52 protein-coding genes and 1 riboswitch (1 of these 53 only partly in view) are annotated in these 56964 nt (G+C 57.8%); of the genes, 30 read left to right on the forward strand and 22 right to left on the reverse strand.

The genetic code is table 11. The annotated features are described in order from the left end of the window. Positions 1–2979, reverse strand: a 2979-nt coding sequence (locus CI070_RS05270; protein WP_143245628.1) for an autotransporter family protein, incomplete at its 3' end; no start/stop codon positions are given. Between the two features lie 594 nt (positions 2980–3573). On the opposite strand from CI070_RS05270, the gene CI070_RS05280 reads away from it, so the two are divergent. The 4 genes from CI070_RS05280 to CI070_RS05295 are packed head-to-tail and all read left to right on the forward strand — an operon-like array spanning position 3574 to position 7757. Further along, positions 3574–4575, forward strand: coding sequence for a thiamine pyrophosphate-dependent dehydrogenase E1 component subunit alpha (locus CI070_RS05280; RefSeq protein ID WP_233465527.1), 1002 nt, complete (start codon positions 3574–3576; stop codon positions 4573–4575). A 21-nt stretch (positions 4576–4596) separates the two neighbouring features. Further along, a complete protein-coding gene (locus tag CI070_RS05285) occupies positions 4597–5571 on the forward strand; it encodes an alpha-ketoacid dehydrogenase subunit beta (RefSeq protein ID WP_094136514.1) in 975 nt (324 codons plus the stop codon). Positions 5572–5589: 18 nt separating this feature from the next. Further along, positions 5590–6864: a 2-oxo acid dehydrogenase subunit E2 gene (locus tag CI070_RS05290; protein ID WP_022197234.1), complete on the forward strand. Its 1275-nt coding sequence runs from the start codon at positions 5590–5592 to the stop codon at positions 6862–6864. Between the two features lie 29 nt (positions 6865–6893). Further along, complete coding sequence (locus tag CI070_RS05295) at positions 6894–7757, forward strand: LpxI family protein (protein ID WP_094136515.1); 864 nt, start codon at positions 6894–6896, stop codon at positions 7755–7757. Positions 7758–7850: 93 nt separating this feature from the next. Here CI070_RS05295 and CI070_RS13505 read toward each other — a convergent pair whose 3' ends face one another. The 6 genes from CI070_RS13505 to CI070_RS05325 all read right to left on the reverse strand — a co-directional run bounded on the left by CI070_RS13505 (position 7851) and on the right by CI070_RS05325 (position 11360). Continuing rightward, positions 7851–8018: a hypothetical protein gene (locus CI070_RS13505; protein WP_164907846.1), complete on the reverse strand. Its 168-nt coding sequence runs from the start codon at positions 8016–8018 to the stop codon at positions 7851–7853. A 55-nt stretch (positions 8019–8073) separates the two neighbouring features. Further along, complete coding sequence (locus tag CI070_RS05305; protein WP_094136517.1) at positions 8074–8403, reverse strand: hypothetical protein; 330 nt, start codon at positions 8401–8403, stop codon at positions 8074–8076. A 78-nt stretch (positions 8404–8481) separates the two neighbouring features. Beyond that, positions 8482–8808: a hypothetical protein gene (locus CI070_RS05310; protein ID WP_094136518.1), complete on the reverse strand. Its 327-nt coding sequence runs from the start codon at positions 8806–8808 to the stop codon at positions 8482–8484. Between the two features lie 104 nt (positions 8809–8912). After that, positions 8913–9617 (reverse strand): MmcQ/YjbR family DNA-binding protein, encoded by a 705-nt coding sequence (locus CI070_RS05315; RefSeq protein ID WP_094136519.1) that lies wholly within the window; start codon positions 9615–9617, stop codon positions 8913–8915. A gap of 148 nt (positions 9618–9765) precedes the next feature. Beyond that, positions 9766–10560, reverse strand: a complete 795-nt coding sequence (locus tag CI070_RS05320) for a WecB/TagA/CpsF family glycosyltransferase (protein ID WP_179218408.1) — start codon at positions 10558–10560, stop codon at positions 9766–9768. 26 nt (positions 10561–10586) lie between these two features. Next, on the reverse strand, positions 10587–11360 hold the full coding sequence (locus tag CI070_RS05325; protein WP_179218409.1) for an MBL fold metallo-hydrolase: 774 nt from the start codon (positions 11358–11360) through the stop codon (positions 10587–10589). A gap of 64 nt (positions 11361–11424) precedes the next feature. Here CI070_RS05325 and recN point away from each other — a divergent pair, with 64 nt between their 5' ends. Then, positions 11425–13083 carry a DNA repair protein RecN gene (recN, locus tag CI070_RS05330; RefSeq protein WP_094136522.1) on the forward strand — a complete coding sequence of 553 codons (1659 nt, stop codon included), beginning with the start codon at positions 11425–11427 and terminating at the stop codon, positions 13081–13083. Between the two features lie 34 nt (positions 13084–13117). Here recN and CI070_RS05335 read toward each other — a convergent pair whose 3' ends face one another. Continuing rightward, entirely contained in the window at positions 13118–15367 is a 2250-nt protein-coding gene (locus CI070_RS05335; protein ID WP_218823911.1) for a heavy metal translocating P-type ATPase, read from the reverse strand. 173 nt (positions 15368–15540) lie between these two features. Here CI070_RS05335 and CI070_RS05340 point away from each other — a divergent pair, with 173 nt between their 5' ends. Continuing rightward, entirely contained in the window at positions 15541–16482 is a 942-nt protein-coding gene (locus tag CI070_RS05340; RefSeq protein ID WP_094136524.1) for a glycoside hydrolase family 16 protein, read from the forward strand. A 129-nt stretch (positions 16483–16611) separates the two neighbouring features. Here CI070_RS05340 and CI070_RS05345 read toward each other — a convergent pair whose 3' ends face one another. The 4 genes from CI070_RS05345 to CI070_RS05360 form a co-directional block, all read right to left on the reverse strand. Beyond that, positions 16612–17265, reverse strand: a complete 654-nt coding sequence (locus CI070_RS05345; protein WP_094136525.1) for a GDSL-type esterase/lipase family protein — start codon at positions 17263–17265, stop codon at positions 16612–16614. 163 nt (positions 17266–17428) lie between these two features. After that, entirely contained in the window at positions 17429–17995 is a 567-nt protein-coding gene (gene efp / locus CI070_RS05350) for an elongation factor P (RefSeq protein ID WP_012419922.1), read from the reverse strand. Between the two features lie 123 nt (positions 17996–18118). Then, positions 18119–18577 carry a hypothetical protein gene (locus CI070_RS05355; RefSeq protein ID WP_094136526.1) on the reverse strand — a complete coding sequence of 153 codons (459 nt, stop codon included), beginning with the start codon at positions 18575–18577 and terminating at the stop codon, positions 18119–18121. A 27-nt stretch (positions 18578–18604) separates the two neighbouring features. Then, positions 18605–19861, reverse strand: a complete 1257-nt coding sequence (locus CI070_RS05360) for an aspartate aminotransferase family protein (protein ID WP_094136527.1) — start codon at positions 19859–19861, stop codon at positions 18605–18607. A gap of 188 nt (positions 19862–20049) precedes the next feature. Here CI070_RS05360 and mscL point away from each other — a divergent pair, with 188 nt between their 5' ends. Both mscL and CI070_RS05370 read left to right on the forward strand, forming a co-directional pair. Then, positions 20050–20463: a large conductance mechanosensitive channel protein MscL gene (gene mscL / locus CI070_RS05365; RefSeq protein WP_094136528.1), complete on the forward strand. Its 414-nt coding sequence runs from the start codon at positions 20050–20052 to the stop codon at positions 20461–20463. Positions 20464–20552: 89 nt separating this feature from the next. Then, on the forward strand, positions 20553–21698 hold the full coding sequence (locus tag CI070_RS05370) for an alkaline phosphatase (protein WP_094136560.1): 1146 nt from the start codon (positions 20553–20555) through the stop codon (positions 21696–21698). 8 nt (positions 21699–21706) lie between these two features. Here the strand turns inward: CI070_RS05370 and CI070_RS05375 are convergent, their stop codons facing one another. Continuing rightward, positions 21707–22897, reverse strand: coding sequence for an MFS transporter (locus CI070_RS05375; RefSeq protein ID WP_022197718.1), 1191 nt, complete (start codon positions 22895–22897; stop codon positions 21707–21709). Between the two features lie 222 nt (positions 22898–23119). On the opposite strand from CI070_RS05375, the gene CI070_RS05380 reads away from it, so the two are divergent. Next, positions 23120–24676 carry a beta-N-acetylhexosaminidase gene (locus CI070_RS05380; protein WP_256943560.1) on the forward strand — a complete coding sequence of 519 codons (1557 nt, stop codon included), beginning with the start codon at positions 23120–23122 and terminating at the stop codon, positions 24674–24676. 90 nt (positions 24677–24766) lie between these two features. Further along, positions 24767–25894 carry a M42 family metallopeptidase gene (locus CI070_RS05385; RefSeq protein WP_094136530.1) on the forward strand — a complete coding sequence of 376 codons (1128 nt, stop codon included), beginning with the start codon at positions 24767–24769 and terminating at the stop codon, positions 25892–25894. Positions 25895–26120: 226 nt separating this feature from the next. On the opposite strand, the gene CI070_RS05390 is transcribed toward CI070_RS05385, so the two are convergent. Further along, on the reverse strand, positions 26121–26675 hold the full coding sequence (locus CI070_RS05390) for a hypothetical protein (protein WP_218824882.1): 555 nt from the start codon (positions 26673–26675) through the stop codon (positions 26121–26123). A gap of 150 nt (positions 26676–26825) precedes the next feature. Between CI070_RS05390 and CI070_RS05395 the strand changes: the two genes are divergently transcribed. From CI070_RS05395 to CI070_RS13900, 10 genes are all read left to right on the forward strand, one after another. Then, positions 26826–27374, forward strand: a complete 549-nt coding sequence (locus tag CI070_RS05395; protein WP_094136532.1) for a rubrerythrin family protein — start codon at positions 26826–26828, stop codon at positions 27372–27374. Positions 27375–27599: 225 nt separating this feature from the next. Next, positions 27600–29324, forward strand: coding sequence for a phosphoethanolamine transferase (locus CI070_RS05400; RefSeq protein WP_094136533.1), 1725 nt, complete (start codon positions 27600–27602; stop codon positions 29322–29324). A gap of 326 nt (positions 29325–29650) precedes the next feature. After that, positions 29651–29835, forward strand: a riboswitch (cobalamin riboswitch). 155 nt (positions 29836–29990) lie between these two features. Continuing rightward, positions 29991–32087, forward strand: a complete 2097-nt coding sequence (locus tag CI070_RS05405; protein ID WP_094136534.1) for a ribonucleoside triphosphate reductase — start codon at positions 29991–29993, stop codon at positions 32085–32087. A gap of 55 nt (positions 32088–32142) precedes the next feature. Continuing rightward, a complete protein-coding gene (gene nrdD, locus CI070_RS05410) occupies positions 32143–32337 on the forward strand; it encodes an anaerobic ribonucleoside-triphosphate reductase (RefSeq protein WP_012419909.1) in 195 nt (64 codons plus the stop codon). 26 nt (positions 32338–32363) lie between these two features. Beyond that, entirely contained in the window at positions 32364–33098 is a 735-nt protein-coding gene (locus CI070_RS05415; RefSeq protein ID WP_094136535.1) for an anaerobic ribonucleoside-triphosphate reductase activating protein, read from the forward strand. Between the two features lie 95 nt (positions 33099–33193). After that, complete coding sequence (locus tag CI070_RS05420) at positions 33194–34933, forward strand: SLC13 family permease (RefSeq protein ID WP_094136536.1); 1740 nt, start codon at positions 33194–33196, stop codon at positions 34931–34933. 67 nt (positions 34934–35000) lie between these two features. Continuing rightward, a complete protein-coding gene (locus CI070_RS05425) occupies positions 35001–36443 on the forward strand; it encodes an ATP-binding protein (protein ID WP_179218410.1) in 1443 nt (480 codons plus the stop codon). After that, entirely contained in the window at positions 36430–36909 is a 480-nt protein-coding gene (locus tag CI070_RS05430) for a response regulator (protein WP_094136538.1), read from the forward strand. The genes CI070_RS05425 and CI070_RS05430 overlap by 14 nt, the downstream gene beginning before the upstream one ends. 113 nt (positions 36910–37022) lie before the next feature. Continuing rightward, a complete protein-coding gene (locus tag CI070_RS05435) occupies positions 37023–38636 on the forward strand; it encodes an aspartate:alanine exchanger family transporter (RefSeq protein WP_094136539.1) in 1614 nt (537 codons plus the stop codon). A gap of 78 nt (positions 38637–38714) precedes the next feature. After that, on the forward strand, positions 38715–39041 hold the full coding sequence (locus CI070_RS13900; protein WP_218824883.1) for a hypothetical protein: 327 nt from the start codon (positions 38715–38717) through the stop codon (positions 39039–39041). A 25-nt stretch (positions 39042–39066) separates the two neighbouring features. On the opposite strand, the gene CI070_RS13510 is transcribed toward CI070_RS13900, so the two are convergent. Beyond that, on the reverse strand, positions 39067–39489 hold the full coding sequence (locus CI070_RS13510) for a hypothetical protein (protein ID WP_218824884.1): 423 nt from the start codon (positions 39487–39489) through the stop codon (positions 39067–39069). 30 nt (positions 39490–39519) lie between these two features. On the opposite strand from CI070_RS13510, the gene CI070_RS05440 reads away from it, so the two are divergent. From CI070_RS05440 to CI070_RS05450, 3 genes are read left to right on the forward strand one after another with little or no spacing between them, the layout of a single operon-like run. Next, the gene (locus tag CI070_RS05440; protein ID WP_179218411.1) at positions 39520–40665 is read left to right on the forward strand and encodes a hypothetical protein; all 1146 of its coding nucleotides are present in this window, start codon (positions 39520–39522) and stop codon (positions 40663–40665) included. A gap of 1 nt (position 40666) precedes the next feature. Continuing rightward, positions 40667–41155, forward strand: a complete 489-nt coding sequence (locus CI070_RS05445; RefSeq protein WP_143245631.1) for a hypothetical protein — start codon at positions 40667–40669, stop codon at positions 41153–41155. A gap of 13 nt (positions 41156–41168) precedes the next feature. After that, positions 41169–41600, forward strand: coding sequence for a hypothetical protein (locus CI070_RS05450; protein WP_094136542.1), 432 nt, complete (start codon positions 41169–41171; stop codon positions 41598–41600). 156 nt (positions 41601–41756) lie between these two features. On the opposite strand, the gene CI070_RS05455 is transcribed toward CI070_RS05450, so the two are convergent. Both CI070_RS05455 and CI070_RS05460 read right to left on the reverse strand, forming a co-directional pair. Continuing rightward, complete coding sequence (locus CI070_RS05455) at positions 41757–43910, reverse strand: alpha-galactosidase (RefSeq protein ID WP_094136543.1); 2154 nt, start codon at positions 43908–43910, stop codon at positions 41757–41759. 129 nt (positions 43911–44039) lie between these two features. Continuing rightward, complete coding sequence (locus CI070_RS05460) at positions 44040–44312, reverse strand: HU family DNA-binding protein (RefSeq protein ID WP_094136544.1); 273 nt, start codon at positions 44310–44312, stop codon at positions 44040–44042. 154 nt (positions 44313–44466) lie between these two features. Between CI070_RS05460 and CI070_RS05465 the strand changes: the two genes are divergently transcribed. Next, positions 44467–45936 (forward strand): hypothetical protein, encoded by a 1470-nt coding sequence (locus tag CI070_RS05465; RefSeq protein ID WP_094136545.1) that lies wholly within the window; start codon positions 44467–44469, stop codon positions 45934–45936. A gap of 169 nt (positions 45937–46105) precedes the next feature. Here CI070_RS05465 and CI070_RS13045 read toward each other — a convergent pair whose 3' ends face one another. Then, the gene (locus CI070_RS13045; RefSeq protein WP_143247158.1) at positions 46106–46678 is read right to left on the reverse strand and encodes a thioredoxin family protein; all 573 of its coding nucleotides are present in this window, start codon (positions 46676–46678) and stop codon (positions 46106–46108) included. 144 nt (positions 46679–46822) lie between these two features. Here CI070_RS13045 and CI070_RS05475 point away from each other — a divergent pair, with 144 nt between their 5' ends. From CI070_RS05475 to miaB, 3 genes are read left to right on the forward strand one after another with little or no spacing between them, the layout of a single operon-like run. Then, positions 46823–47146 (forward strand): hypothetical protein, encoded by a 324-nt coding sequence (locus tag CI070_RS05475; RefSeq protein ID WP_094136547.1) that lies wholly within the window; start codon positions 46823–46825, stop codon positions 47144–47146. A gap of 15 nt (positions 47147–47161) precedes the next feature. Then, positions 47162–48385 carry a class I SAM-dependent RNA methyltransferase gene (locus tag CI070_RS05480; protein WP_094136548.1) on the forward strand — a complete coding sequence of 408 codons (1224 nt, stop codon included), beginning with the start codon at positions 47162–47164 and terminating at the stop codon, positions 48383–48385. Between the two features lie 8 nt (positions 48386–48393). After that, a complete protein-coding gene (miaB, locus tag CI070_RS05485) occupies positions 48394–49770 on the forward strand; it encodes a tRNA (N6-isopentenyl adenosine(37)-C2)-methylthiotransferase MiaB (RefSeq protein ID WP_094136549.1) in 1377 nt (458 codons plus the stop codon). On the opposite strand, the gene CI070_RS05490 is transcribed toward miaB, so the two are convergent. Further along, the gene (locus CI070_RS05490; RefSeq protein ID WP_094136550.1) at positions 49733–51847 is read right to left on the reverse strand and encodes a ComEC/Rec2 family competence protein; all 2115 of its coding nucleotides are present in this window, start codon (positions 51845–51847) and stop codon (positions 49733–49735) included. The two genes, miaB and CI070_RS05490, sit on opposite strands and share 38 nt — an antisense overlap. 12 nt (positions 51848–51859) lie before the next feature. After that, positions 51860–52924 (reverse strand): 3'-5' exoribonuclease YhaM family protein, encoded by a 1065-nt coding sequence (locus tag CI070_RS05495; RefSeq protein ID WP_094136551.1) that lies wholly within the window; start codon positions 52922–52924, stop codon positions 51860–51862. Positions 52925–53198: 274 nt separating this feature from the next. On the opposite strand from CI070_RS05495, the gene CI070_RS05500 reads away from it, so the two are divergent. After that, the gene (locus CI070_RS05500) at positions 53199–54032 is read left to right on the forward strand and encodes a deoxyribonuclease IV (protein ID WP_094136552.1); all 834 of its coding nucleotides are present in this window, start codon (positions 53199–53201) and stop codon (positions 54030–54032) included. Between the two features lie 232 nt (positions 54033–54264). Next, positions 54265–55764, forward strand: coding sequence for a hypothetical protein (locus CI070_RS05505; protein ID WP_143247157.1), 1500 nt, complete (start codon positions 54265–54267; stop codon positions 55762–55764). Here the strand turns inward: CI070_RS05505 and CI070_RS05510 are convergent, their stop codons facing one another. Both CI070_RS05510 and CI070_RS13515 read right to left on the reverse strand, forming a co-directional pair. Continuing rightward, on the reverse strand, positions 55765–56454 hold the full coding sequence (locus tag CI070_RS05510) for an SWIM zinc finger family protein (RefSeq protein WP_094136554.1): 690 nt from the start codon (positions 56452–56454) through the stop codon (positions 55765–55767). 24 nt (positions 56455–56478) lie between these two features. Next, positions 56479–56646, reverse strand: coding sequence for a hypothetical protein (locus CI070_RS13515; protein ID WP_179218406.1), 168 nt, complete (start codon positions 56644–56646; stop codon positions 56479–56481). On the opposite strand from CI070_RS13515, the gene argH reads away from it, so the two are divergent. Further along, positions 56645–56964: the beginning of an argininosuccinate lyase gene (gene argH / locus CI070_RS05515; protein ID WP_256943561.1), read on the forward strand. Its footprint extends 1048 nt past the window's final position; only the first 320 of its 1368 coding nucleotides appear in the window; its start codon is at positions 56645–56647; its stop codon lies off the right edge, out of view. The genes CI070_RS13515 and argH overlap by 2 nt on opposite strands.

The raw sequence follows: 56964 nt of genomic DNA on the forward strand, positions 1-56964 counted from the left end.
GTTGTACTCCGCGCGCAGGCCGTGCCGTTCCAGGCTCACCGCCCTCCCCCTCCAGCTCATGTCGCTGTACGGGCTGTACACCGTTCCTTCCGGCACGTCCTGCAGGACGTCTCCCACGTAGGACACGCGCAGGGCCTGTGCCCACGGCTTTCCCTTCCATTCGTCCGTCCTGCCTATTTCCAGCCCCACGGGAATGGACAGGCGCTTCAGAGACGCCCCTCCGAAATCACGGCCGTACCCTCCCTGTTCCCGGAAGGCGTCCTGCGTGCCGTGCGTGAATTCCACCCTCAGGAAGGGCGTCAGCCTCCACCCTCCGGCATAGTCCGCCGTCCGGGACACTTCCGCCTGCGCCAGCCACGTTTCGTTGTTCCATTTGGCCGCGGATGCCGGAGCTCCGCCCAGGCGGCTGTTCATTTTGTTGTGCGTCTCCGCCCACGTGAGGCTTCCCTTGAAGGTCCAGCGGGCGCGCCTGCTTTCTTCCAGCAGACGGCCCCAGTACAGGGAGCCCATCCGGGTGTCCTGCGTGTTCCGGCCCTGGAAGTCCCGGCTTTTGGCATGCCCGTAGAGCTGGCCGAAGGCGATCCCCCAGATGCCGTTGTCATGGCCGAACCCGCTGTCCGCCCCCACGGAGTAGCCGCCTCCGTTGTAGTCGTAGCCGTCCACGCCTCCCCGGCTGCGCTGCCGGGCGAAGTCTCCCAGGCCCATGGCCCAGAGGTCGCGCGCATGCTTGTCGGCCAGGCGGAAGGCGTTCAGGCGGGAAAGGACATTGCCGCCCAGGGCCGCCGCGTTGGAGGCCGAGCTCCAGAGGGAGTTGAAGGCCAGCTCACCGGCCAGTTCCGGGTCAATGCTGCTGATGGGGGTTCCGTCCGCCTTCCAGACCAGCTGGAGCTGTTCGGCATAGCCGTCCCCGTCGGCGTCCGTCCACCGGTGGCTCCAGGTTCCCGTGTAGGAGTAGGGAGAGTCCACCCGGTCCGTTCCCGTGGCCTGGGAGACGACCCCGTCAAAGTTTCCCTGAAGGGTGTGTTCCGCGTCCGTCAGCACGAGGAAGACGCGGTCCTGTTTCCAGGAGCGGTCCGCGTAGAAGAAGGGGGCGTTGGAGCCCGTGTCCGCCACGCCGATAAGGCCTCCGGCCGTGAAGGATTGGGCTGCGGATAATGTCAGGCCCGGGCCGGAGTCCGGCCCGGCCTGGAGCTGGTGGCGCATGTCGAAGGTGAAGCCGCGGGAGAAGTCGGCGGTGTTGGCGTTGATGAAGGCGCTGTCTCCGGGGCGCAGCACGGCGTCCCTGCCGGAGAGGGAGAAGGCGGTGGCGTTGGCCGTGCTTCCTCCGGTGATTTCCAGCGTGCCCTGCCGTACCGTCAGGGAAGAAGAGTCATTGCCCAGATTCCGCATGTCTTCAAGCTTCCTGCCGAAGACGGCGTTGCCGCTCAGCAGGAGGGAGCCGCCATAGAGGGTGGTGTCGGCCACGAAGTTGTTGTAGCGGCTGGCAGCGAGGTGGGCTTCATCCCCCTGGTAGAGTTCGCCGCTGAAGATGATGGTTCCGTCCGTGTCCTGGACATTCCCTTCCTCATCCGTGTAACGGTTGAGCGTGAGAGTAAGTGGACGGTCGGAGTGTTCATTCCGGCTGGTAATCGGGTCGTTGAAGCGGATTTCACGCCCCTGCGCCGCGGCAAATGTCAGCGTAGGCACAGGAGCAACCTGTTCTGAAATAGTCAAGTAATCGGACATGGAAATAGCATTGGCAATGCCGTTTTTCACGGAGAAGCTGCCGTCGTCATGGCGGGTGAAAACACCCCCGGTCATGTTGCCGCTGAAAAGCACGTCCTTCGTCAGGGCGAAAAGGTCGAGTTTCCCTCCTAATTCAATGGCTCCTCCTGAGGTCTTGGCATAGTTGTTGATGAAAGTTGCCCCGTCGCTGAAAGAGATATCCGCGTCAGAGTAAATGACACCCCCAAAAGCATTGCCGGAATCACTGAATGCATAATTATTGATGAATGTAGCATTGGCTCCCATGGATATCGCCCCAGTATCTTTAACATTGTCGTACAATCCATACTTCCTGACCCACATCACACCACCGGTAGCACAGCCGGAGTTAGAAGAAACATAGTTGCCGATAAAAAGGGCATTCTCCCCTACAGTTATTGTACTTCCGCCTATGTCATCTAAAAATACTCCACCCCAGGAGTTTCGTGAATCCATGTCAACATAATTGCCGGAGAAGAGGGCGTTATCCCCTATGATGATACCTCCATTTCTGCACCAAATCGCACCTCCGCCATCTTTTTCAGTATCGTCCCTATTACCGGAGAATATGGCGTTATCTCCTATTGCGATTCTTGTATCACAAATCTTTATAGCACGATCATTATTGGAGAAAACTGTGTTATCTTCCAATGTCAGGGAGATAGCTCTTCTGAGGCTGGCATTGACGTCGTAAACGACATTTTCGGCATAGATGGCGGCTCTCCCAGAAGAATTCTTAAATTGAATATCGCCTATTATTTTTGTAGCAAGGGCGTACTCATCCATCTGTAGGCCACGACCATTACTCAGAATGATAGAATCCAGCATTAAAGTGCCAACTCCGTTCACGTCAAGAACTCCTGACATATCGGGATCTCCAGAAGAGTCGGGCCTAAAGGGATTGAAGTTGAATCTATATAAACAGTCCCCTCCCCCCAATTTTGCCAAATCGATGGTGCGGAAAGTATCCGGATCATTGGACCGGAAATTAACGGCTACCGTCAGACCGCCAGTCAGCGAGAAATCGTCATTGTGCAGAATGACGGTATCCCCGGAAGACAGCGTTCCGGAAGCAGCCAGTTCCTGAAGCGTGTTATACACATGCTGCCCCGGGTTGGTTGCCTGGGCGGCGTCCACCACGAATTCCGCCCCGGAAGCGGCAGTCGCCAGCGTTACGGAAAACAGAAGACGACCCAGCAGGAAGCGGCGCAACGGCAATGGAAGAATAAGTCTCATATCTTTTAAAAAGAATCATTAATATTGGAAGGCCCGCTAAATAGCGGATTTCGAATCCGCTGTTCACGCTGCGGTTTGACAGGAAAAGTCTTAGAAAATATCCCGCTTATCCCAAAATATGTCCTCAGTGAAACGGCAGGCGCGCGTTACCCCCGGAGAACAGCGGCGGCCAGTATCCGAAGGATCATGAGAGACAAATACAATTTTTTTATTATCAATACATTTCTCATTCACACAGAACACGCGTTTTCCATGACGGCACAAAAAATGCATATCCTACTAAAATAATAGGATTGACAGCGGATTCGAAATACGCATCGTCAATGCCCCTCGTGCACGGCATGCGGGAACTCCTGCTGCAACAAGGCGGCAGGAGCCTTTCACGGCCCCTGCCATGGGGAAAATAAGCGTGCTCCGCCCCCCTGTTCCGGCGGCGTTCACGAAAAGTTTCCCGCGGCGGGAACAGAAGACGCAAAAGCGCTTCCGGCGGCCCGGGACCGCCCTGCGGCGCGGCCCCGCTCCCGCGGACATAAAGTCTCAGGCAGTTTCATGAAATGGCATTGCATTTCCTTATGCAGCATATAGAATAATGGGGTGGCACATTGCGACACTACACAACCGGACTTAAAGGAAAATGCCGTCAGGGCTTTCAAGGCCATGTTGCTGGCGCGGGCCTTCGACACCAAAATTTCCAGCCTTTACAAAGCGGGCAAAATTACGGGGGGCGTTTATCTGGGCCGCGGGCATGAAGCGATTGCCGCGTGCGGAGGCGTCTTTCTGACTGCCGGCTACGATGTCATCGCCCCGTTCATCCGGGAACAGGCGGCACGCGTCGCCTGGGGGGAACCGATTATTGAAGCGGCGCGCGCCTACCTGGGTTCCGCCCTGGGATGCATGAAAGGGCGGGACGGCAATGTCCACCGGGGCCTGCCCGCGGAAGGCTATATGGCTCCCATCAGCCATCTGGGCAGCACGGTGGCTTTCGTCATCGGCTGCCTTTTCGCCAAGCGCCTGGACGGCAAACTGCCCGGCCCCGTGGGAGTGGCCTTCTGCGGAGACGGCACCACGTCCACGGGAGCTTTCCATGAAGCCGCCAATATGGCGAAGGTGGAGCGGCTGCCGCTGGTGCTCGTGGTGACCAATAATCAATTTGCCTACTCTACTCCCAATATCAGGGAATTCGGAGAAGCCTCCCTGGCGGACAGGGGCCGCGGCTACGGATTCACCGTGCATGAAACGGACGGCACGGACTTCATGGCCACGCTGGAAACCTTCCGGGCCGCCGTCAAGAACGCGAGGGAAGGCCGGGGGCCCCAGTGGGTGCTTGCCAAGACCCTCCGCATGTGCGGGCACGGGGAGCATGACGACGCCTCCTACATCCCCAGGGAGCTGAAAGAGGAATATGAAAAAAAAGACCCCGTGGCGGTCGCGGAACGGCAGCTGCTGGCAGCCGGCTGGCTCACGCCGGAAGAAACGGCGGCTCTGAAAAAACAGTATGCCGACGAAGTCCAGCTGGCCGTAGCCACCGCGCAGCGGGAACCGGAGCCGGACCCCTTCCGGGAAGACTGGAACGCCACGGTATGGAGACCTTATTAAGCCAGCAAACGGAAGATTCCCATGAGCGTAACATACATTGATGCCATCCACGACGCCCAGAAAGACCTGCTTACGGAAGACAGGGACGTCTTTCTGTACGGGCAGGACATAGGCGTTTTCGGCGGCGCTTTCAAAGCGACCAAGGGCCTCAAGGAGCTGTTCCCGGACCGGGTCATTGACTCCCCCATCAGTGAGGACGCCATGGCCGGCATGGTGACCGGGGCCGCCGTCATGGGCAAGAAGCCCATTATGGAAATACAGTTTGCCGACTTCAGCACGATCGCTTTCAACCAGATTGTCAACATGGCGGCCACCCATTACTACCGCACGGGCGTTCCCGCCAACATTACGGTGCGCCTGCCCTGCGGGGGAACCCCCGGCACCGGCCCTTTCCACAGCCAGAGCCTGGAGGCTTTGTTCGCCCATTATCCGGGCCTGCACGTCATGACTCCGGCCACGGTAGCGGATGCCTACTGGATGCTGCGCCAGGCCGTGGAAATTCCGGACCCCGTCATTTTTCTGGAACACAAATTCTTGTACCGCTGGCTGAAGGCGGAGGACAACTACCGGGAAGCCCCGGCCATCCCGTTCGGCATGGCCAGGATCGCCCGCACGGGGAAACACGCCACCGTGGTGGCGTACAGCGCCATGGTGCCGGAAGCCGTGCGCGCGGCAGACCTGCTTGAAAAGGAAAGCGGCTATGAAGTGGAGGTCGTGGATCTCCGGACGGTGCGCCCGCTGGACATGGATACCGTCATCGCCTCCGTAGCGCGCACCGGCCGCGTCCTGGTCGTCGGGGAAGACTTTCCGTGGGGCGGCGTCACGGCGGAGGTTGTTTCGCGCATTGTCGCGGAAGGCTTCCACCTGCTGGACGCTCCGCCCCAGAAGCTCAACGCGCGGGATACCCCCATCCCCCAGCACCCCAACCTCTGGAAGGCGCACCGCCCCACGCTGGAATCCATCGCCGCCTCCATCCGCCATCTTTTATCCATTTGATTCAACCCAGTTTCCATCATGCCTAAAGTACCCATTCTGATGCCCCAGCTCGGGGATTCCATTGCGGAAGCCACCGTGCTGCGCCTGCTGGCGGCCCAGGGCGATACCGTAGAAGCCGACCAGGAAATCTTTGAGGTAGAAACCAACAAGGCCACCATGGGGGTCACCACCATGTGCGGCGGCATCCTGAGCGATGTGTTCATCAAGGAAGGGGAATCCGTCGTGGTCGGCGCCTGCATGGCCATGATTGAGGCCACGGAAGAGGAAATTGAGCGTTCCGGAGCGACCCCGGCCGGAGACTCCACCCAGCCGTCCCTTCCAGCCAGTCCGGAATCCGTTCCCCAGGCCGCGCCCTCCGCCCCTCCCCGGGAGGAACAACCCGCGGGCGTCCATTTCGGAGTGACGGGGGAATCCTACCAGGAAAACGGAACGGACCTGAAAGTCCAGCCCAGCGTGCGCGGCCTTCCCGTACCCGCCGGCATGAAGGGCGCGCATTACATGTCCCCCCGGATGAAGGCGCGCATGGATGAATTGGGCATGAGAGCCTCCGACATCGCTTTCATCTCCGGTTCCGGGGCGGGCGGGCGCGTCACCATTGACGACCTGGAAGAATTCCTGGAATATGTCAGCCAATGGCCGAACCGCAAGGCCTCCTCCATGCGGCTGGCCGTGGCGGACGCCATGCGCCGCAGCTGGACGCGCCCCCTGGCCTCCGCCGGGCGCCCCGTATTCATGGATCCTCTCATCAAGCACAGGCAGAATTCCCCGCTGCGGCCCGGCATCACCCTGTACTTTGCCCGCGCCCTGGCCCTGGCCCTGGCGGAAAGCCCGGAATGCGCCGGCTACCTGGTGGGGGAAAACATTCTTTCTCCCAAAACGATTGACATCGGCATCGCCGCCCAGGTGGCGGACGGCGTCATGGTTCCCGTGCTGCGCCGCGTGAACGAACGGACGATGGAAGAACTGCTGGAAGACTATAACAGGCTGATTGCCCAGGCGCGCCGCCGCAGGCTGGCGCCGGAAGACAGCACGGGGGGCATCGCCACGGTCACCAACTTCGGCGGCTTCGGCCTCACCTTTGCCGCGCCCATGCCCATGCCCAGCGAATCCATTATCCTGGGGGTGGGAGCCGTCACCAAAACCCCGGTCTGGAGTGACGAAGTGGAGGCGTTCATTCCCATTTCCAAGGCCAACATCGTGGCTACGGGAGACCACCGCGTGGTGGACGGAGCGGACATCGGACGCCTGCTCAAGCGCGTGGCGGAACTGCTCCAGCGCCCGGAATACCTGTAACCAGCACCGTTCCCCCAGCTTCACGCCGCATGACAACAGACCCGCCCGTATTAGGCCTGGTAGCCGGAGACGGCGTTTATCCGGAATATATTGTCCGGGGCGCACGCCGCCGGACGCCGGAATTGCGTATCGTGGCCGTAGGGTTCAAGGGGGAAACCAACCCCGCCGTCATCCCCCTGTGCGACGCTTACCAGGAATTCAGCGTGGGCCAGATAAGCAAGCCGTTTTCCTTCCTGAAAAAGCACGGCGTCAGGAACGTCATCATGGCCGGCGGCATCAATCCGAAGAACATTCTCTCCCTACGCCCGGATCTCCGCGCCCTTTCCGTATTGATGCGCATGCCGGAAAAGAATGCGGACTCCCTGCTTGGGGCCGTCATCACGGAAGCGGAAAAGGAAGGGTTCACCATCCTCCCGGCCTCCACCTACATGGAGGAACACATGCCGCAGCCGGGGCATATCGCCGGACCGCTTCCCACGCCTGAACAATGGGAGGATGCCCGCTTCGGCATGCAGGTGGCCAAGGAAATCAGCCGCCTCCACATCGGGCAGTCCGTTATCGTGCACGGCGGCACCGTCATCGCCGTGGAAGCGATTGAAGGCACCAACAACTGCATACGGCGCGGCGGGAAACTGGGCAACGGCAAACCGGCCACGCTGGCCAAAGTGGCCCGTCTGGGGCACGACATGCGTTTTGACATCCCCACCGTCGGCCCCGTCACCATTGAAACGTGCGCGGAATGCGGCGTCAGGCAGATCGCCCTGGAAGCGGGCAAGACTATTTTGCTGGAACGCGGCCGGGTGGCGGAATTATGCAAAAGGCATAAAATCAGCCTGCATGCCCTCCAAACCGTGGAACAGGACAGCCCTCCCCCGGAAGACCGGCCTGCATAAAAAATCCCCTCGCCCGGAAATCCGGACAAGGGGAGACCATTCCCGCATACGGGAGGAGGCATGGGAAACGGCTTGCCTCAACCGCCGCCGGGACTAAGAATTCTTATCCTTGTCCATCATGGATTTGGCCTTGTCGCGCACGCTCTCAGCCATGTCCTTGACGGCTTCCTTGCCTTTTTCGCAGGCCTCCTTCATCTTGTGCTTGCCTTCCTCCATTTTTCCGGAAGCGGCATTGTTCGCACATCCGCAGCCTTTATTCATATGATCTTTGGATTCGCACATAATAAGCAAATATTTTTATTGTCGATCATTTGAATTAACCGTTTTTCACGGCGTCACCTACGGCCTCGGCCTTATCGGCAGCCCTGTCCGCCGCATGGTCAACGGCGTCCCGGGTGTCCTGATAAGCATCCCTGGCGGTTTCCTTGCCCTTTTCGTAAGCGTCCTTGGCAACCTGCCTGCCTTCCTTCATTTTTTCGGAGGCGGCGTCTTTGGCGGCCTTGGCGCCTTCTTTCATGTGCTCTTTGGCTTCAGCCATGTCCTTGTCTCCCTTGGAGCAGGAGCCGCTGCCGCAGGCTCCCTGGGCCAGGGCTACCACCGGAATCGCAACGGCCGCTGCCGCTATCATATAGATCAATTTTTTCATGATGTTATTCTATTTGGTTTCATTCCAATAGACTCTTTTTTCATGAAAAACCATGAATCCGGCAGTGTCATTCTGCGTTCACTCCCTCAAGTTAAAAGCCAGAACCGCCGCAGCGGCAACGCAATCCCGGCATGGCACGGCCCCCTCTTTTTTCAATTCCCTGCAATAGGAATAACCCAGCTTTTCCACAAACCGCCGCCTCAGCTCCTCTCTGGATTCCACGGGCGTACAGAGCAGCGCCCCGTAAAGCGCGCCGCACAGGCCGTCCGGAGCCTTTCCGGTACCGCAAGCGGAGACGGTTTCCAGCAAATCCTCCCTGCCCAGAGCCGCGCAGACAGCCTGGGCGCAGTTGTGGCGCCAGGGCGCCGTGCGGAAGGTGGACAGAGCTTTTTCCTCTACGTTCATGCCCTTACTGTAGGCTCCTTCTCTTTTCGGGTCAAGACCCCCTTCCCGGCCATCCGGCCGGAAGGGGGAAAGCGGTTCCTCCCGGCATCCCGCCCCGGAGGAACTTACTTTCCGGCAAGCCTCCGGCTGGTTTCCAGGCGCGCAGCCAGTTCCTCAAAGGGAACAGTTCCATCCAGGCAAAAGCTCACCCAGTTTTTCTTATTCATATGGTAGGCCGGAAAACGGCTGCGATGATCCACAAGCCCCCCGGATTCACCGGGACAAACCCGCAGGTTCAACACCTCAACCCGTTCCCGTGAACTTCCCCCCAGCTTCAACCGCGGCACAGCCAGAAAAGCGGCGTACCATTTTTCCGTATCCTTCCGCCGCACTACTGCGTTCCCCGGAAACTTCCTCCACAGGAATTCCAGTTCTTCCCCGTAAGCTTTCCGGATGTGCGCGATGAGACTCCGGGCAGGAGCCGCCTTGAAAAAATCAGGTTCAAAGCAGCATTCCGCCACATGCCACAATTCTTCCTCATATTCCCTGCGGAGCGTTCTTGTCCGCAACCTGTCCTCCGTTGCCGGGGCGGCATGCCGGATATTTTTCCCGTCCTCCTGATGCACCGTTGCATGAACGGAACCGTCCGCGTGTATTTCCAATTCCATGCAAAGCTGCCCGTTCAGCAATGCCGCCCTGTGCAGAAAACCGTTTTCCACCCGAACGCAACCGAAGGAAAGCAGCTTTTCCATGCACGGCTTCCTGTCCCTGAAAACGCGTTCCACAGCTTTTTCATACCAGCTTTTCCGGGGAATACGGCGAAAGAACATAAGAAAAACAGGGTTAAAGACAAAAAAGGGAAAGCCCCCCTCCGTTGCCGTTCAGATTCAGACGGAATCATGATAAAACCGCACGAAAACGGCACAAGGATAAAATACCCCGCGGCGCAACTCCGGGACGCGCGCCGGAAAAACGGCTTCATCTGCCCGTCAGCACATACCACACGAACAGGCTGTTGTGCTTCACGTACCGCCTGAGGAGCCTTCCCGGCTCCCGGTAAATGCGGTACAGCCATTCTAGGCCGTTCTTCTGCATCCACCGCGGGGCCCGTTTCACCGTACCGGCATGAAAAGCGAACGCCGCCCCTACGCCCACATAAACCGCGGGGGACAGCAACTCCCTCTGCTCCGCCATCCACCGTTCCTGTTTCGGGCAGCCCAGCCCCACCCATACCACATTGGCCCCGCTTGAAGCGACCGCCTTCCGCATGTGTTCCAGATCTTCTTCCGTCCAAGGCCGGAACGGAGGGGAATACGAGCCGGCCAGTTGAAAACCGGGGTATTTTTCCTTTAATGCCCCAGACAGGGCTTTCAGCAGCTTTTCATCCCCGCCCAGCAAAAAATGGCGCAAGCCCGGATACTGCACATTCAAACGCACCAGCGCTTCCATCAGATCCGGCCCGCTCACGCGGCGGGCTTCCCTTTCCCCGGGGGAAAGGCCCCTGTTCAGCTTCCACACCACCGGCATACCGTCCGGGCAAATCACATCCATCCGTTCCAGCATGTTCCCGTAGTCCCGGTCATGCACGCCGCGGGTCACTACATGGACGTCCGCCGCGGCCACCAGAAACGGAGCTTCCGCCTCCAGCGCGCGTTCCGCCAGCGCGGCGGACATCTCTTCCACGGAACTGACGGCTACGGAAAAGCCGAATACGTTTCTGGTTTCGGACGGTATCCGCGCTCCGGGGCGGTCAGAATTGTCTGGAATAGTCATGGCCTGATGAACATGCAGCGTGAGCATTACGGCAGGGACAGCCTCAGCCCGTCGTACGCGGGCATGACGTTCTCCGGCAGCTTGCCGGAAAGAATCCCGTAATCCATATCATGGGACAGGTGGGTCAGCACGGCGCGGCGGGGCCGGACGGCGGCAATGGCGGCCAACGTTTCCTCCAGGCACATGTGCGTGGGATGCAGATGATAACGCAGCCCGTCAATAATCAGCAGATCCACTCCTTTCATCCTCTCCAGGGACGGTTCCGGGATGCTTTTCACATCCGGCATGTAAACCAGGCTCCGGCCTTCCGCCTCCAGGAGATAGGCATATGTCTCCACCCCGGCATGGAGCACCGGAAGGGGCGTCGCCAGCACGTTCCCCACACGGAACGGAGCCGTCACCTCATGAGGCTCCGGCCTGACGTAGCCGCTCCGCCCCGGTTTGGGAACGAACGCCCAGCCGTACATGGTCCGCAGAGCGTCCACCGTCATGGGGGAAGCATACATGGGCAGGCCGCCGGACCGGCGCCAGCAGAAGGCGCGCAAATCATCAAACCCTCCCACGTGATCCACATGGGCATGCGTATAAAGGACGGCGTCCACGTCCGTGATATGTTCCCGCAGGGCCTGCTGCCGCAAATCCGGGGAGGAATCCAGCAGGAGGCGGGCGCCCGCGGCCTCCACATAAACAGAAGAACGCAACCGCCTGTTTCTGGGGTCCGGAGACGTGCAGACCGCGCAGGAGCAGCCTATCTGCGGCACTCCGGTGGACGTTCCTGTGCCCAAAAAGAGAATGTTCATCACAGAGGTCATGATTGCGTTTAGAGCAAATGATGCCATAATGCATTCAAAATCCAAAGCCCGAATGCTTACATTGCTGAAAATTAAAAACCTGGCCCTCGTGGACCAGCTGCTCTGGGAACCCAGTTCCGGATTCATCTGCATCACGGGGGAAACGGGGGCGGGGAAATCCGTCATCATTGGAGCCATACGCCTGGCGCTGGGAGAGCGGGCGGACAAAACGCTTATCCGCTCCGGGGAACAGCAATGCAGCGTGGAAGCTGTGTTCCATCTGCCGGAATCCTCCCCCGTGCACGCCATTCTGAACGAGCATGGCGTCCCGCCCTGCGAAGACGGCAACCTGATCATCAAGCGCCTCATTTCCTCCACGGCCAACCGCCAGTTTCTGAACGACAGCCCGTGCACCCTGAACCTGCTGCGGGAAGCGGGGGCCTGCCTGGTGGACATGCATGGCCCCAGCGACCACCGCTCCCTGGTCTCCCAGGAAAGGCAGCTTTCCCTGCTGGACGCCTTTGGAGAGCACGCCCCCCTGATGCACGCCTATTCGGACGCCTGGAGGCAATGGCAGGATGCGCGCCGGGCCTACGATGACCTGGAACATGCGGAAGCGGCCACCGCGCGGGAAATAGAACTGCTGCGCCACCAGGTGGATGAAATAGATTCCGCCGCCTTCACTCCGGAGGAAATGCTCACGCTGGAAGAGCGCTGGCAGCGCGCCCGCAACGGCACCCGGCTCCGGGAACAGGTCTCCAAAATGCTTTCCATGCTGGAGGAAACGGATGTGCCCGGCCTGGGGACCCAATTAAGGGAACTGACACGGGCGGCCCATGAGCTGGAACGCATGGACGCTTCCACCGCCGCGTGGCTGGCCCCGCTGGCGGAAGTGAATTTGGAACTCAAGGAAATCGAGGGACGCCTGGCGGATTATTCCGCCGAACTGGACTGCGACCCCCGGGAGCTTTTCCAGCTGGAGGAACGCATCAACCTGCTGGAATCACTGAAAATGAAATACGGCCCCTCCTTTGAGGACGTCTGCTCCCGGAGGGAGGAGGCGGCCGGCCGCCTGGACCGCATGGAACACCGCACGGAACGCCTGGAAGAGCTGAGGGCCTCCATCGCCGTTTTGCGCAAGCAGATGGACGCCGCCGGGCAGGCCCTGACCAAAGCGCGCCAGGACTCCGCTCCCAGGCTGGCGGCCTCCATCGTCAGGCACTCCCGGGAGCTGGGATTCCGCCAGGCCGTCTTTGAAGTGAGCCTCTCCCCCCTTCAGGAACCGGGCTCACAGGGAATGGAAACGGTGGAATTCCTGTTTGGCCCCAATCCCGGGGAACCTTCCAAGCCTCTCCGCCTGATTGCCTCCAGCGGGGAACTGGCGCGCATCATGCTGGCGATTAAAAGCGCCCTGGCCCACAAGGATTCCACCCCCCTGCTGGTGTTTGACGAAATAGACGCCAACGTGGGCGGGGAAGTGGCGCGGGCCGTGGGATTCAAGATGCAGCAGCTTGGAAACAGGCACCAGGTGATTTCCATCACGCACTTTCCGCAGGTGGCGGCCCTGGCTTCCCATCATTACCTGGTTCAGAAAGCTTCCGCGGGCAACCGCACCATCTCCTGCCTGCGGGAGGTGAGCCATGAAGAGCGGGTGGATGAACTGGTCCGCATGCTGGGCGGCGGCGGAGACCACGCACGCACGCTGGCCCAGGCCCTGCTGCGGCCCTCATGAACGGGAAACCGCCGGAGGGGAGGGGAGAACTGCCCTATTTCCCCAGGCGCGGGTTGAATCTGCGCAGCCTCAGGGAGTTGAATACCACGCACAGGGAACTCAAACTCATCGCGCCGGCGGCAAGCATGGGATTCAGCGTAAGGCCGAAGGCGGGATATAAACACCCGGCGGCCAGCGGAATGCCGATGATGTTGTAAAAGAAAGCCCAGAAGAGGTTCTGCCTGATGATGAGCAGCGTGGCGCGGCCCAGCTGGAGAGCTTCCGCCACGCCAGCGGGGTTGCTTTTCATCAGCACGATGTCGGAAGATTCCATCGCCAGCTCCGTTCCGGACTTCATGGAAATGCCCACCCGGGCGCAGGCCAGCGCCGGGGCGTCGTTCACGCCGTCCCCCACCATCGCCACCCTGTCCCCGCGTTCCTCCATCTTCATCACATGGGAGGCTTTTTCATCCGGAAGCACGTCGGAAACCACCTCGTCAATGCGGAGTTCTCCGGCCATATGCCGCGCCGTGGCGGCGTTGTCCCCCGTCAGCATGACGACGCGCAGGTTCATCCGCTTCAGACTGTCCACCGCCGCGCGGCTGTCCGGTTTCAGGGAATCCGCCACCATGATGACGCCGGCGGGGCTTCCCCCCCGGCCCACATACAGCGGGGACGCGCCCTGCCGCATGAATTCCCGCAGGCGGCTTTCATCCTCCTTCCAGAAGATTCCCCTATCCCGCATGAATCCGGAATTGCCCACCGCGTAAGGCGCCCCGTCCACCGTTCCGGCAATGCCGCGGCCAGGAACCACGGACAAATCCGCCACGGCGCGGACGGGCAAATTCAGAAGCCTGGCGTGTTCATAAACAGCCTTTCCCACCGGATGTTCCGAACCCTGTTCCAAAGCCGCCGCCATTTCCACCAGCTCATCCGCATCCATGCCTTCCTCCGGCAGCACGGCCACTACCCGCGGCTCCCCTTCCGTCAGGGTGCCCGTCTTGTCAAAAACGACGGTATCCACGCGGCTCAGGGCTTCCAGGGCTCCGGCGGACTTGCACAGAATGCCCAGCCGCGCGCCCCTGCCCGTCCCCACCATAATGGCAATAGGCGTGGCGAGCCCCAGGACGCAGGGGCAGGAAATCACCAGCACCGCAATGGCCCTGGCGAGGGCGAAGGAAAACCCCTCCCCGGCGGCCATCCACCCAACCAGCGATACCAGGGCAACGGCAATGACCGCAGGGACAAAGAAATAGCATACCCGGTCCGCCAGACGCGAAATGGGCGCCTTGGACTGGCCGGCCTGCTCCACCAGGCGGATCATGCGGGCCAGCGTGGAATCCCCGCCCACGCGTTCCGCGCGGATTTTGAGATACCCGGCCCGGTTGAACGTTCCGCTGATTACCCGGTCCCCCGCCGTCCTGTCCGCAGGCATGCTTTCCCCCGTCAGGTCCGATTCATCCAGAGCCGCCTGCCCCTCTTCAATCATGCCGTCCACCGGAATCCGCTGCCCGGTTTTCACCACCACCAGGTCCCCGGAACGAATTTCATCCAGCGGAACGGCGCGCTCCGCGCCGCCGTGCCATACCAGCGCCTCCTGGGGAACCAGCTTCACCAACCCTTTTACGGCGGCATTCGTTTTCCGGCAAGAGCGGCGTTCAAGGTATTTCCCCAGGGAAATCAGGGTGACGATCATGGCCGCAGATTCAAAATACAGCTCCATTCCATCCACACTGAACCCCTGCCACATCCCCGCAACCAACAAATACAGCCCATACAGAAAAGCGGAGCCGGAACCGATGGCGATCAGGGAATCCATATTGGGAGACAGCGCAACAAGCTGCCACACGCCGTTTATCAAATAATGCCGGTTCAGCCACAGGACGGCGCCCGTCAAAATACACTGCGTCCACCAATTCATCCAGAGGCCCCAACTCCCTCCCGGAACGGGCCAGTTCCACATGGGGCCCATGGACAAATACATCAAAGGGACCAGCAGCAGAATGGACCAGACGAGGCGGGAGCCGCCCGTTTCCTCCTGTTCCTGCCTCTCCTCTTTCTGCGCTCCGGCAAGCGGCTGCTCCTTCCAATCCGCCACGCGGAAGCCGGCTTTCTCCACCACCGGAGCTATCCGCTCCATGGCGGGGGAATCAGGCTTTTCAAACAAAACGGTCATCCGCCCCGTCAGCAAATTCAGCTCGACGCGCTCCACCCCCTCCAGTCCCTCCACGGCGCGTTCCACCTTGGCGGCACACCCGGCGCAATGCATGCCGGAAACAAGATAGTTCTTTTCTTCCATTGTCATTAAAACGGAGTGTCTGATGTTCCGGGTCCAGATAAGGCCCCATACTGTTAGTTGGCTCTAACACATCTATTCCGTTTCTCAAGCCGCTTTCGCGGCTTCAGCCCTTTCTGATAAAAAATGACAAAAAAACGTCCGCAGCCCCGTACCAGTAACAAACACCTTTATTTTCCCCCATGAACATGCCTCCTCTATTCAAAGTCCTGGCCAGCGCGGCCTTGTTGTCCACCCCCCTCCACGCCCAGCTTTACACCCTCCACGGAGACGGCGTCAAAAAAACGGAGAGAGTCGTGGAAAAAGCGGATTATTCCGACTACGAACTTGTCTGGCACGACGAATTCGACAAAGACGGCCGTCCGGACCCCGCCAAATGGAATTATGAACACGGTTTCGTCCGCAACAAGGAAGCGCAATGGTACCAGCCGGAAAACGCCTGTTGCAAAGACGGCATGCTGATTATTGAAGGCAGGAAGGAAAAACATGCCAATCCCCATTACGATCCGGCGGGGAAAAACTGGCAGACGACGCGGAAGGAGGCGGAATACACCTCTGCCTCCCTGACGACGCGCGGCAAATTTTCCTGGTTGTACGGGCGGTTTGAAATCCGGGCCAGATTCAGCCCGCGGGAAGGCATGTGGCCTGCTTTCTGGACCCTGGGCGTCAAGGAAAAGTGGCCCATGTGCGGGGAAATAGATATCATGGAGTATTACCAGTCCACCTATCTGGCCAATCTCTGCTGGGGTTCCCCCAAAAAACACGTGGGCAAATGGAGCACCACTTACACGCCGCTCAAATGGCTTCAGGAAAAACACGCGGACTGGGCGGACAGCTTCCATGTCTTCCGTATGGACTGGGATGAACAGGAAGTGCGCCTGTATGCGGACGATATTCTGCTGAACCGGACTCCCCTGGATAATATCGTCAATGCTTCTTACAAGGAAATCGCCAACCCCTTCCGCCAGCCGCACTACATCATCCTGAACCTGGCCCTGGGCGCCACCGGCGGAGATCTGGGCAAACTGCCGCTTCCCCAGAAATATGAAATAGACTACGTTCGCATTTACCAGAAAAAGGACTCCCCCCATAAGGGAACCATTCCATACCGGACGGAAAAGTAACCGTCCTTTTCCGGAAACGGGAACAAGAGCAGGAATTGCGGCGCATGGGATAGCCGGAGCAAAAATACTCCCACAGGCATGATGCCTCTATCCCTCGGTTTCCATCCTTCGGAAACGGGAGGCCAGCCGTTATTCTTTAGCTTTCCCCTTGAGAACCAGAAGAACATGTTCCGCCATAAGGGCGTGGCCCTCTGCGTTAGGATGCACGCCATCCGCCAGCAGGCTTTCACGGCCCTTCATCACCTTGTTGAAATCAATTACTTTGGATCCGGTGCTTTTCGCCGCCTGCCTGATAAGAGGAATAACCTCCTTTTCAATGCATTCCCTGCTGATTCCCCCGGCCCTGGCTTCCTGTGACGGGACAGGAAGCAGGCAGTACACTTTCAGCCTGGGGTTCCGTTTCCGGAATTCTGCGATGACTTCCTTATAATTGCTTACAAAATCTTCCTTGTGGCTCCAATTCACTTTTTTGCTGTCATTGGTGCCCAACCCCACCAATAAAATGTCAGGTTGGAACGCCAAAGCATCCCGATAAGCCTTTTCCCGCGTAATAGGGCGATCCCCCTTGAACAGCAGACAACGGGCCGATACGCCGAAGTTGCCCACCTCCGCCTTCTTGCCCAGAGCCTCCGCCGCACGGGACACCCAGCACTCTTCTTTCCTGACTCCCAGCCCGGCAGTAATGCTGTCTCCCAGACAGGCCAGCTTTACAGCGGAAAAGCCGTCCGCCGGCAGAAAAACGGCCAGCAGCCCCATCCACAACAAAACAATAAGATTTTTCATGGCGAAAAATAATCTGATGGAAATGGCTTACTGGAAACGCCTCTGAAAGTAAAGCCTTCACTCCGGCCCGTCCGCTGGTCTTTTCCTGCGGAATTGCGGCATGAAAAAAGCCCCATCCGGACAAACCGGACGGGGCCCTTCAAATAACGGAAAGAGGGACGGATCAGTTTACGCGGCCCAGATAGGAACCGTCTTCCGTCTTTACGGAAATCTTTTCACCGGGCTTGATGAACAGGGGCACCTGCACCACCAGTCCGGTGGTCATCGTGGCGGATTTGTAAACATTGTTCGCGCTGTCACCCTTGACGCCTTCAGGAGCTTCCGCCACTTCCATGGTGATGGCGGCGGGGAGTTCCACGGAAACGACCGTTTCATCCGTGAAAAGCAGGATGTAGATATTGCCTTCCATCAGATAATCCTTGACGGGTTCCACGATTTCCGGAGACACGGTGATGTCTTCGTATGTATCCGGATTCATGAAGTGATAACCCATGCCGTCAATGTAGCTGAACTCATATTCCTCACGGGCGAGGTTGACGCCTTCCAGGGATTCATTGGAAGTCAGGCGAAGGTTATATACCTTTTTAGTGGAAATGCTGCGGATGCTCATTTGCACATAGGAAGCCATGCGGGGGGGGCACTTGTGCTCCATGCTGACTACAACGCAAACGTCATTGTTGTAATTGACCGCGTGTCCCTTGCGAAGATTGATTACGGGTACTTTTGCCATGCGGCCCGTACCATACCATGTTTTCCCCTCCCGTCAAGGCGAAAAAAACGGGCAACCCCTTGAGGCGCTTGGGGAAAACGCTCCTGAACAGGGAAGCGGGGAAGAAAGGGAAAACGGCCATTCCTACCGGCTGAGGTCCTGCTGGAACAGGACTTTGATGCCGCTGGAATTCAGCACGGTGCGCCCGAAGTTGAGATCCTCCACGTGAAGAGCCACCAGCGACCCGCGCCTCACGCAAGGCAGCAGGGGATAGAGAAAGTTGACGTTCATTTCCGCGGCGTACAGCGCATCCAGGCATTTTTTGAGGTCTGCGGGGCCATGGCGGAGCACCGCCACCAGCACCCCGGATTCCGTATAGCAAATACCCTTCTCCAGAAAAATTTCAGACGTCCGTTCCGGATCGCTGACAATCAGACGCGCAATGGTCGCCTCATGGCAGTCCTGCATGCTGAATCCCAGGCAGAAAATGCCGTGCATGTCCAGCAGGCCGAGGAGGGCGGTCAGGGCCCCCACCCGGTTCTGGAGCATGATGGAATATTGCTTTATCGTGCTGCCGGGGGCTTTAATGGCTTCTTCCTTCATAACAATAAAGCAAATAGGGGCGGCGTTCTATTTGGCGTACGTTTTAAGCACGCGCCTGATGATGGCCAGAGCCTGCTGGATTTCCTCTTCACTTACGTTCAGCGGCGGCAGCAGACGGACGGTTTCCGGCCCGGCGGGAACGGAAAGCAGCCCTTCCTGCCGCAGGGCCTCCACCACTACGGAGGCAATCGTCTTGCCCTCCGGCGCGGCCACCATTTCCGGGTTCAGGCCAATGCCCAGCAGCAGGCCCAGCCCACGCACGCCCTGGACAACAGGCAGGTTCCAGGATTCTATTTCCTTGCGAATTGCCGCGCCCAGGCGCCGCGCCCTCTCCGGGAGCCCCTGGGAAACAACTTCCCGCAGCACGGCCAGGCCTACCGCAGTGCCGAGCGGATTGCCTCCATACGTGGAGCCATGGGAACCGGGGTCCATGATGGAAGAAAGCTCCGTACCCTGGCCGTCAATGGCGCGGTCGGAAATCCAGAAGCCGCCGATGGGGAACCCGCCGCCGAGAGCCTTGGCCCAGGAAACGCCGTCCGGCTCCACGTCCGGAGCCACGGCGCGCCATCCCATGATGTCGCCGCAGCGGCCAAAGCCGCACTGCACTTCATCCATCAACAGCAGAAGATCGTGCTCCCTGCACAACTGCGCCAGTCCGCGCAGAAATTCCGGGGTCACGCAGTTGACCCCTCCTTCTCCCTGGACGGTCTCCAGCATGAAGGCCACCGTTTCCGGCCTGATGGCTTCGCGGACCGTTTCCAGATCGTTGAAAGGCAAATGGCGGAATCCCGGCAGCATGGGGTCAAAGCCGATTTTGATTTTATCCTGCCCCGTGGCGGACATGCTGCCCAGCGTCCTCCCGTGGAAGGATTTGTTGAACGTGAGCACCTCATAACGGGGCTTGCCGTCCGGCTGGGGCTTGCGGTGCCCGTAACGGCGCGCTACTTTGATTAAACCGTCATTGGATTCCGCACCGCTGTTGGAGAAAAAGATTTTCCCCGGACGCTCCACGCATTTGGTCACGATGAATTCCGCCAGATCCGCCTGCTGGGGGATCTGGTACAGGTTGGAGCAATGTACCAGGGTGGCGGCCTGCTTCTGCAGGGCCTGCGTCACCGCAGGGTGGCAGTGCCCGAGCACGCAGGTCGCAATGCCGGCACAGAAGTCCAGATAGCACTTCCCCGTGCTGTCCCACAGTCGGGAGCCTTCCCCGCGGACGGCAGCCATGGGATAACGGCCATAGGAATGGAGTACGTACTGGTTGAGCTTTTCTTCTGTGTTCATAAGTTAAGGTAATATGGGCGTAGTTTGCGCTTCTGGCCCCGTCTGTAAATGATTTTTTTGGGAGCCACGTCATGATTCCCGCATTTTATCCCGGAAGACGGTCATATCTTTGTCCGGCGACCATTCATTTTTCTTTTCTTTTATCATTTTAAAGGCAGAATAATCACCGCAACCAGTAATAATTCACTATGGCTCATTTTTTCAACCTCAAAGGCTTTCTGGAAGAATTCAAGGCATTCGCCCTTAAAGGGAACGTTATTGACCTGGCGGTGGCTGTCGTCATCGGCGGCGCATTCAATAAAATCGTCTCCGTCTTCGTCTCCAGCATTATCACCCCCATCATCGGTTACCTTACTTCCGGGGTCAACCTGGCATACCTGGTGCTGAAACTGGGCGATGTGGAATTAAAATACGGTGAATTGCTCCAGGCGACCATTGACTTCCTCATCATCGCCTTCTCCGTCTTTGTAGCCATCAAGCTGATCGGAGCCCTGAGGCGCAAGAGCGAAGAAGCTCCGGCCGCCCCTGCTCCCAAGCCGGATGACGTCGTCCTTCTGGAACAGATCCGGGACATCCTGCAAAAACAGGCGGACGACAAATAAGTTCTTTTGAACGGTTCATGCCGGTTCCATGCGGGACCGGCATGTTTTTTCCTCTTTACTTGTTCCGCCGCAGACGGGAAAGTGATTGCATGACTTCTCCGCTGCGCCTTTTAGCCTTTGCCCTCTTTCTTGCCCCGTCCCTGCTTCCGGCGGCGGAAAACCAGCGCTTCATTCTGGAACGCCCCTATCCGGTGACGGAAATCCCGGAACCTGACCGCAGCCTTCCCGTCACCAACGTGATTCTGATGATTGGGGACGGAATGGGCATTCATCACCTTTCTGCGGCATGGGCGGCCAACAGAGGCCGCCTGTTTATTGAAAACTGTCCTGTTACGGGCATTTCCAAAACATGGTGCGCGGACAAGCTGGTCACGGACTCCGCCGCTGCGGGCACCGCCATGGCGACAGGCACCAAGACGCTTTACCATCGGGTCGCCGTATGCCCCAGGGGCAACAAGCTGGATTCCCTGGTGGACAAGGCTGCGGACATGGGCAAATCCACCGGCGTCATCGCCACCTGCGAGCTGAATGACGCCACCCCGGCATCTTTCTGCGCCAATAATGAAAAAAGATCGGATGCTTACGGCATCATCGGGGATTACCCCCATTCCCGCGCCGATTTCATCTTTGGCGGCGGCGGCAAATACTTCACGCAGAGGCCGGACGGCAGGGATATTTTCCAGGAGATGCAGGCGCAGGGCTACCGTGTCGCCCGCTCCTGGGAAGAAGCCGGCGCCTTGCCTTCCGGAAAAACGCTGGTTGTCGCCGCTCCGGGTAATCTTCCCCCTCCCTCCAAACGGGGCGACGTTTTCCGCCAGGCCGCAGTGAAAGCCCTGGATACCCTTTCCCGGAATCCCAACGGATTTTTCCTGATGATTGAAGGGTCCAACATTGACAAGGCGGCCCACAGCAACAATCTGGAAGAAATGATGGAAGAGCTCCTTGATTTTGACCGGACTGCGGGAGCCGTGCTTGACTGGGCCTCCAAACAACCCGGCACCCTGGTCGTCATCACGGCGGACCATAATACGGGCGCGTTCGCTCTCACGGGCGGCAGCCGGGAACAGGGGGAAATAACGGGCCGGTTCGGTTCCGGCAGTCATGACGGCGTGGCTGTTCCGGTGTATGCCTTCGGCGCGGGAAGCGGCGCCTTCACCGGCATTTATGAAAATACGGATATCTTCAACAAGATTATGAACGCCCTTAAAAAGGGTGCGGACAAACCCGTGCGTTAGGCGCCCGGTCAAGGCTGCGGCCTGTCCATGCGCCGCGCCACCAGCCCGGCCCCGACGGTAGCCGCACCGCCTATCAGGAACACCGCTTGCGGGCCGCCCGTATTCATCCAGATCACGCCGCCCAGCACGCCGTAAGCGATAGAAGCCACATGATTGATGGCCAGCCCGGTGTAAATGCTTGGCGTAATGTCCTCCGGCTTCTCGCAGATGCGGGCCACGTAGGTGCTTCGGGCCATGCCCAGGGCAAACAGCAGGTTGTCCAGGACAAAGCAGGCGGTCACTACTCCCACGGCCCAATGCAGGGGCAGCAGTTCCGGAGCGAAGGCGTATGCCAGGCACAGGAGGGACAGCGCCACGCTGTCGAAAATCGTCACCTTCCGTTCCCCGTAGCGCTTGATGCTCCAGCCGATCAGGGGTTGAGTGACCAGCCCGATGACGCCGGCCATGAGCAGGGTTTTTCCTATATATCCGGGAGACTGGCCCAGCGTGCTGACCATCAGCCAGAAACCGAAGGTCAGATAAAGCTGCTTGCGGATGCCGTGCAGAATTTCCAATCCATAATAAACGGCATATCTGCGCTTGAAGACGAAACATTGCCTCCATCCGCGCCGCTGCGGGAAGACGGGCGTCTTCACCCGGCTCAGGAACAGGGACGCCAGCAGGCACACGCCCCCCGTGACGAAAAAGTCCACGGCAAAAGATTGATTGAATTTCCACTTGATCCACACGCACAGCGCGCCCAGCAGCGCGGCCGCCGTTCCCAGAGCCTTCATCTGGCCGAGCCGCAGACTGCGGTTTTCCGGCCTCGCCGTATGGATGACAATGGTGTCAATCATGCCCATCAGGATATGCTGACCCAGACTCACCGTCAAAATCCACGCAGACAAAGTCCACAGGCTGGTTCCGGCGCCGCAGAAAGCCAACGCGTACATGCCGCCGAACATCAGCAGGCACGCCACCCCGGCCATGCGGACCTCATTAAACATGAAAAGCAGGCTGACCACAAAAAGAGACAGGATGCCGGGCAATTCCCGGGGGAATTCAATCAGTCCGCGCATCTCCACGTCAAGATGCTGGGCATCACGCAGGAAATTGCTGAAAATGAGATCATACACACCGCTTCCGAACTGGCCCAGAAAAAGCGCCAGCAGCACAAATACCATCGTCTTCCTGATGCGGGGGGAAGCGGCTTCATTCATAGCGCGGGAATACTCTCACAGGCGCCCGGGCGGAACAACCGCTATTTTCATATGCCGGTTTTCTCTGCATTTGCAAAAATAACCCCGAAACGGAATTTTTCCGGAAAATGCCGCGTATTTACGTACGCTATGATTTCCAAGTGTATTTTTCCTGCCACGGTTGTCAGCCTGTTTTCTGTTTGCTGGGGCGCCCCGTCCGCTCCGGTTCTCGAAACGCCCCATATGATTCCCCGGCCCGCCGCCCTGCGCGCCCAAACCGGAGAAAGCGGCTTTTCCCTGAAAAACGGCGTCAGGCTCCCGGAAGAAAATCCGCTTTCCAGGCAGGCGGAACGGATTTTCCGCGATAATGGAATCAATACGGTGCTGGTTAAAAACAAAGCGGACATCATCTTTACGGAAGACGCGTCCCTGGGCAGGGAAGGCTACCGCCTTGCCGTAACGCCGGATTCCATCTCCATTGCCTCCGGTTCCGTGAATGGCGCTTTGTATGCCCTTCAATCCCTTGTGCAAAGCGTCGCTGCCGACAGGAATGGAGATCCGGCCCTGCCCAGGCTGGACGTGGAGGACCGGCCCCGCTTCTCATGGCGCGGCCTGATGATGGACAGCTGCCGCCACATGATGCCCGTGCGGGACATCAAAAAGATTCTGGATTTGATGGAAAGGTACAAATTCAACACCCTGCACTGGCACCTGACGGACGACCAGGGATGGAGGCTCCCGGTCTCCAAATACCCCAGGCTGACCACCGTGGGAGGAGTCCGGGCGCAGTCCCCCGTCATCGGCAGCCGCAACAAGGCGGACGGCGCGCCCTACTCCGGCCATTACACTCCGGAAGAAATCCGGGAAGTGGTGCGGTACGCCAAAAACCGCGGCATTACCGTCATTCCGGAGGTGGAAATGCCGGGCCACGCCTCCGCCGCCATTGCCGCGTATCCGGAACTGGGCAACACGGACATTCCGGGCTATGCGCCCAAGGTGCAGGAAACCTGGGGCGTGCATCCCTACACCTTCGCTCCCACGGAAAAAACCTTCCGTTTTCTGGAAGACGTCATTGACGAAGTGTGCGCCCTGTTCCCGGACAGCCCCTATATCCACATCGGCGGGGATGAAGCCCCCAAGGACCAGTGGAAGCAGTCCCCCACGGCGCAGCAGGTCATGAGGGACAACGGCCTGGTCAACGAGCATGAACTCCAGAGCTACTTTATCCGCCGCGTGGAAAAAATGATCAACAGCCGCGGAAAAAGGCTCATCGGCTGGGATGAAATCCAAGAAGGAGGCCTCTCCCCCACCGCCACCATGATGGTCTGGCGCAGCTGGATGCCGAACAGCGCGCGGCACGCTCTGGAACAGGGCAACGACGTGGTGATGACGCCCAACAGCCACTTGTACTTTGACTATGACCAGGGGCCCGGCAAACCCTCAGCGCCGGAGTATGAAACCATCAATAACGACAACCTGACCTGGCAGCGCGTTTACGGGCTGGACCCCGTCCCGCAGGGAACGCCCCGGGAACGGGAAAAACAGGTGCTGGGCTGCCAGGCGAACATCTGGGCGGAATACATCCCTAACCTGCCGAAATGGGAATACCACGTCTTCCCCCGCGCCCTGGCGCTTGCGGAAGTAGCCTGGACCCCCAAAGATCAGAAAAACGAGAAGGACTTCCGTAAGCGCCTCGACCGCCAGCTTCCTTTTCTGGACGCCCATAACGTCAACTACAAAAGGCCGGATAACGGAGCCCCCGCACGGCCGGATGCCGTCATTACCCGGGAATGCCGTTAAGCGCGGCGGACGGGCTCCTGCGGCGTCTCCTTCCGAAGGCCGCATTATGGGCTAGCCAACCTTCATGAAAACCATTACATTGACGGCATTATGAATTTGGAACTGCTTCGTCAGGTTTGCGTGACTCCGGGCGCTCCGGGGTTTGAAGACAAAATCCGCGATTTCATCATTCAGGAAGTGGCCCCGCTGGTGGACGCCGTGCGCGTGGACAACATGGGCAGCGTGATTGCCATCGTGGAAGGCAAGAACACGGAAAAGACCATGATGGCCGCCGCCCACATGGATGAAATCGGGTTCATGGTCCGCCACATTGACGACAAGGGGTTTATCAAATTCCTGCCTCTGGGCGGCTTTGACGCCAAGACGCTGACGGCCCAGCGCGTCATCGTCCACGGCAAAAAAGACCTCATCGGCGTCATGGGCGTGAAACCCATCCACGTCATGTCCCCGGCGGAACGCACCAAGCTGCCGGAAGTGACCGATTTCTTCATTGACCTGGGCATGAGCAAGGAGGAAGTGGAAAAATACGTTTCCGTGGGCGACTCCGTTACCCGCGAACGGGATTTGGTGGAAATGGGGGATTGCGTGAACGTCAAATCCCTGGACAACCGCGCCGGGTGCTACGTGCTGATTGAAGCCCTCCGCGCCATCAAAGCTTCCAAGAAAAAGCCTTCCTGCAAATTCGTGGCCGCCTTTACCGTTCAGGAAGAAGTGGGCCTGAGGGGCGCGCAGGCCGGCACGCTGGACATCCAACCGGATTTCTCCATTGCCCTGGACGTCACCATCGCCTGTGACATTCCCGGAACCCCGGCGCATGACCAGGTTTCCCACCTGGGCGCAGGCGCCGCCATCAAGCTGTATGACGGTTCCGTCATTGCAGACCGCCGCATGGTCAAGTTCATGAAGGCCATGGCAGACGCCCACAAAATTAAATGGCAGACGGAAATGCTGCCGGCGGGAGGCACGGATGCCGGCGCCATGCAGAAATTCGTTCCGGGCGGCTCCATTGCTGGGGCTATTTCCGTACCCACCCGCAATGTGCACCAGGTTATTGAAATGGCTCACAAGGACGACCTGGACGCTTCCGTAGCGCTCCTGACTGCCTGTGCCATGAACGTGGACAAATGGGACTGGTCCTGGAACTCCGTCAACGAATGCCCGGCGGAAAAACCTGCCAAAGCTACCAAAGCCGCCGCCAAGAAGAAAAAGGCCAAATAACAAATCTGGCCATTAATCCATCATCTCCCGGCAGGCCGCCCCGGAAACGGAGGCGGCCTGCCTGTTTCCAACTGCCTTCAGGTGTTCCGGGCACAATCCTCCACTCAGCCAATCATACCGCAGGCGCCTGAGTCATACCTCCGGCGGCCTTTTCAGCCGGCCCTGCCATAAAAAAATCCTCCGGCATCTTGCAATGCCGGAGGAGAAACAATCCCGAAAAAGAAAGTTACTTGGCCGCGGGGGCAGACGCTTCCTTCTGAGCGGGAGCGGGGGCCGGAACTGCTTCCACTTCCACCTCTTCCTCCACTTCCACATCTTCTTCCGGACCGGCAGCGCCGGTCTGCTTCATGGCGTCTTTCAGAGCCTGGCTTCCGTAAAAATCGGCCTGCTGCAAACGCTGCATGTCGTTCATCATGCCCACGAAAATGGGCAGAAGCTCGGCCTGGCGCGCCTGCATGGCGGCATCCATTTCAGCCTGGACCTTCTGGGCGCTCTTGGAAAGGGCTTCTCCCTTTTCATTAATCTTCGCCATCTTTTCCGCAGCCGCGTCTGCAGTAGCCTTGTCCTTCACCGTGCTGAGCGTGGCGGATATTTCCTTCATCAACGCCAGCATCTGATCGGCGGCTTCCTTCGCTTCCTTGGAAACTTCAGCAGCCGGCGCAGCGGGCGCGGCAGGGGTTTCAGCGGCCGGCGCGGGCGCCGGAGCCGGGGCATCCTGGGCGGAAGCCATACCTGCAAATGCCAGGGCACATGCCGAACTAATTGTTACAATGCTCTTCATAACGTTTCTGTTGTACAGGCTCGCCATGCATGCGTCAATGAATCATTGTGTAACGGCTTCCCGTGATGCCGCAGAAAGATTTGCATTTTTTCCTCCCGCGAAGGATTTTTTCAGTTGCATCTTTTTAGAATTATTATAAATTCACTTCCGATGACTAAAACCATAGAAAACCTGAAAGCTGCCATTACGGGCGAAAGCACCGCCTCCGCCACTTACGCGGCCTATGCCGCCAAAGCCGCCCAGGAAGGGCAGCCCCTTATTCAGAAATTGTTTGAAGCCGCCTCCAAGGCGGAATCCGTCCACGCCGCCAACCACCACAAGGTTCTGGAAAAGCTGGGGGCAACCATGGAACCCATCGATATCCAGATCCATGTAGGGACCACCGCGGAAAACCTGAAAGCCGCCATTGCCGGGGAAACCCATGAATTCGAGAGCATGTATCCGGAATTCATCGCTGTGGCGGAAGAGGAAGGGCAGAAAGCCGCCGTCCGCTCCTTCACGTGGGCCACGGAAGCGGAAAAAGAACATGCCGATTTTTATTCCGTCGCCCTGAAAGCCCTGGAAAGCGGAGACACCAGTTCCCTGCCCAGGCAATACTGGATATGCCTGGTTTGCGGAGATACCTTCAGATCTCTGGAAGGCGTGGACGCATGCCCCCTCTGCGGCGCCAAGACTGAAAAATTCCTTGTCATCGGATAAACTCCGTTTGAATGCCGGGGACCATCCACGGCACCTGAAAACCGCCCGGAATATCCCGGGCGGTTTTCTGTTTTTCCAGAGCAGTCCATGAAAGAAAACTTCTCTTTTCTACGGAGGCGGGGCACTCCGGGAAAAGCTTCTCCCATATTCTGCTTGCGATTCATTTTGAAACCCTTATAATATTTCCCCTGCTTTAAGCAGGAAGAATTTTATCCCTTCTTTGCGATGATCCCTCCCCATGCATCCGCCGGTTCCGCAGAACGGTATCCGTCCACATACGGCCTGTTGACCGTTATCTGCCAGGCTCTGCGCTCCGCGTTCATTCCCCGCCGCATGCGATGCCTTTGGACGGCCGGACTTGCGGGGGCTCTGGCGGCTAATCCCTATGTGCTCAACGACGGCCAAAGCCTGTTGATGAGCTGCCTGGGCATCGCCTGCTCCGCGTCCCTGCTCTGCGGCACCATTCTTTTCTGCCTGAAATACCGCTTCACCGCCTATGTCCTTCTTCCGGTCATTATCCTGTTTAATGCGGGCCTGTACATGATGCAGATGCGGTACGGATTGACCCTGAACCTTTCCGTGCTTTCCAGCATGGCGGAGACCAATTTCCGGGAAGCCTGCGCTTTCTGTACCCCCGCATCCATTGCAGGAACACTGCTTCTGACCGGGTTTATCTACCTGGCCATCTACTGGAGCCGCCGTTCCCTGCGCCAAAAAGCCACATGGGGCGCACTGACATGCATTTGGAGCCTGTACGGGGCCCTTCTGCTGCTGAGCATTCCGGCAGCCTCCTACAGCTCGGAACCCCTTTATCTTTATTATACGTCCGACAAAGCAAAAGGCTGGCCTCTCGTGGATTTCACAATGACGTACAAACTGGCGGACGAATACGTCACCCAGGATGCGGGGCGTTTCAACACATTGCGGAATCTGCCGTCCTGCGCGGAGCCCCTTTCCCGCTGCGAAGCCCCGGATGACCTGGCCGTGGTTTTCCACATGGGGGAAAGCGTCCGGGCGGACCATCTTCCCCTGAACGGGTACCACCGGAATACGATGCCCCGGCTTTCCAGAGAGTCCAACGTCGTCTCCTTCCCCCACGCCACCTCCTTCGGCATTGTGACCAGAATTTCAGCCATCGGCATGTTTACGGACGCGGAACTGCGCCGCCGCGCCCCCGGTCACTCATCCTTCATTGACCTGTTCAACAAACACGGGTTCCATACTGTCCGCATCATGGATTTGAGCGGAGATTCCATTCATGACTATTCCCTGGGCATCCTGACACGGAGCTGCCGCGAACGGGAACAGACGCCGCCCCAGCACCAGACGCCCGGAATGATGCAGGAACGCACCTCCCTGGTCATGGAGAAATCCCTGAAACGCCACGGCCGCGACAGGCAGCTCTACATCATTTACAATAACGGAAGCCATATGGCGTTCAGCTACCCCGCACAGGCGGAACGTTTTACCCCGGCATCCTGCAATATGGACGACCCCAAGGCCCATCTGGAAGAAACCGTCAATGCTTATGATAATTCCATCGTGGACCTGGATGCCTCCATTCACCGCATGATTGCACTGTTGAAGAACAGGCCCGCCATTTATTTTTACTGTTCCGACCACGGCGTAGCGCTGGGCGAGGAAGGAAAAATGTTTCAGGGCCATATTCTGCCGCCCGTTTACCGGCCTGCCATGTTCATCTGGTATTCGGACGCTTTCGCCTCACGCTATCCGGACATGGTGCGCGCCCTGAAAGCCAACCGGCTGAAAGCCGTCTCCCACGACCACATCTTCCATACCCTTCTTTCCCTGGCTTCCATCCGGTCGGAAATCGTCAGAAACGACCTGAACCTGACTTCTCCGGACGCGCGGGAAACTCCGGCCCCCCTCCAGCCGGAAACGCTGGCGGAATGGCTGCCCGTTCCCGCGCCGCCGCAACCGCATCCGTAAAAAAGGAGGCCGCCACGCGAGAAACAATAGGAGGCGTACCCGGACTTGCAATGAAGGGCCGAGGCACTCCCGCACACGGCGCGCCTCCGCTTCCCAGCCGGCAGCGGACCGAATGGGAGAAGCCTCGTCCCAAACCGCCCCGCATACCACTCAAAAGATTCTCCGTTCACGGCTTTCCCGCTCTCCCCAGACCAGAAAAGGAACGCCGGGGCATCTATGGCGCCATGACGGAAAAGAAAGCTGTGTTATCAATCATTTTTCTGCCTTCATGTGCTATATATAGTATATAAATAATTATTTAACACATTATTTATACATTTTTCTTGCGGGATGTCTCTTTCTGTGGTTCATTGCGTTCCAGCGCAGGTAACGGAAGACGGTGAAAATCCGTCGCGGACGCGCCGCTGTAACCGGTAGACGATGGACCGGACACTGGCTGCCCAGGCAGCCGGGAAGTCCCCATCACATGTCGCACCGGAAGCCAGAAGACGACCTGATGCTGCCGTATCCCCATCCCGCGGACAGGATGAACATACGCACAGGTCTCCAGCATGCCCCCTTTCCGGGAATGCGCGCATGCAGCCGGCCCCTGCCTATGGTTTTTCCAGGCTTTTGCCCAGGCTCGCGGATGAGCGGTCACCACCCTTTCCAAGCGAGACATCCACCATGGCAACAAGCATCATCAAACGTTCCGGGAAAAAGGAACAATACCAGGGCTATAAGATTGAAGAGGCCATTAGAAAAGCCTTCCACAGCTCCGGGACCGCCTACAACCGTTCCATCTATGAAGAGGTGGAAGCCAAGCTGAGCCATCAGGACAGCGCGCATGTGGAAGAGATTCAGGACATGATTGAACGCGCCCTGTTCCGCTCCGGATATTTTGACACGGCCAAGGCCTTCATCACCTACCGTTTCCTGCACAAGATGCAGCGCGAACAGCTTGGCGGCCTTTATTCCGGCAATACCTACGTGGACTGCAAGCAGACGGTAGAGGAATATATCGGCCAAAGCGACTGGCGCATTGCCGCCAACTCCAATACCACGTATTCCAATGCGGGGCTCATCAACAACACGGCGGGCAAAGTGATCGCCAACTATTGGCTGGACCAGGTTTACTCCGTACGGGAAGGAGCCGCGCACCGGGAAGGGGATTACCACATCCATGACCTGGATTGCCTGACCGGATACTGCGCCGGATGGAGCCTCCGCAACCTGCTCAATGAAGGATTCAACGGCGTGCGCAGCCGCGTGAACAGCAGGCCGCCCCGCCACTTCCGGGAAGCCCTGGGCCAGATGGCGAACTTTCTGGGCATTCTGCAAAGCGAATGGGCCGGCGCTCAGGCCTTCAGCTCCTTTGACACCTTCCTGGCGCCCTACGTTTTCAAGGACCAGACAGACTTTCCCCGCATCAAGAAAGACATCCGCAGTTTCGTCTATAACCTGAACGTGCCCTCACGCTGGGGACAGTCTCCCTTTACCAACGTCACGATTGACTGGACTGTGCCGCGCGACCTGCGGGACCAGGCCCCCTTCAGCGGAGGGGAACACCTCTTTGAAGGAATAGAAGACGCGAACCTGCTCGCCCTGGCGAGGGAACGCGGCGCCAACAAGCTGACGGAGCTGACCTACAAGCATTTCCAAAAGGAAATGAACCTGATCAACAAGGCCTTTTACGAAGTTCTCACGGAAGGGGACAGCACCGGACAGCCCTTTACCTTCCCCATCCCCACCGTCAACATCACGGAAGACTTTGACTGGGAAGGGGAAAATGTGCCTCTCCTGTTTGAAAACGCCGCCAAAATCGGTTCCTCCTACTTCCAGAACTTCATCGGCAGCCAGTACACCGTCAATGAACACGGGGAACGCGTGCCTGACGAACGGGCCTACAAGCCGGATGCCGTGCGTTCCATGTGCTGCCGCCTCCAGCTGGACCTGCGGGAACTGCTTAAACGCGGCGGCGGCCTTTTCGGCTCCGCGGAAATGACCGGCTCCATCGGCGTGGTGACCATCAACCTGGCCCGGCTGGGCTACCTGTTCAAACAAAACCGGGAGGCCCTGTTCGCCAGGCTGGGAGAACTGCTGGACCTGGCCAAATCCTGCCTGGAAAAGAAAAGGGCCTTCGTTCAGGAAATGTATGACCGCGGCCTGTATCCCTACACCAAACGCTACCTGCCCACCTTCCGCAATCACTTCTCCACCATTGGCGTCAACGGCATGAACGAGCTGCTGCGCAATTTCTCCAACGACACGATGGACATCACCTCTGAAGAAGGCAGGGCCTTTGCTGAAGAGATTCTGGAATTCATCCGCTTGCGCATGCAGGAATACCAGGAAGAAACCGGCAACCTGTACAACCTGGAAGCCACGCCCGCGGAAGGCACCACGCACCGCTTCGCCCGCGAAGACCAGAAACGCTATCCCGACATCATCCAGGCCGGCCCCGTGGGGCAGCGTTATTACACGAACAGTTCCCAGCTTCCCGTGGACCACACGAGCGACCTGTTCCGGGCGCTCCAGCTTCAGGATGAACTTCAATGCTGCTACACGGGAGGAACCGTCTTCCACATGTACATGAACGAAGCCATCAGCTCCCCGGAAGCCTGCCGGGACATTGTCCGCAAAGTGCTGACCCGTTTCCGCATGCCGTACCTCACCGTCACCCCCCTCTTCTCCGTTTGCGAGAAGCACGGCTACCTGCGCGGGGAGCACGAATACTGCCCCTTCTGCGATGAGGAGCTGCTTCATATCCACAGACATGAATAAAAATCCTCTTCCCCAATAGACGCCCGACTTTCAAAACCCAACCATCAATACGACAATGACCAAACAGGAAATATTAAGCAAGTACGCACAGGACCGGACCCGCTGCACCGTTTACACGCGCGTCATGGGCTATCACCGCCCTGTGGAAACTTTCAATGCCGGCAAACAGGGCGAGTTCCATGACCGCGTCCACTTCGTGGAACCGGGCCGCCCCTGCTCCTGTTCCGCCCAAACGGAACAGCCGCGATAATTCTCCCAACAACATATGCGAAGTCGATGGGAACGGGTCGGGGCATAGCAGACATCACGCCGCTCACCTTGCTGGATTTTCCAAATAAGGTGGCTTGCATCTTCTGGCTGAGAGGCTGTAATTTGTTTTGTCAGTACTGTTACAACGTCTCTCTGGTCAGGGGAACGGATTCTCCCGCCGGAGACCGGACGGACTACCTTGATTTTCTCAGAGATCGGGTGGGATTTCTGGACGGAGTAGTCCTGTCCGGCGGCGAGTGTACGCTGTGTCCCGACCTCATCCCTATCTGCCGCAATATACGGCAGCTTGGCTTCGCAGTCAAAATAGACACTAACGGCACCCGGCCCGGCGTGGTGAAAACGCTGGTGGAAGAAGGGCTTTGCGACTATATTGCACTGGATTACAAAGCGCCGGAAAAACTGTTCGGCTCCATTACCGGGCGTCCGGACTTATTTCCCTTCTTCACTCAAACGCTGGATTATCTGATCAACAGAAATTTCCCGTTTGAGGTGCGGACGACAATCCACTCCGGCCTTCTCGGGGAAAAGGAAATCAACCAGATCAGCGGGGATCTGACGTCGCGCGGCTATAAAGGAACCTACTACCTCCAGAACTTTTTTAATACAGAGGAAACGCTCGGCCAAATCGGCGCTCCTGAACGGATGATTGACTTATCCCTGCTAAATACGCACATCCCCATAGGGTTGCGCAACTTCCCCATCACGGAGAAAACGCCCGGCTCCAACTCTGGAAAACAATAGCCGTCCCCTCTGACATAATTTTTTCAAATAAAAGTTTCTATTTGTAAAATCGGGAGTACCCTTCCGCCCGCCAACCATATCACCAACTATTATTCATGAGTGAAACCCAAAACAAGCTGCTCAAGGCAGCTATCAGCCTGGCCGCCGCAGGAGTCGTCTTCTTCCTGCCTTTCGCTTCATGGGGAATCCAATTAAGCCCTATTGAAATCCGCGTTATCGCCATGTTCGTCATGGCGGCGCTTTTCTGGATTCTGGAACCCATCCCTATCTGGACCACCTCCGTGATGGTCATTACCCTGTCCCTGCTGTGCGTCTCCAACGGCTCTCTCTCATTCCTGATGCCGGAGCGTTATGACAAGGCGGCGGTATCCTCCATTCTGGATGACGCCATAGGCAAAGGGATCAATCCGGAGATAGTCGGTAAACTGAAGGAAAATGTTGAAACCCGGCTAAATAAGAAAACCAAGCTGGACGCGGAAGAAGTGAGGATGACCCTGGGGTTCCAGCTCATGGACGCTTATGAAAAAATAGATCTGAACGCGCAGGAACTGTCCCGTGAAGGAAAAACGGAAGAAGCCGTCAGGCAGGAATCCATAGCCGCCCAGCTCAAGACCGCGGCCGGACGCCTGTACAGCAAGGAAATAACCTCGCGCATCCAGGGGCTGCAATTTGTCAACACCATGCAGCAAAAATCCACAATGGCCACCTTTGCGGATCCCATCATCATGCTTTTCCTGGGCGGCTTTTTCCTGGCTGCGGCCGCGACCAAATACAGGCTGGACATGAACCTGGCCAAAGTACTTTTGAAACCCTTCGGAACCAATCCCAAATTTGTGCTTCTGGGGCTGATGTCCGTAACGGCCCTTTTCTCCATGTTTATGAGCAACACGGCTACGGCCGCCATGATGCTCGCCATCCTGACGCCGGTGCTGTCCCTGTTTACTCCGGAAGACAAAGGCCGCGCCGCCTTTGCCCTGGCCATCCCCATCGCCGCCAACCTCGGCGGCATCGGAACGCCTATCGGCACGCCCCCCAACGCAATCGCGCTGAAGGCGCTGCAGGGTATGGGGCTGGACGTTTCCTTCGGCAAATGGCTCATGTTCGGCATTCCTTTCGTCATCGTCATGATTCTGATTGCGTGGCTTCTCCTGCTGTGGCTGTTCCCCATCTCCCAAAAGAAACTGGAACTGCAGGTGGGTGGTAAATTCCTGAGAACCCCCAAGGCCATTATCGTTTACGTTACCTTTGCCGTTACCGTCCTGCTGTGGGTAACGGGCAAGGGAGTGCACGGGCTGGACTCCAATACCATCGCCATGATTCCCATCGCCGTCTTTGCCATTACGGAAACCATCACCAGGGAAGACTTGAAGAAAATGGGCTGGGACGTGCTCTGGCTGGTAGCCGGCGGCTTTGCCCTGGGGCTGGCCCTGCAAGACACCGGACTGGCAAAAAATCTGATCGGCTCCATTCCCTTTGCCGAATGGTCCCCCTTCCCGCTCATGGTGGGCACGGGAATCATCTGCCTGTTCATGGCCACCTTCATGAGCCATACGGCTACGGCCTCCCTGCTCATTCCGATTATCGCGGTCGTCGGCGTCAACATGGGCGACAATCTGGCCCCTATGGGCGGCGTTACCGCCCTGCTGGTATCCGTGGCGTTCGCCTCCTCCCTGGGCATGAGCCTTCCCATCAGCACTCCCCCCAACGCCCTGGCCTATGCCACCGGCCTGGTCAGTTCCAAGGGGATGGCCGTTTCCGGCGTCATTCTGGGCATCCTGGGCATGATTTTGACCTATGTCATGATGATGATTCTTGCCCAATGCCATGCTTTTTAAATAAGATAATGTTCCACGCCGGGGCCACATGCCCCGGCATGGTCAACATCAACGGGAAAAGCGCCATATGATCATTGAACAGGAGGAATTCCAGAAAAAATTAAAACGCATCAATCTGGCGTATTTTTCCGATCCGGACCGCATTATTGCCATCAGCAAGGGAAACAGCGTCGTCCGCCAGGGGGAACAGAACAAAAGGCTTTACCTGATTTTATCCGGCAGCGTGGTCTCCTACCGCCACGTCGTTAAAGAAGACCCGGAAACAGCTTCCACGTCCCATAAAATCTATAAGGCGTTCCGGGCAGGCCCCGGAGACTATTTGGGAGTGCAAAGTTTCTTCTCTGGATGGTTCCGCAGCTCCTCCGATCTCATTGCGGAAACTGATTTGGAACTGGCCTATATCGACACCGCTACCCCCGCCGTGGACGAGGAACGCTACGGAACGCTTCTGGAACAGTTTGTTCCCGCCATTGTCCATGAACTGGCGGCGCGCAATACCCGTGTCTTTGACCGCACTGCGGAAAAGGAAGAAGCGCTGCGGATGCTCCACCGTTCTGAAATGGCCGCCACCCTGGGGCAGTTATCCGCCGGAATAGCCCATGAGCTCAACAATTCCCTGGGAGTTCTGTCCCGTAAAACGGACTTTGTTCTGGAATCTCTGGACAACATGTTCCGCCAGGAAAACGCCTTCCGGTACACCCTGTACAATAAAGGGTTGGAAGGGTCTTCCTCCGCGTCCACTTCCGAACAGCGCAGGCTGGCGCGCCAGTTTGAAAAAAATTACGGGCTTTCCCAGGACGTGGCCAAGGCCCTAGCCCTGATTCCGGACATACAGAATCAGCCGGAACTGCTGGACAAGCCATTCCTCAGCCAGCTGGAACAAAACCTCCCTTATTGGGAATTGGGACACGACTTGCATGACATGAAACTGGCTGTCCGGCACGCTACAGCCATTGTCCGCTCCGTTCGCCTGCTGGGGGGAGGCAACACCAGACGGGAAGAAGGGGTGAACGTGACGGATTCCCTTACGGAAGCTGTTGCGCTGGTCAAGTCCAGTCTGCGCGGCGTTGATTTTGAAATGGTCCTGCCTCCCAGGGACGCCGTGCCCGGCATTTTCGCGGATATGACGGAGCTCGTTCAAATTTGGATCAACCTGCTTCAGAACGCCTGCGACGCGCTGAAAATAGAAAATACCCCCAACCCTTCCATCCATGTAGAATGCCGGGTGGAAAAAATCAGCAGCAAGGACCAGACATCCCATACCACCCGCGAAATTCTGGTCTCCGTCACGGACAACGGCCCCGGCGTTCCAAAGGACTTGCATGAAAAAATTTTCCGTCCCAACTTCACTACCAAAAAGAAAGGGCTTTCCTTCGGCCTGGGGCTGGGGCTCACCATCGTCCGGCGCATTGTGGACAGCTACGGCGGCCGCATCCGCCTGGAGAGCGTTCCGGGCCATACCGTTTTTACGATAATCATACCAACCATCAACAATCATGGAAAAAATTAACATCATTTGCGTGGACGACCAGCCGGAAGTCCTGGACAGCGTTTTGCGCGACCTTCGTCCGCTGAATTCCTGCTTCCGCCTGGAAGGGGTGGAATCCGCATCCGAATGCCGCGAACTGTTGGAAGAATTCGACCAGGACGGAGAACTGACGGGACTGATTATCTCCGACCACGTCATGCCGGGAGGTTCAGGAGTAGAATTGCTTGGAGGCATCGCCAAAGACGACCGTTTTGCCGGGACGCGCAAAATCCTGCTGACCGGCCAGGCCACCCACGCGGACACCATCCAGGCCGTCAATGACGCGCACATTGACAACTATCTGGAAAAGCCCTGGGATCCCGCCGTTCTCCTTACGACCGCCCGCAAACTGCTGACCAGGTTTATCATGGACAAGGGCATCGACCATACTCCCTATATGTCCTGCCTGGACCAGGCCACTCTGCTGGATTACCTGCGGAGAAATTGAAGGGCCGGAAGAAATACGCCGCCCCTCCGCTTTTTCAAAGCACGCATCCCCATCCGCGCAGGGCATTCCCCTGCCCTGCGCCAAGGAAGGGAACAAAACCGCTAACCGCCTTCATGTTTGATATTCTGCTCCAACATAACACCCTGGTTCTCTTTGGAATCATCTTTTTTGGCATCGCTCTCGGCAGCATTAAAATATACGGACTGAACCTGGGTCTTTCCGGCGTTCTTTTCGTGGCGCTGGCCGCCGGCCACTACCGCCTGGCCATTCCCGACGGCGTAGGGCAGCTGGGCCTGGCTCTCTTTGTATACTGCGTGGGCCTCAGCGCGGGCAACCGCTTCTTCTCCGCCATTGCCAAGCAGGGCAGCAAGCTGGCCATCATGTCTGCGGTGATTGTGGGAGTGTCAGCTTTATTCACCTGCCTCTTCGGCATCTGGTTCAACATTCCCGCGGGAATATCTTCCGGCATCTTTGCCGGCGCATGCACCAGCACCCCGGCGCTGGCGGCCGCCACGGAAAGCCTGCCGGGAGCCTCCGGCAGCGGCGTCAGCATCGGTTACGGCATCGCCTATCCGTTCGGAGTGGTGGGCGTGGTCCTTTTCGTCCAGCTTCTGCCGCGCCTGCTGCATTTTGACCTCAACAAGGAGGCCAAAGCCATGCATTCCAGACAGGAGGTCAGCATCATTTCCCGCCTTGTCCGCGTCACACAGCCCAACCTGATAGGCCAGAACATTGCGGACTGCAAGCTGCTGGACGGCCTGCACTGCATGGTCACCCGCGTGGTTCGCAACGACAGGCTGATGCCCCTGACGCCGGAAGACACGTTCCGGGAAGGAACGGAAGTCCTCATTGTGGGCAACAGCGACACCATGCGCCACGACATCGCCTTCCTGGGGGAGGTATGCGACAATCCCTACCCCATGGACTCCCAGAAGGAGCGCCGCAAACTGATTCTGACAAACAAGAACTATGCCGGGCACAAGCTCCGCGACCTGAAAACCCTGCGTACGGACGGCGTCATTATCTCCCGCATTTCCCGCCTGGGCTTCACCTTCGTCCCTACGGGGGAAACCACGCTGGAACGCAACGACGTGCTGACTGTAGTCGGTTCCCCGGAAAACCTTACCAAATACGGGGACAAAATCGGCCACCGCAGCCAGGACATGAACCAGACGGACCTGCTCTCCCTGGGCTTCGGCCTCTCCCTGGGCATCATTCTGGGCCTGGTCAACTTCAGCTTCGGCAACGGCGCGGGCATTTCCCTGGGCATTGCGGGAGGCCCCCTCATCGTCGCTCTGCTGCTCGGCCACTTCGGACGTCTGGGCCCCATCGTCGGCTACATCCCACGCCCCACCCGCCTTCTTTTGCAGGATCTGGGGCTGGTTTTCTTCCTGGCTGACGCCGGCATCAAGGGCGGAGCGGACCTGGTGGATACGGTAGCCACCCACGGCGCCGCCGTCTTCATCATGGGCGTCATCGTCACCTGCTCCGGCATGTTCGCCGGCTACTTCGTGGGCATGAAAGTCTTCAAGATGAACATTCTGGAATGCCTGGGCGGCATCTGCGGCGGCATGACCTCCACCCCGGCCCTGGGAGCCATCGCCAGCAAGACGGACTCCCAGGCCCCCGTGGTCAGCTACGCCACCGCCTACCCCGTGGCCCTTATCCTGATGACTATCGTCGCCAAGGTCATCATCCAGACCATCGGCGGCGTGGTGGGAATTTGACAATGGCAGAGATCATCTGACCTGAAAACTATTATCTCTGTTTTACCGCTTCAGCACGGGGTTCCATTCTTTTTCCGAATGGAACCCCGTTTTCATCATCTTGCGGGAGGGATAGACACAAAAATCATCCCGGATTCGGCTCCGAAAATCCAATGTCTCTCAGAGCCAATGACCCCAATTTTCCATTTGAAAAAATCCTTTTGCCGTCAATATCATTTTGATATAAAAGCGAAATATGAAATGTATTTTTCATATTCAAAAAAATCATATTTTATTGACATTTTTTCAATTTATGTTGCCATGCATTTAAGTCTGTCTTTCATACCTTATGAAAAACATCCTCTGGCTTTTCCTTTTCAGCATGCTCATGTCTATAGAGAGTTTTGGCGCTCTGGCTTCATCTGAAGCAGACATACAAACACTGCTTTCTTCAGGGCGGTCCTCCTTCATTGCCGGTAAAATCCGGGAAGTCCTGCGCAGCCGGCTTGATTCCGGCCCGCTTACCTCCGACAAAATACGAAAACTGATTCAATCCCCTCAAGTGGCGGCATTGTGCTGCCTGCACCAGTTTTTCAATACTGCCGAAGGAGGGAAACCTTTCACTCAGGAGGAACTCAAGGATCAGGTCTTCAGGAAATGGCTTTCCAGCCACCCGGAAGTATTCAACATGCTCGCCCAATCTGGTCCAGCCGGCAAAAGTACTCTTTCCGTTTTTTACCAAATCTGGAATACCAGCGATCAGAATTTCAATCCCGTTGAACTCAGCATGGCATTGGGAGCCGGCCTTGTCGCAGACATCTTTTCTCCTGAAGAATGCATCGCCAAATTTAACTTCTACCGGGATTCTCATCACCACGCCAAATGCTATCCACAGGCAGAAACCTTGCAACCCTGGGAATGGGCCATCGTATTCCGGGGAAAAGAAGGTCTTGAAGATCTGGCATGGGCACAGCAATTTATCGCAGGGAAAAAAATCAGGCCGGAGAAAGCCGGAAGCAGATTTCCCGGATTCATTCCCTACCGTAAAAAGAATGACAAAGGCGTCAGCGTCCATGCCGGAAGCGCTTTTTATGACCACAAACCCATCACGCTGAAACTTTACACGGAATACGGAGGAGTATGCGGCGCCGTCTCCAAAGGCGCAGCTGGATTCCTGCGTTCCAAAGGAGTTCCCGCTTACCCGATTGGACAGCCGGGACACTGCGCCTTCGTATGGAAACACCCCAATGGCCACTGGCAAATCGGCAACAATCTCGGCGGCTGGAATTGGGCCAGCGGCGGCGCTCAGATTCCCTGGAAAGGCCCTGTTCAACTGGTGACAGCTTACGATTCATTCATTCATCATCCTCATGCGGAAGAATCGGCTTTAACGTATTATCTGTCCTTCTGCACACAAAAACAGGAACATGTGGAGTTGCTCTTGCGGGAAGCGCGTCAATTCAATCCCTTCAATTATCCTGCGTGGCAGCGTTATCTGGATATCAAGGCCAAAAACGCCAGCGACCGGAGAAAACTCGCCTTGCTCAGGGAACTGGCTCAAGCGATGCCCAATGAGCACAATCTCATTTGGCACGCGGCGAAAAGCGTGCTGAATATCCGGGAAAACAGGGTGAATCCCTATGAACTCTATGCCTGCGCGCTCGGCCCCGACTGCACGCCCCATGCGGAAGAACTTTTTACCCGCCTGGTCTGGAACAGATTAATGGGGGATTGTCCTGAAATCAAAGGCGTCGCCGAATACAAGCCGGGCTTTACCGGAAAACATCTGTCCTTATGGACCCAAAAGGGAAAACACGCCGTATGGACACCTAAAATGAAAAAATATTCGGTCAAAGTGATGCAAAGAGTCATTGAAGCGCTGACGGAAAGGGATAAGACGCAAAAATACTATGTGGAAACCTATCAAACCCTGTTAAGCATCTGGGGGGATAGGAAGTTAAACAGAGAGGGAAAAGAGTTTATTGAAAAAATTTCCGCCTCAACGGAAAAGAACGCGGAAATGAAACCCGGCTCCACGAAAATAAATTGATATGAAGAAGAAACCATCCATACGAATATGGCCATATATCGCGGCAATGCTCCTTTGCTCTTTCAGCTTCCTGCCCGTTTCGGCGGATTGCAAAGTTGAGGTAGACAAGTATATTCCCTATACTACCGCCAGCGGTTCCAAACCGGCTACGTTGAGCGCGGCAGAAAAAGGATTAGGCAAAATTTCCAAAAAAGTATTGAGCGAAATTGCCCTCCAGGCCATCAAAAAAGCGAGCGGCCTCCTTACCCTGGCTGAAAATCTGAAAACGGATAAAGCTTTCCGCCACGTGCATATCGTTTATATCTATCGGTTTGTCCATCACGGAAAGGTAGAATCAGAATGGAAAATAGGCCACATGACCAATATATCCCGGTCCGGAGTGGACTACCATCCTCCAAAAGATGTTCCTTATGTAGTAAAGGAAGGAAAAATAAAAATTAAAAATCTCTTGGAAAAACAATTAAAAGAAGACTGCAAAAACCATCAATAACCTGAACAGAAACATGAAATCCATATCAAACATATTCGCCATATTCTTCTCCTGCATGTTGGGGCTCATCAGCCAGATTGAGGCACAGGAAGAACATCCCCGGCAGCCGGACGCACAGCAGCAGGAAGAAGAAAAAGATACCCCTGTCATCACCAACCCTGCTGTGTTTAATGAGAAGGATTTGGACAAGCTCCTGGAAAAACAGCGGGAATATATAAAAAAACATTATCCGGATTACAAAATCGTCATAGAGGGGCAAGAGCAGGATTATTTTGACAGCCGTCACTATTCGGAGTTTGATTTACAAAACGAAGATGAGGAATGGGTCCTGACCATCCGTTTCGATATTGAGGAAGCGTACCAGGCCTACATGAAAAAACATCAAAAGGAAATAGAACGGGAAGCGGCCCGGCTCATCAGGGAGGGCCTCATCAAGATTGAATGATCGGCCTTTTCCTGTAGAAAAAGAGAGAAATATCGGCAAACCGGCATTGGAATGCGCCTGTCTTCTGCCGCATTGGCTGTATACCCTCACCTCTAAGAGAACTCCTAACTCATCACATCAGTAAGGCGGCTATGGCTCCCACGCCAAACGCCGATTTCATGATGAAGCCGGAGCATCAGGGTTTGTTTCCGCCACCTCCAGGCAGACGGACTGGAAGGCCTTTTTCCAGCGGATGCGGATGCCGGCGTCCATCAGGAAATCGCCGCCCAGCACCTGTTCGTGAACGTTCGTGAGAGAGCCGTCCTCATTCATGTTGATTTCCCGCACCAGATATCTGACGGCAGGATTCAGGCCTTTCAGGCGCAGGGGCGGAGGGGAATCCGCCAGCCATTTATCCATCAACCAGGCGAAAACAACCGCCCGTTTTCCGCATACATACATCAGGGAGGCCACCCGGCTTTCATACGGGGACGATAGGCGGTACAAATCCCCAAACTGGACTACGGGACGGATGCGCTTGTATTCCGCCAGAGCACGTTTGGCAAAGGCTATGTCCTCCTCCGTCATGTCGCACGGCTGGAGTTCAAAGCCAAGCCGTCCGGACATGGCCACGTCAAACCGGAATTTGAGCGGCGTGGAGCGGCCCGTCTGGTGGTTGGGGGAGGCTGTCACATGGGCGGCCATGGAAAGAGCCGGGAACAGGTGGCCTATGCCCCACTGCATGAACACGCGTTCATAAGCGTCCGTATTGTCGGATGTCCAGAATTCATGATGCCTCCGCATGGTTCCATAGTCGGCGCGGCCTCCGCCGGAAGAACAGGCCTGGAATGTCACATCCGGGAATTCCGCCGCCAGCGTATCAAGAACGTGTTCATAGCCCCGCACATAGTCAATGGGCAGATTCCCCTGGCGGCAGGCGTCCAGCCAGAGGGAGCCGGGGTCGGAAATTTTGCGGTTGCAATCCCATTTGACGTAGGAAATGCCCGGATGTTCTCCAAGCAGCTTCCGCATGGCGTCAAGAATGTACCTGCATACATGAGGATTGCTCAGATCCAGCAAATACTGGCTGCGTTCCTGTCTGTTTTCCCGGTTTGGGAGACCGATGACCCACTCCGGATGGTTCTGATAAAGCTCCGAATGAGGGTTCACCATTTCCGGCTCCACCCAGATGCCGAAGCGTATCCCCAGTTTTTCCGCATGGCGGATAAGGCCTTCCAGCCCATGGGGCAATTTAGCGCGGTTCACCTGCCAGTCCCCCAATCCCGCGCGGGCGTCATTGCGGGGGAACCGGTTGCCGAACCAGCCGTCATCCAGCACAAAAAGCTCTATCCCCAAGTCCGCCGCACGTTTCATCATGCCGTGCAGCACTTTTTCCGTAAAGGTAAAATACACCCCCTCCCAGGAATTCAGCAAGGTTGGCCTCTCTGTTACTCCGCCGCGCAGGCCATAGCGGCGCGCCCAGCGGTGGATGCGCCGGGAGGCCTCTCCCTTGCCGTCTTTACTGTGCGCCAGAATGAGGGGCGGCGTTTCAAACACGCCGCCGCCGTCCAGCAGATAGGACGCGGGAGCCGTATCCAGCCCCGCCCCGGCAAAAAGGTAATGATACGGGCTGTGCCGGAACCATATCCGGTAATTGCCGGACCATGCCAGCGCCCCCAGAATCACTTCCCCGGAATCCTCCCGCGCCGGACCGTCCAGAGAGATGATGAATCCGGGGCTTCCCTCCTGGGCGGTGCGGGCGCCGGTTCCGGATACCAGGGCAAGTTCATGCCCCCGGGCCACTTCTTCCTCACTCATCAGGGACTCGCCGCCCCAGGTGCCGCGGAAGCTGGTGACGAAATACCGTTCTGCGCGCAAACCCAGTTGTGCGGACGCAGCGCGGTGCAGGCGGATGCCTTCTTTCCCTTCGTTCCGAACAACCGCCCACTGCAAAAAGGTGTCCGATTCCCTGTGAGAGCGCACGTGGATTTCCACCCGCACAGGGTAGGAAGGGTCCTTCCCATAGAAGACGGCTTCTTCCCGGTCGTCATCCAGTTCCAGCACTTCCCAACCCCGGCATTCCAGACTCAGGGAAAGGGCCCCGTCCGCCTGGGTCACGCAAATGCAGTACTCGCCGGACGCATTGGGAAGCCCTGTTACGGAATCCGCCAGGGAGGAATACAGGAGAGGAGCATCCGCGGCGTTTTCCAGGGCATCCTCCGGCTGATGCAGCCTCGGGCCGTAATAGGCGCGGCGCACACGGCCCTGTTCATCTTTGTACAGGGTCATCTGGGAGGAATGGGTCAGCAGATGAACGGAATCCGGAATCATGATCGGCAAACGTGGAAGGGGCCAGTTACTTATGCAGGCAGGCAAAAACGCTCCTGCCTTATCCACATTAAGGGCCTCCGCGGACGGGGAAGTCAATGGCAAAATGACAGGAGCTGCCGAACGGCTTCCCTACTCCTTCCACAGAAGGGAAGAGGGGCGGAATTTCATGGTTTTCGATTCATGCACCAGCAGCCTGCCGCCGTTTTCCGGATGGCGTACGATGCGGGCGCGGCGGCGCTTGACGCGGAAAGTGCCAAAGCCCCGGAATTTCACCAGAGACCGCCTCCGGACCGACCGCGCAATCGTATCCAACACCGCGTTCAACGCGTGTTCCGCCTGCCGGGAAGTAACATCCTTCCCCAGCTCACGCTGGAGCTCCCTGATAAATTGTGTTTTATTCATAGGCCGCCCAGCATGACCTGCCCCGTTTCTCCGGTAAAGAGGCAACGGCGTGCGCTCATTCCTGCCACCATACCCGTACAAACGCCCCCTTCCATTCCGGTCTGCGAGTTTCCTCCTTGCCCCCGCGGACCGGCCCCATTAAGGTTCCGGGGAGATGCCTCCCCCAGCCGCTGATGCCCCGTGCCCGGAACAAGCGTTCAACGCAACTGCGCTGAAATGGCACACCTGCGCCTGGCTTCTGCTGCCTGTCCTGGTGTTCCTGGCCGGGTGGATGCACTGGTACGCTGCCCTCCCTCTCACGCTCCTGACGGCGGCGGGGCTGGCGCCCCGAAAACGCAAGGAACCGCAGAAAAAGAATTCCCTTCCCGCCTTCCCCCTGTTCACCCGCTCTTCATTTCTCGCCTTGGCGGCGTTTGCCGCCCTGATGATATTTTCCGGCTGGGGGGAGTGGGTCAACCAGCACCCTGACCATATCGTCAGAAATGCCTGCCTTCGTGAATTGGTCGCCAGCCCGTGGCCCGTCATCTTTCCGGACGGGAACGTGCTTATTTACAACACGGGGTTCTGGCTGGTCCCAGCCCTGGCGGGAAAACTGGCGGGGCTGGACGCCGCGCGCGTGCTTGTCGTTCTGTGGGGAACCTGGGGCCTGTTCCTTTCCTGGCTGTGGCTCTGCGTTTTCTCCGGACGCCGCTCCCTGCTGCTCGCCCTGCTGATGGCGGCATTCGGCTCTCTGCTGAATTTCCAGTGCTGGCTGGGGCTGGATCTGTTTCGTCTGCATTACTTCGGCACGGCGGAACAAATCATGTGCAGCGCAAACGCATCCATTCCTGTTCTGCTTTTTTTCATCTTCCTGGCTTCAGGACGCATGCCCCTGTACTGGATCCCTCTTCTGTTCGCAGCCACGGCCTTTTATTCCCCCCTCGCAGCCCTTGGAGGGCTGCCCCTGGCGGCCTGCCAGTGGCGCCGCCAATGGAAAGGCGTCCTCCCTCTCCGGGATGTCCTGCTCCATCCCTCCTTTTCAGCCGCCGTTCTGCTGGGAGCGTGTTTTCTTCTTTACTATGGGGCGGTAAATGCGCCATCCTCCCACATGGGCATGCGGCCTTTTTATACGCGTCCGGGGGATTTCCTGCTTATGGCGACCTCATCCCTGCTGTACGCCCTGTTCTGCTGGCGGGATTTCCGCAAAAATCCCCTCTTCATCTGTACGCTGGCAACCGGCCTGATTCTGCCTTTCTTTTACGTGAACGGAGACGTCAATGACCTGCTTTGCAAAGGAAGCGTTCCGGTCATGGCCTGCCTGCTTGCCTTTCTGGCTTCCTCCTGGACGCGGCATCCCGGTCTCCGCGTCTGGATATGGCTTTTGCTGGCGTTCGGACTGGCGCCCCGGTTCAACATTCCCTATTATTGCTGTTCTTCCAGCGCCCTCCAGGCGGTTCTGGCGCCTCCGGCTTCGGAAACAGAATCTTCTTCCTTCGCCAGCCGGGAGTGGAAACAGCTTTTCTATGCGCCCCAGGCGCGCCGCCAGGATGAATGGGGCCGCACCATGCACCACCCCGGACACCGGTGGTATCCCTACTATTCCGGTACTCCCCAGCCGTGGCTGCGCTGCATTTACCGTTTTTAACGGAACCTGCCCCGGAAAAGGATTTCGTACAACACCTTCTGCCAAAAAAGCTGGAGAAAAGCCGGACGGATTTTTTCGCCTCCTATAAAACAAAAGAACTTTTAAAGCCGTTCTTCTTTATACCGGCTGGGTCATGGACAACCGGGAATCCCTCCATATATTCCGTTTCCTATTTGGCCTTGCGGGAAAACTCCTTCCAGGCTTCTTCAATAATTCCGGCAAGAGGTTTCCCATACTTGTCCACTTCACTTTTGGTAAACAGGCTCTTGATCAATTCTCCGGAAACAGGGTCAATGATAAACACGGCGGGAGGGCCAAGAACCACATACGGCGCACGGGGGGAATCCGCACATCCCACGATTTTTGCGGCTTCTTCCGGAACCATTTTGAAATTAAATGTCCCCGGGGAATTTCCCGGCACCTGTTTGGTGTCCACCAGCCAAAATATAAATTTCTTCCCGGCGGCATTTTTGAAATTCGCTGTTTTGATGTATTCCCGGGTAAAAATATTGCAATGAGAGCACCATGAAGAACCGGTCAGGTAAATCACCAGCGGCAACTTTTTCTTCATAGCTCCATTGCGGAGTTTATCAAAAATGGGGCTGCCCGATTTATTGACTTCAGGTATCCTGTTTTTATTGGCAAAACCGAAGATTGGAGGACGCTGTTGAGCTACGCCGGCCTGGGGGGCGAACAGTCCTAAAACCGCTGCGGAACAACATAAAAAAAGGAAAGACCTCATACGTGTTCCTACTATAAATACTATCCGGGGATAGTCAAACAGCAAGCGTTCTCCGGGTTCCAGGAAAAAAGAAATGCCCCTTACATGAACCATAGCAGGGCTATTCACTTGCCAAGTCCGAATGAAGCTGTAAGAATCCGCGCCATGAGAAAGCTCCTGATCCGCTCCTGTCTGATTGCCGGGCTGGCCTGGACCTCTTCCTGCACCTCCAACAAGGAAACGGCGCCTCAGGACCCCGCCCCAGTTCCAGCCGTTCAGCCGGAACAAACCGCCCCGGCGGACCATCCCGCTCCCTGGGCGCCCGCTCCGGCGCAACAGGACATTCTTCCAGAGGATGAGAATGAAGAGTCCGCTCCGGGGCCGGCTGTCTTGCCGGGCGATTTCCGTCCCGGACTGCGCACCCCTCGGCTGCCGGAAACCCTGTTGTATGATCTGGACGGCAAGCTGATTACCCCTTCCGCCCCATAATCTTTTCCCACCACCATGACTGCGACCATTCCCAAAGGCTTCCACCCCGAACCTTTTTCCTACCACCAGGAGCTTGAACTGGATATTGACGCCCTTTCCAATGCGGGAGACGGTATCGGCCGCGTGGACGGATGGGTGGTTTTCGTCCCCTTCGCCCTGCCGGGAGACCGTGTCAAAGCCCGCGTCTGGCGTAATGATAAAAACTATTCCTCTGCCGATCTGGTGGAAATAATTAACCCCAGCCCGGACCGCGTAGAGCCGGGATGCCGCCTGTTCGGAACCTGCGGTGGATGCCAGTACCAGCATCTCTCCTATGACCGCCAGCTTCTCTGGAAAACCCGGCAGGTAGCGGATCTGCTCCGCCTGCAGGCAGGGCTGGAACTGCCTGTCAATCCGGCCATAGCCTCTCCCCGCCAATACCATTACCGATCCAAGATTACGCCCCACTTTGACAAGCCGAAGGAAGGAGGCAAGCCGGCCATCGGTTTTCTGAAAGCAGGCTCCAGAAGGGACGTCGTGGACGTGCCGCAATGCCCGATTGCCATGGAGTGCATTAATGAAGCCCTGCCCTTGGCACGCAAAAGCGTTTACCAGGCCGCGGCCCGGTTCAAGCGGGGAGCCACCATCCTGCTCCGGGCCTCGGAAGGAACCGTCATCACCAATAACAACGCTGTGGCGTGCGAACGGGTGGGCAATTTGGAGTTTCATTTTCTGGCGGGAGACTTTTTTCAGAATAATCCTTTCATTCTTCCGCTTTTTACGGATTACGTGGCTCAACAGGCGAGTATGGACGGGGAGGAATTCCTGGTGGACGCTTACTGCGGTTCCGGCCTGTTCGCCCTGAGCCTGGCGAAGAAATTTAAAAAAGTGCTGGGCGTGGAAGTCAGTGAGACTTCTGCGGACTGGGCGCGCAGCAACGCGCGCAGCAACGGAATTGAACACGCGGAATTCCTGGCGGCGGACGCCGGGGCCATTTTTGCCCGGGTGGATTTCCCCGCGGAAAAAACCGCTGTGGTGATCGACCCGCCCCGGAAAGGGTGCAGCATGGAATTCCTGACCCAGTTGTTCGCCTTCGGCCCCGGAAAGGTCGTTTACGTTTCCTGCAACCCAGCCACCCAGATACGGGACCTGGCGGAATTCGACAAAGCCGGGTACGCCGTCACCGCCGTCCAGCCCTTTGACCTGTTCCCCCAGACCAAGCATCTGGAATGCGTGGTCACCCTGAAAAAAAATACCTGATTTTTTCCATGCCCAAGCTTTACATCAAAACTTACGGCTGCCAGATGAACGAACGGGACTCCGAGCAGGTGGCCCGCATGTTCGTGCAGAAGGGCTACACCATGACGGACCGCGAGGATGAGGCGGACGTCATCCTGTTCAATTCCTGTTCCATCCGGGAGCAGGCGGAACAAAAGGCACTTGGGAAAATGGGGCTTCTGGCCAAGCAGCAACGGCACCGTCCGCATGTAGTGTACGGCATGATGGGCTGCATGGCCCAAAGTAAAAAAGAGGAACTGTTCAAGGAACTGCCGCGGCTGGATCTCGTGGTCGGCACCCAGAAATACCACCGCGTGTTTGAACATGTGGACGGCATTCTGCGCGCGCGCCAGGAACGCCGCATGGATGAGTTGCAAACCGCCTTTTCCGGCACGCATGTGTGCGATGTGGCGGAAGAGGCGGACTCCCAGAACCGCATCCGGGACCACCTGAATCCCGGCGCGCGCTCCACGGCGTATGTCTCCATCATGCAGGGGTGCGAAATGAAGTGCGCCTACTGCATCGTCCCCTACACCCGCGGCGCAGAACGCAGCCGCCCCATCCGGGACGTGGTGGATGAAGTAAAGATGCTGGCGGACGCCGGCGTGAAGGAAGTCACGCTGCTGGGCCAGATCGTCAACCGGTACGGCAGGCAGATGGAAACGGCAGACGGCAAGGGCGGCTTCGTCCAGCTGCTGGAAGCCGTGCATGAAGTGGAAGGCATCCGGCGCATCCGCTTCGTCTCCCCGCATCCCATCGGTTTCCGCCAGGATCTGGTGCAGGCGTTCACCTATCTTCCCAAGTTGTGCAGCCATATTCATTTCCCGATGCAGAGCGGCAGCGACCGCATTCTGAAAATGATGCGCAGGCCGTACAGGAATGAAACCTATCTGGACCTTTGCTCCCGGATGAAACAGGCACGCCCGGATTTGTCCATCACCACGGATATCATCGTGGGCTTCCCGGGAGAAACGGAGGAGGATTACCTGCTGACCAGGCAGGCCGTGGAACAGGTCCAGTTTGACAACGCGTTCATTTTCCGCTATTCCCCGCGCCGCGGCACGCCCGCCGCCGTTATGGAGAATCAGATTCCGGAGGAAGTGAAGGAAGCGCGCAACCAGGACCTTCTGGCCGTAGTCAATGAAATAGCCATCCGGAAAAACCGGGATCTGGTAGGCACCGTGCAGGAAGTTCTTCTGGAAGGGCCGTCCAAAACGAATGCGGCGCGCCTCTCCGGCCGGACCTCCCAGAACAAGCCCGTCATGGTGGATGCCGCCCCTGACCTGGCGGGAGAACTCCTTCCCATCCGCATTGAGGAAAGCACGGGATTCACCCTGTACGGCGTTCCATGCCCCTCCAGGGGATGATTCGCACGTCCTTTTCCTCCATCCGCAGATAGAGGGTTCCGGTTTCCCGGAGACGGTACACGGCTGTTCCCTCCGGAACGGGGCATTCATGCTCCGTCGCGAAAATGACCGCGCGGGCACCTGTGGCCCTGATCCACGCAGCGCTGTCCACCGGGTCGCGCGGATGATGCCCGATGAGCAATACATCCGCCCGCGGTGTTTCCTCCGCGCGCGCCAGGGAGGAAAACCCGGCATTCCCTATCATCAGGAACCGCCGCCCGCGGCATTCCCATGACAACACCCGGCTCCGGTCCTGACGGATTCCCGTACGCAGCGGTACAGGAAAATCTTCCAGCACAAGTTCATTGCCCGGCCGTAACCTCCATTGCTGGACGGGACATTCCCCGGACTCCGCGCCCCAGTGCCGGATTCCGGGATATTCCTTCTCCAGTTCCTTCTCCCCGGCCCGTTCCGCCTTGCCGTTTCCGCAGCACAGCATGCCGCAGGGCCGGATACTGCGCGCCTTCAGCACGGGAAGGAGGGTGTACCGCACCGCATCTTCCGTCCCGCTTCCCACAACCAATGCGGGATTGGAAATGACTGCGGACCAAGCGTCCTTCTGCAAGGGAACGATCACAGCTTCATTTTCCCCGGAAGGCGGTGCGAAAGAAAGATAACTGTACGGCAGGGAAGCCACTTCCCCGGCTACGGCCAGCATGGCGGACGCCAACCAGGAAGCGGCCGTATTGCAAACATGCAGCATCCACGGGCACCACGCGAACATCAGCCCGGACAGGGAAACGCCCATCAGGGGAAAGACAAGCACGCTCAGGCACAAATTAGTCAAGGGAGCATACAGGTTCCAGGTTCCGAAGTGCCATGCCGTCAGGGGAATGGAGGCCAGCCACGCCCCCACGGAGACAATCAGCGCGCCGCGGCCTGCTTTTTCCAGCCGCACCAGGAATCTTTCCCGCGCATGGTAAATCCGGGGAGGAATGAACGGGTCCGGCGACCACAGGGGCTTTTCCCGGCTGAGCCATCCCGCCAGGCAGGCAATGACGGCAAAAACGCAGAAAGAAAGCTGGAACCCCGGCTGGAAAACCTGGAGCGGGTTCATCAAGCAGAGGAGGATGAAAGCGAGCGCCAGAATATTAGCCGGATGCCCCTTTCTGCGCAGCACGAACGCCAGAAGCCAGACTGACGCCATGATGAACGCCCGCAGGGCGGAAGCGGACATCCCGGTCACGAACACATACACCGCCAGCAACAGGATGCAGGCCAGCCGGGCCGCACGGGGACGCACATGCAGAAGCTTCAGCATACCCAGAACCAGCATGGCGGCTACGCCCACATGCATGCCGCTGACGGCGAATACATGCATGCAGCCGCTTTCCAGAAACTTCGCCATCGTTTCCGGCCTCGCGTCCGTCTTGTCCCCAAGCACGGCGGAAACCATCACCTGCCGGGCCTCATCATCCGGAGGCGCGCCTTCCCTGAGCAGGGAGGCGGCCCTTTCCCGGAGCCGCAGGGAAAAAGCCCGGAAACGGCTGCGCCAGTCTCCGGGGCCGTCCCGGCAGTACTCATCCAGCCGGATTCCGGCGATGATGCCGTGCAGGTAACCCCACCGCTCCCGGTCAAAGATGCCGGGACCGCACGGCGCCTGAAGCGGATACGCCTCTCCTTTAATCCGGTAATGTTCCCCTGCCTCCAGAGGGCAGGCCCCGTCACGGGAGGAAACCGCGTACAGCCACCGGGAACCATCCGGACGAAACAACACGGATTTTCCGGAAACAGCCTCAACGGAGCCTTCCATCACCATGGCTCTCCCCGCTTCCACGGGAACGCCTGCGTATTCCCGTTCATACGCGAAAAGATAAATGGCGGCCCACATCGCCAGGGCAGCGGCAAGCAACCCCATGGAGGGCGCATGTAAAAAACACGGCAGCGCCGCCAGACAGAAACATGGAAGCCAGAACCAAAGGGAAACATCCATGGCCGCGCAAGCGCACAGCAGGGACAAAGCCGGAATCAGCAAGGGAGCAGATGCCGTCATCCGTTCCGGCCACGGACGCAGCGTACGCCGAACCTCTTCTTCCATGCAGGGAGCACCTTACGGCAGAGCGTCTTCGCCGTCCGGCTCCAGAGGGAGAACGGAAGGCAGCGGAAGAACAACGTTGGCAGGCAGGGGGGCCTTGCGCTGGAGCACTCTGGGAGCCAGGGCCTCGCTCGTCTCATAAGCCCCGCGGAACATTTCCAGCTTGGCGTCCAGATTGTCGATGTAATGCAGGGCCACCGCCTCCGGCGTTTTGGGGAACACGGGGGAGCCGAAGGCAAGTTCCCCGTGATGGGAAGCAATCAGGTGCAGCAGGTGCATGCGCACGTCCGGTGAAGGAGGGTCCAGCGTCTTCCAGGAATCCGCCTCCGGAAGGGACATGATGCGCTTCCACAAATTGTTGACCAGTTCAATGCCCAGCGGAATATGGCCCAGCAGTTCCCCGGCCTCCGAGTAAGGCATCGTAAAATCCTCCTTCGGGTAGCAGTTTTCCCACAACTTCCCGCAGTCGTGGAACAGGCACCCGGCCAGCAGAAGGTCACGGTTCAGCCCCGGATTCGCCTGACAGACGGCAGAAGCCGTGCGCATCATCCCCGCCACATGCTCCACCAGCCCGCCGCGGCGGGCGTGATGGTAGGTGCGGGCGGCGGCGGCGCGCTGGAGGCGTTCCCCGAATTGCTCAATGAATTCAATGCACAGGGCGCGTATGCGCGGATCATTCATGCCCTTGATGAACATGCAGATTTCCTTCAGATCAGCCTCCTGTTTTTTCTTCAAGGTTCCGGAACCGGCCAGAAAGCTTTCCTTCTCCTGTTCGTCCAGCAACCGCACGTCCAGATCGGAAACCTCCATGCCGAACCCACCCTTGGCCCATTGGCCGCGCAGGCTCACGAAACTGCGGAGGGGCAGCGAAGCGAGCGTCCGGAACCAGGGTTTATCCTCCCACACCTTCAATCCCATGGTCCCTTCCGCATCGGCAAAAGACACATCCAGATACGGCTTGTTGCCCTTGGTCATCTTCTGCGCGCACTGGGCGATCTGGGCAAAAACTTCCGCTTCAACCTGGCCTTCCGCGGCCAGCTTGCCCAACTCCATGAGGCTGACTTGTTCCATGCGTGCCATCTTGCCCCTCTTCCCTCCATCCGTCAAGAAAACGCGGGAGGACTACGATAATAAAAAAAGGAAACCGCTTATTTTCCCAATACGTCCAGCCCGGCAACGGCAACATGGCTGCCGTAGTCAACCGGGTTACATCCATGACCCATAATCACTATCGTTTTAACTCCCCGTACGTTCCTGTCGGTCTTATTCTTTCCCATCAAGTCATGCAGGCCTTTTAGTCTCTCTTCCTCTCCGCGGCATTGCTAAACTTCCTTCCCATTCCGAACCTACCGCCATGCCATACATCGGATGCCACCTCTCCTCCGCAAAAGGTTATGAAGCCATGGGCCGAGTTGCCCTCTCCATCGGCGCCAATACTTTTCAGTTCTTCACCCGTAATCCGCGGGGGAGCAAAGCCAAAGCTATTGACGAACAAGATATTGCCTGTTTTCTGGAATTAGCGCGGAACAACGGATTCGGAACGCTGCTGGCACACGCCCCCTACACGCTGAACCCCTGTTCCGCAGACCCCGGCGTCGCCCGTTTTGCGGCCCAAGTGCTGAAAGAGGATCTGGAACTCATGGAACATCTGCCGGGAAATCTTTATAACTTCCATCCCGGCTGCCATGTAGGTCAGGGAGCGGAAAAAGGCATTGAACTGGTGGCGGACCAATTAAACGGCGTGCTTTCTCCGGAACAAAAGACCATTGTTCTGCTGGAAACAATGTCCGGCAAGGGAAGCGAAGTCGGCCGGACCTTTGAAGAACTGGCCGCCATTATGGAGCGGGTGGACCTGAAGGACAAGCTGGGCGTATGCCTGGATACCTGCCATGTTTATTCCGCCGGATATGATATCGTCAACAGACTGGATTCCGTACTGGAACATTTCGACGCCGTTCTGGGCCTGGAACGCCTGCGCGCCATCCACCTGAACGACAGCATGACGCCCTTCTCCTCCTTCAAGGACCGCCATGAAACCATCGGCAAGGGTTCCCTGGGAGAACAGGCCTTCATCAACATCATCAACCATCCCGTTCTGCGGGAATTGCCCTTTTTCCTGGAAACGCCCAGGGACGATGCCGGGCACGGCGAAGAAATAACGTGGCTGAAGGAACATTACCTCAACTGACCCTCCGCCAAGGTGTTCCCGTACTGATTGAACTCCATTCTGCGACAACGGATTCGGCCTGTTCCGGCCCTTTTGCCGGAACCGGTATCAAGCAACGTCACCCCCCCGGCCGCCGCGAGGGGCGCGGGGCTTTTTCATTCTCCGGAGGTAACTGCATCCTTTTCTTTGGAACAAAATATGCCATGCTGGCCTTTTGGATTCCTCCCTGCCGACCAGTTTCCCGTTCCGCGCCATGTCTGCCCGCTTCTTCCTGCCCGCACGCCTTCCGCTATGCGCGGGACTGTTGTACCTGGCGCTGCCCCTACTCCTTTTTCTGCAGGGATGGGTATATCCGGTCTTTTCCGCGCCGCTTTGCGCCGCACTGGCATACGGGCTGTACGCCTGCGCCCGGCATCTTCCGGCGCAAAGGCTTTCGTTAAGCGGGCGCGGATTGGCCGTGCTGGGTCTCCTCTCCTTCTTCTGCCTGATGCTGGTTCTGTTGTGCGGATTCACGGGCCACTGCCAGCAACACGCGGATTTTATCATCCGCAATGCCGTTTATGAACGCCTTGCAGCAAATTCCTGGCCTCTCGTCACGGAGGACGGACATCATTTCATCTACTACCTGGGCCATTGGCTGCCTCCGGCGCTGGCGGCCTCTTTCTGCCCGGCCTCATGGGCTCCCTGGCTGCTGGCCCTGTGGACCTTCCTTGGACTGGAACTGGCGCTGCTGGCGGCAGCCGTCCGCTGGGGAATACGGAAGACGGCCCGCTGGGCGCTGATCCTCCTCTGCCTCGGCTCTCCGGCAGCGGCGCCGGACTGCCTGGGAATTCCCCTCTCCTCCCTGTTTACGGAATACAATGCCCAGATGGTCCTGTTGATCGGCATGCCCGTCCAGCTCTTCAACACATTCAACCATGCTGTTCCGGCACTATTGTGTGCCGTATTCGTCCTGACGCGCTCCCTGTCTCCCTCCGGATACTATCTCGCAGGGGCGTTTCTGCTGCCGTCCTCCCCGCTGGGCGCTCTTCTGCTCCTTCCGTATATGGCGTATGAAACCCTGTTCCGCTGCCCGCCGGCACGGCAACCGCTTTCCCGTCTCCGTTCCCTTCTGAGCCAGCCGGTTTTCTGGCTCGCCGCCCTGTGCACGGCCGTCATGGCCGTTTTTTACTCCCATTTGGACGGGGGAGGACAGTTCTCCTGCCTGTTTGACGCAAACTATGCGGAAATTTACCACTACGGACAGCAACGGCTTCTGCTCCATCCCGGTTCCGTCAAATACGCCAGCTTCCTGCTGGCCCTGGCCCTGGGAATTCTGCTGCCGGGGGCGCTCCTCTACCCCAAATGCCGGAAAAACCCGTTGTACTACATCACGCTGGGCATGATGGCAGGCAGCCTCTTTTTCCGCACGGGCATCATGAACAACGAACTTCTCTTTAAAGCTCCGGCCGTCCTCTATCCCTTCCTTTCCCTGCTCTTTCTCCGGGCCCTCCGCCGGGGAAGCGTGAAATACCGGACCCTCCTGATTCTCTATCTGGGCTTTTCCGCCCTCCCGAACCTGCAATGCGCCATGGAAAAAGCGGGAACATTCTCCACCCGGGCAGACCTCATGCAGAAACATTGGCAGACGTCCGACGGCATTCTTGGCAGCCCGGACACTCCCATCCACCGCCAGTTCATGAAAAAGGACGGCCACCCCCTTCCCTCCTGGCTATTCAAAACCGGAATAACGCCGCAATCACGGCGGCAATAATCAGTCCAGGCTGATGCCGAATATATCCGAAAGGGAACCGGCATCCATATCCAGTGCGTCCTCTCCTCCGGGAACGAGTTCCGGAGCCTTCGGAATCAAAACGGAGGCGTCCATTCCGCGCAGGGTAAACAGCAATTCCGGCTGCTTATCCAGCATCACGCCAAAAGCGTACAGGGCTGCGGCCGCATGCTTGCACAAATCCGCCCAATCCGGGCAGGAACAGGAAAAACGCCACTCTTCCGGCGCGGGGAACAGGCCGCCTTCCGGCGCACACAGGATTTCCAGCAGCTCGGAAGACAAATTCCCTTTCAACAGATCAATCCAGGAACCGATCTGTCCGGCGCACCGTGCGCGCAGCCGGGTAAGCGCCTCTTCATCCGGGGGGCAGGCCTGGATGCGAACCTCATACAAATGTTCACCCATCACCAGCGCGTCAATGCGGCCGGGGAGCGTTTTAAGATCCAGAACACAGCCATAGCGCAGGTAGGTTCTGCCGGGGGCCAGCCGCATCCCGTACACCTCGCACGCGGACAGGCTCTTCATCCATTCTTTCCCCCAGAAACTTTTCGCCAGAGTGCGCCCGGAAGCCGTCACGGGATGCAATTCCACCCCTTTCGCGGCCAGCTCCGCGGCTTTTTTCTCTGCGCGTTTCCGCAAATCCGCCCGCTTCAGAGGCATTTCGTCATCCATACACACGGCACTATAATAACATATTCACTCCCGTCCACCACAGGGAAAAAACAGCCATGCGCCGTTTCTCTTTTCCCGGCTCCACTCCAGTTTTTCAGGCATGCGGATCTTTCCCAGCTCTACGGAATCTGCTTCTATTACCCATTTCAGGCTTTCAAAACGGAAGCTCCTGGGGCACAACATGGGGGTCATGTGGAAAGGCAGATTTTCTAAACCAACCGCTGATCTGGTTCAACGCTACGGCGAATCCGTCTCCTACGACTGGAGACTGTTCCGCCAGGACATTGCCGGATCCATCGCCCATGCGCGGGCCCAGCTCAAGGCAGGCCTGCTTTCGCAGGAAGAATTCAACGCCATTGAATCCGGCCTGAAAGACATCCTGAAAGACATTGAAGCAGGCAATTTCTCGTGGAGCCGGGAACTGGAGGACGTGCACATGAACATTGAAAGCGAACTCACCCGGCGCATCGGCGCTCCGGGCGCCAAGCTGCATACCGCACGCTCCCGCAA

Source organism: Akkermansia muciniphila (genome assembly GCF_900184965.1).
Taxonomy (GTDB): Bacteria; Verrucomicrobiota; Verrucomicrobiia; order Verrucomicrobiales; family Akkermansiaceae; genus Akkermansia; species Akkermansia muciniphila_A.

What these genes read in the sequence shown, in the direction of transcription:
- CI070_RS05510 (WP_094136554.1), bottom strand. Translation starts at nt 56,454, where the DNA reads ATGGATGACGAAATGCCTCTGAAGCGGGCGGATTTGCGGAAACGCGCA.
- CI070_RS05460 (WP_094136544.1), bottom strand. Translation starts at nt 44,312, where the DNA reads ATGAATAAAACACAATTTATCAGGGAGCTCCAGCGTGAGCTGGGGAAG.
- CI070_RS05420 (WP_094136536.1), top strand. Translation starts at nt 33,194, where the DNA reads ATGAGTGAAACCCAAAACAAGCTGCTCAAGGCAGCTATCAGCCTGGCC.
- CI070_RS05355 (WP_094136526.1), bottom strand. Translation starts at nt 18,577, where the DNA reads ATGAAGGAAGAAGCCATTAAAGCCCCCGGCAGCACGATAAAGCAATAT.
- CI070_RS05285 (WP_094136514.1), top strand. Translation starts at nt 4,597, where the DNA reads ATGAGCGTAACATACATTGATGCCATCCACGACGCCCAGAAAGACCTG.
- CI070_RS05445 (WP_143245631.1), top strand. Translation starts at nt 40,667, where the DNA reads ATGAAGAAGAAACCATCCATACGAATATGGCCATATATCGCGGCAATG.
- CI070_RS05430 (WP_094136538.1), top strand. Translation starts at nt 36,430, where the DNA reads ATGGAAAAAATTAACATCATTTGCGTGGACGACCAGCCGGAAGTCCTG.
- CI070_RS05455 (WP_094136543.1), bottom strand. Translation starts at nt 43,910, where the DNA reads ATGATTCCGGATTCCGTTCATCTGCTGACCCATTCCTCCCAGATGACC.
- CI070_RS05395 (WP_094136532.1), top strand. Translation starts at nt 26,826, where the DNA reads ATGACTAAAACCATAGAAAACCTGAAAGCTGCCATTACGGGCGAAAGC.
- CI070_RS05490 (WP_094136550.1), bottom strand. Translation starts at nt 51,847, where the DNA reads ATGGAAGAAGAGGTTCGGCGTACGCTGCGTCCGTGGCCGGAACGGATG.
- CI070_RS05505 (WP_143247157.1), top strand. Translation starts at nt 54,265, where the DNA reads ATGTCTGCCCGCTTCTTCCTGCCCGCACGCCTTCCGCTATGCGCGGGA.
- CI070_RS05315 (WP_094136519.1), bottom strand. Translation starts at nt 9,617, where the DNA reads ATGTTCTTTCGCCGTATTCCCCGGAAAAGCTGGTATGAAAAAGCTGTG.
- CI070_RS05310 (WP_094136518.1), bottom strand. Translation starts at nt 8,808, where the DNA reads ATGAACGTAGAGGAAAAAGCTCTGTCCACCTTCCGCACGGCGCCCTGG.
- CI070_RS05415 (WP_094136535.1), top strand. Translation starts at nt 32,364, where the DNA reads ATGGGAACGGGTCGGGGCATAGCAGACATCACGCCGCTCACCTTGCTG.
- recN (WP_094136522.1), top strand. Translation starts at nt 11,425, where the DNA reads ATGCTTACATTGCTGAAAATTAAAAACCTGGCCCTCGTGGACCAGCTG.
- CI070_RS05500 (WP_094136552.1), top strand. Translation starts at nt 53,199, where the DNA reads ATGCCATACATCGGATGCCACCTCTCCTCCGCAAAAGGTTATGAAGCC.
- CI070_RS05405 (WP_094136534.1), top strand. Translation starts at nt 29,991, where the DNA reads ATGGCAACAAGCATCATCAAACGTTCCGGGAAAAAGGAACAATACCAG.
- CI070_RS05360 (WP_094136527.1), bottom strand. Translation starts at nt 19,861, where the DNA reads ATGAACACAGAAGAAAAGCTCAACCAGTACGTACTCCATTCCTATGGC.
- CI070_RS05340 (WP_094136524.1), top strand. Translation starts at nt 15,541, where the DNA reads ATGAACATGCCTCCTCTATTCAAAGTCCTGGCCAGCGCGGCCTTGTTG.
- CI070_RS05495 (WP_094136551.1), bottom strand. Translation starts at nt 52,924, where the DNA reads ATGGCACGCATGGAACAAGTCAGCCTCATGGAGTTGGGCAAGCTGGCC.
- CI070_RS05390 (WP_218824882.1), bottom strand. Translation starts at nt 26,675, where the DNA reads ATGAAGAGCATTGTAACAATTAGTTCGGCATGTGCCCTGGCATTTGCA.
- CI070_RS05345 (WP_094136525.1), bottom strand. Translation starts at nt 17,265, where the DNA reads ATGAAAAATCTTATTGTTTTGTTGTGGATGGGGCTGCTGGCCGTTTTT.
- CI070_RS05335 (WP_218823911.1), bottom strand. Translation starts at nt 15,367, where the DNA reads ATGACAATGGAAGAAAAGAACTATCTTGTTTCCGGCATGCATTGCGCC.
- CI070_RS05400 (WP_094136533.1), top strand. Translation starts at nt 27,600, where the DNA reads ATGATCCCTCCCCATGCATCCGCCGGTTCCGCAGAACGGTATCCGTCC.
- CI070_RS05380 (WP_256943560.1), top strand. Translation starts at nt 23,120, where the DNA reads ATGATTCCCCGGCCCGCCGCCCTGCGCGCCCAAACCGGAGAAAGCGGC.
- CI070_RS05435 (WP_094136539.1), top strand. Translation starts at nt 37,023, where the DNA reads ATGTTTGATATTCTGCTCCAACATAACACCCTGGTTCTCTTTGGAATC.
- CI070_RS05305 (WP_094136517.1), bottom strand. Translation starts at nt 8,403, where the DNA reads ATGAAAAAATTGATCTATATGATAGCGGCAGCGGCCGTTGCGATTCCG.
- miaB (WP_094136549.1), top strand. Translation starts at nt 48,394, where the DNA reads ATGCCCAAGCTTTACATCAAAACTTACGGCTGCCAGATGAACGAACGG.
- CI070_RS05465 (WP_094136545.1), top strand. Translation starts at nt 44,467, where the DNA reads ATGCCTCCCCCAGCCGCTGATGCCCCGTGCCCGGAACAAGCGTTCAAC.
- mscL (WP_094136528.1), top strand. Translation starts at nt 20,050, where the DNA reads ATGGCTCATTTTTTCAACCTCAAAGGCTTTCTGGAAGAATTCAAGGCA.
- CI070_RS05385 (WP_094136530.1), top strand. Translation starts at nt 24,767, where the DNA reads ATGAATTTGGAACTGCTTCGTCAGGTTTGCGTGACTCCGGGCGCTCCG.
- CI070_RS13515 (WP_179218406.1), bottom strand. Translation starts at nt 56,646, where the DNA reads ATGACCCCCATGTTGTGCCCCAGGAGCTTCCGTTTTGAAAGCCTGAAA.
- CI070_RS05290 (WP_022197234.1), top strand. Translation starts at nt 5,590, where the DNA reads ATGCCTAAAGTACCCATTCTGATGCCCCAGCTCGGGGATTCCATTGCG.
- CI070_RS05325 (WP_179218409.1), bottom strand. Translation starts at nt 11,360, where the DNA reads ATGAACATTCTCTTTTTGGGCACAGGAACGTCCACCGGAGTGCCGCAG.
- CI070_RS13045 (WP_143247158.1), bottom strand. Translation starts at nt 46,678, where the DNA reads ATGAGGTCTTTCCTTTTTTTATGTTGTTCCGCAGCGGTTTTAGGACTG.
- CI070_RS05425 (WP_179218410.1), top strand. Translation starts at nt 35,001, where the DNA reads ATGATCATTGAACAGGAGGAATTCCAGAAAAAATTAAAACGCATCAAT.
- CI070_RS05375 (WP_022197718.1), bottom strand. Translation starts at nt 22,897, where the DNA reads ATGAATGAAGCCGCTTCCCCCCGCATCAGGAAGACGATGGTATTTGTG.
- efp (WP_012419922.1), bottom strand. Translation starts at nt 17,995, where the DNA reads ATGGCAAAAGTACCCGTAATCAATCTTCGCAAGGGACACGCGGTCAAT.
- CI070_RS05450 (WP_094136542.1), top strand. Translation starts at nt 41,169, where the DNA reads ATGAAATCCATATCAAACATATTCGCCATATTCTTCTCCTGCATGTTG.
- nrdD (WP_012419909.1), top strand. Translation starts at nt 32,143, where the DNA reads ATGACCAAACAGGAAATATTAAGCAAGTACGCACAGGACCGGACCCGC.
- CI070_RS05295 (WP_094136515.1), top strand. Translation starts at nt 6,894, where the DNA reads ATGACAACAGACCCGCCCGTATTAGGCCTGGTAGCCGGAGACGGCGTT.
- CI070_RS05370 (WP_094136560.1), top strand. Translation starts at nt 20,553, where the DNA reads ATGACTTCTCCGCTGCGCCTTTTAGCCTTTGCCCTCTTTCTTGCCCCG.
- CI070_RS05475 (WP_094136547.1), top strand. Translation starts at nt 46,823, where the DNA reads ATGAGAAAGCTCCTGATCCGCTCCTGTCTGATTGCCGGGCTGGCCTGG.
- CI070_RS13900 (WP_218824883.1), top strand. Translation starts at nt 38,715, where the DNA reads ATGGAACCCCGTTTTCATCATCTTGCGGGAGGGATAGACACAAAAATC.
- CI070_RS05320 (WP_179218408.1), bottom strand. Translation starts at nt 10,560, where the DNA reads ATGACTATTCCAGACAATTCTGACCGCCCCGGAGCGCGGATACCGTCC.
- CI070_RS05480 (WP_094136548.1), top strand. Translation starts at nt 47,162, where the DNA reads ATGACTGCGACCATTCCCAAAGGCTTCCACCCCGAACCTTTTTCCTAC.
- CI070_RS13505 (WP_164907846.1), bottom strand. Translation starts at nt 8,018, where the DNA reads ATGAATAAAGGCTGCGGATGTGCGAACAATGCCGCTTCCGGAAAAATG.